The organism is Alicyclobacillus hesperidum subsp. aegles (genome assembly GCF_027923525.1).
In the GTDB taxonomy this organism is placed as follows: Bacteria; Bacillota; Bacilli; order Alicyclobacillales; family Alicyclobacillaceae; genus Alicyclobacillus; species Alicyclobacillus aegles.
The window spans coordinates 57,672-115,342 of the sequence record NZ_BSBJ01000006.1 but is presented as its reverse complement, the minus strand read 5'-3'; the positions used below and the strand labels follow the sequence as shown (position 1 = coordinate 115,342).

At 54.4% G+C, this 57,671-nt stretch carries 65 protein-coding genes and 1 other annotated feature (2 of these 66 cut by a window edge); of the genes, 4 read left to right on the top strand and 61 right to left on the bottom strand.

Features of this window, described 5'->3' with window-relative positions; all coding sequences use genetic code 11:
* From amaP to QMF38_RS05025, 15 genes are all read right to left on the bottom strand, one after another.
* Positions 1–385, bottom strand: the 5' portion of a protein-coding gene (gene amaP / locus QMF38_RS05095) for an alkaline shock response membrane anchor protein AmaP (protein ID WP_058094520.1). The gene continues 161 nt to the left of window position 1, outside the view; 385 of the gene's 546 nt are visible here — the first part of the coding sequence; it begins with the start codon at positions 383–385; its stop codon lies off the left edge, out of view.
* 17 nt (positions 386–402) lie between these two features.
* Positions 403–834, bottom strand: coding sequence for an Asp23/Gls24 family envelope stress response protein (locus QMF38_RS05090; RefSeq protein WP_040289235.1), 432 nt, complete (start codon positions 832–834; stop codon positions 403–405).
* A 52-nt stretch (positions 835–886) separates the two neighbouring features.
* The gene (accC, locus tag QMF38_RS05085; protein ID WP_281758836.1) at positions 887–2,230 is read right to left on the bottom strand and encodes an acetyl-CoA carboxylase biotin carboxylase subunit; all 1,344 of its coding nucleotides are present in this window, start codon (positions 2,228–2,230) and stop codon (positions 887–889) included.
* Between the two features lie 65 nt (positions 2,231–2,295).
* Positions 2,296–2,772: an acetyl-CoA carboxylase biotin carboxyl carrier protein gene (gene accB / locus QMF38_RS05080; RefSeq protein WP_281758835.1), complete on the bottom strand. Its 477-nt coding sequence runs from the start codon at positions 2,770–2,772 to the stop codon at positions 2,296–2,298.
* A 134-nt stretch (positions 2,773–2,906) separates the two neighbouring features.
* Positions 2,907–3,485: a SpoIIIAH-like family protein gene (locus tag QMF38_RS05075; protein ID WP_281758834.1), complete on the bottom strand. Its 579-nt coding sequence runs from the start codon at positions 3,483–3,485 to the stop codon at positions 2,907–2,909.
* Between the two features lie 25 nt (positions 3,486–3,510).
* Positions 3,511–3,972 (bottom strand): hypothetical protein, encoded by a 462-nt coding sequence (locus QMF38_RS05070; RefSeq protein ID WP_281758833.1) that lies wholly within the window; start codon positions 3,970–3,972, stop codon positions 3,511–3,513.
* Entirely contained in the window at positions 3,969–4,505 is a 537-nt protein-coding gene (locus QMF38_RS05065; RefSeq protein ID WP_058094525.1) for a stage III sporulation protein AF, read from the bottom strand. Before QMF38_RS05065 ends, QMF38_RS05070 begins: the two co-directional genes overlap by 4 nt.
* A complete protein-coding gene (gene spoIIIAE / locus QMF38_RS05060) occupies positions 4,502–5,725 on the bottom strand; it encodes a stage III sporulation protein AE (RefSeq protein WP_232302230.1) in 1,224 nt (407 codons plus the stop codon). The genes QMF38_RS05065 and spoIIIAE overlap by 4 nt, the downstream gene beginning before the upstream one ends.
* 15 nt (positions 5,726–5,740) lie before the next feature.
* Positions 5,741–6,127, bottom strand: coding sequence for a stage III sporulation protein AD (spoIIIAD, locus tag QMF38_RS05055; protein ID WP_006446656.1), 387 nt, complete (start codon positions 6,125–6,127; stop codon positions 5,741–5,743).
* A 9-nt stretch (positions 6,128–6,136) separates the two neighbouring features.
* A complete protein-coding gene (spoIIIAC, locus tag QMF38_RS05050; protein ID WP_040289238.1) occupies positions 6,137–6,340 on the bottom strand; it encodes a stage III sporulation protein AC in 204 nt (67 codons plus the stop codon).
* Positions 6,341–6,391: 51 nt separating this feature from the next.
* Positions 6,392–6,907, bottom strand: coding sequence for a hypothetical protein (locus tag QMF38_RS05045; RefSeq protein ID WP_058094526.1), 516 nt, complete (start codon positions 6,905–6,907; stop codon positions 6,392–6,394).
* Positions 6,908–6,920: 13 nt separating this feature from the next.
* Positions 6,921–7,913 carry a stage III sporulation protein AA gene (gene spoIIIAA, locus QMF38_RS05040; protein WP_058094527.1) on the bottom strand — a complete coding sequence of 331 codons (993 nt, stop codon included), beginning with the start codon at positions 7,911–7,913 and terminating at the stop codon, positions 6,921–6,923.
* A gap of 258 nt (positions 7,914–8,171) precedes the next feature.
* Positions 8,172–8,453, bottom strand: coding sequence for a YqhV family protein (locus tag QMF38_RS05035; protein WP_006446661.1), 282 nt, complete (start codon positions 8,451–8,453; stop codon positions 8,172–8,174).
* A 135-nt stretch (positions 8,454–8,588) separates the two neighbouring features.
* Entirely contained in the window at positions 8,589–9,146 is a 558-nt protein-coding gene (gene efp / locus QMF38_RS05030) for an elongation factor P (protein WP_006446662.1), read from the bottom strand.
* A 31-nt stretch (positions 9,147–9,177) separates the two neighbouring features.
* Positions 9,178–9,618: a type II 3-dehydroquinate dehydratase gene (locus QMF38_RS05025; RefSeq protein ID WP_040289239.1), complete on the bottom strand. Its 441-nt coding sequence runs from the start codon at positions 9,616–9,618 to the stop codon at positions 9,178–9,180.
* Between the two features lie 107 nt (positions 9,619–9,725).
* Between QMF38_RS05025 and QMF38_RS05020 the strand changes: the two genes are divergently transcribed.
* Complete coding sequence (locus QMF38_RS05020) at positions 9,726–10,310, top strand: histidine phosphatase family protein (RefSeq protein ID WP_058094528.1); 585 nt, start codon at positions 9,726–9,728, stop codon at positions 10,308–10,310.
* Here QMF38_RS05020 and gcvPB read toward each other — a convergent pair.
* From gcvPB to gcvT, 3 genes are read right to left on the bottom strand one after another with little or no spacing between them, the layout of a single operon-like run.
* Positions 10,266–11,744: an aminomethyl-transferring glycine dehydrogenase subunit GcvPB gene (gene gcvPB / locus QMF38_RS05015; protein WP_058094529.1), complete on the bottom strand. Its 1,479-nt coding sequence runs from the start codon at positions 11,742–11,744 to the stop codon at positions 10,266–10,268. The two genes, QMF38_RS05020 and gcvPB, sit on opposite strands and share 45 nt — an antisense overlap.
* Positions 11,741–13,096 (bottom strand): aminomethyl-transferring glycine dehydrogenase subunit GcvPA, encoded by a 1,356-nt coding sequence (gene gcvPA / locus QMF38_RS05010; protein WP_058094530.1) that lies wholly within the window; start codon positions 13,094–13,096, stop codon positions 11,741–11,743. The genes gcvPB and gcvPA overlap by 4 nt, the downstream gene beginning before the upstream one ends.
* Positions 13,097–13,134: 38 nt before the next feature.
* On the bottom strand, positions 13,135–14,229 hold the full coding sequence (gene gcvT, locus QMF38_RS05005; RefSeq protein ID WP_058094531.1) for a glycine cleavage system aminomethyltransferase GcvT: 1,095 nt from the start codon (positions 14,227–14,229) through the stop codon (positions 13,135–13,137).
* A gap of 282 nt (positions 14,230–14,511) precedes the next feature.
* On the opposite strand from gcvT, the gene QMF38_RS05000 reads away from it, so the two are divergent.
* Together QMF38_RS05000 and QMF38_RS04995 are read left to right on the top strand one after the other, a co-directional pair.
* Positions 14,512–16,128: a DEAD/DEAH box helicase gene (locus tag QMF38_RS05000; RefSeq protein WP_198146648.1), complete on the top strand. Its 1,617-nt coding sequence runs from the start codon at positions 14,512–14,514 to the stop codon at positions 16,126–16,128.
* 5 nt (positions 16,129–16,133) lie between these two features.
* Positions 16,134–17,051: a YqhG family protein gene (locus QMF38_RS04995; protein WP_198146639.1), complete on the top strand. Its 918-nt coding sequence runs from the start codon at positions 16,134–16,136 to the stop codon at positions 17,049–17,051.
* 15 nt (positions 17,052–17,066) lie between these two features.
* Here QMF38_RS04995 and zapE read toward each other — a convergent pair whose 3' ends face one another.
* The 30 genes from zapE to QMF38_RS04850 all read right to left on the bottom strand — a co-directional run bounded on the left by zapE (position 17,067) and on the right by QMF38_RS04850 (position 41,872).
* Positions 17,067–17,993 (bottom strand): AFG1/ZapE family ATPase, encoded by a 927-nt coding sequence (gene zapE, locus QMF38_RS04990; RefSeq protein WP_058094533.1) that lies wholly within the window; start codon positions 17,991–17,993, stop codon positions 17,067–17,069.
* Between the two features lie 12 nt (positions 17,994–18,005).
* Complete coding sequence (locus QMF38_RS04985; protein ID WP_058094534.1) at positions 18,006–18,524, bottom strand: shikimate kinase; 519 nt, start codon at positions 18,522–18,524, stop codon at positions 18,006–18,008.
* A 5-nt stretch (positions 18,525–18,529) separates the two neighbouring features.
* Positions 18,530–18,934 (bottom strand): hypothetical protein, encoded by a 405-nt coding sequence (locus QMF38_RS04980; RefSeq protein WP_157057207.1) that lies wholly within the window; start codon positions 18,932–18,934, stop codon positions 18,530–18,532.
* A complete protein-coding gene (locus QMF38_RS04975; protein WP_198146640.1) occupies positions 18,934–19,386 on the bottom strand; it encodes a hypothetical protein in 453 nt (150 codons plus the stop codon). Before QMF38_RS04975 ends, QMF38_RS04980 begins: the two co-directional genes overlap by 1 nt.
* Positions 19,337–19,678, bottom strand: a complete 342-nt coding sequence (locus tag QMF38_RS04970; protein WP_058094537.1) for a hypothetical protein — start codon at positions 19,676–19,678, stop codon at positions 19,337–19,339. Before QMF38_RS04970 ends, QMF38_RS04975 begins: the two co-directional genes overlap by 50 nt.
* Positions 19,675–20,151, bottom strand: coding sequence for a pilus assembly FimT family protein (locus QMF38_RS04965; RefSeq protein WP_058094538.1), 477 nt, complete (start codon positions 20,149–20,151; stop codon positions 19,675–19,677). The genes QMF38_RS04970 and QMF38_RS04965 overlap by 4 nt, the downstream gene beginning before the upstream one ends.
* Positions 20,151–20,531, bottom strand: a complete 381-nt coding sequence (locus QMF38_RS04960) for a type II secretion system protein (RefSeq protein ID WP_058094539.1) — start codon at positions 20,529–20,531, stop codon at positions 20,151–20,153. Before QMF38_RS04960 ends, QMF38_RS04965 begins: the two co-directional genes overlap by 1 nt.
* Positions 20,532–20,557: 26 nt before the next feature.
* The gene (locus tag QMF38_RS04955; RefSeq protein WP_058094540.1) at positions 20,558–21,562 is read right to left on the bottom strand and encodes a type II secretion system F family protein; all 1,005 of its coding nucleotides are present in this window, start codon (positions 21,560–21,562) and stop codon (positions 20,558–20,560) included.
* A 43-nt stretch (positions 21,563–21,605) separates the two neighbouring features.
* Entirely contained in the window at positions 21,606–22,592 is a 987-nt protein-coding gene (locus QMF38_RS04950) for an ATPase, T2SS/T4P/T4SS family (protein ID WP_058094541.1), read from the bottom strand.
* A gap of 126 nt (positions 22,593–22,718) precedes the next feature.
* Positions 22,719–23,090, bottom strand: a complete 372-nt coding sequence (locus tag QMF38_RS04945) for a Mov34/MPN/PAD-1 family protein (protein WP_058094542.1) — start codon at positions 23,088–23,090, stop codon at positions 22,719–22,721.
* Positions 23,074–24,354, bottom strand: coding sequence for a GTPase ObgE (gene obgE / locus QMF38_RS04940; protein ID WP_058094543.1), 1,281 nt, complete (start codon positions 24,352–24,354; stop codon positions 23,074–23,076). The genes QMF38_RS04945 and obgE overlap by 17 nt, the downstream gene beginning before the upstream one ends.
* A gap of 6 nt (positions 24,355–24,360) precedes the next feature.
* Entirely contained in the window at positions 24,361–24,828 is a 468-nt protein-coding gene (locus tag QMF38_RS04935; RefSeq protein ID WP_058094544.1) for a Spo0B domain-containing protein, read from the bottom strand.
* 87 nt (positions 24,829–24,915) lie between these two features.
* Positions 24,916–25,215, bottom strand: coding sequence for a 50S ribosomal protein L27 (gene rpmA / locus QMF38_RS04930; RefSeq protein WP_040289316.1), 300 nt, complete (start codon positions 25,213–25,215; stop codon positions 24,916–24,918).
* 17 nt (positions 25,216–25,232) lie between these two features.
* Complete coding sequence (locus QMF38_RS04925; protein ID WP_058094545.1) at positions 25,233–25,556, bottom strand: ribosomal-processing cysteine protease Prp; 324 nt, start codon at positions 25,554–25,556, stop codon at positions 25,233–25,235.
* On the bottom strand, positions 25,556–25,867 hold the full coding sequence (gene rplU / locus QMF38_RS04920; protein WP_058094546.1) for a 50S ribosomal protein L21: 312 nt from the start codon (positions 25,865–25,867) through the stop codon (positions 25,556–25,558). The genes QMF38_RS04925 and rplU overlap by 1 nt, the downstream gene beginning before the upstream one ends.
* Positions 25,868–25,875: 8 nt before the next feature.
* Positions 25,876–25,953 (bottom strand) — a sequence feature (ribosomal protein L21 leader region).
* Between the two features lie 44 nt (positions 25,954–25,997).
* The gene (locus QMF38_RS04915; protein ID WP_058094547.1) at positions 25,998–26,897 is read right to left on the bottom strand and encodes a M50 family metallopeptidase; all 900 of its coding nucleotides are present in this window, start codon (positions 26,895–26,897) and stop codon (positions 25,998–26,000) included.
* On the bottom strand, positions 26,894–27,802 hold the full coding sequence (locus QMF38_RS04910) for a murein hydrolase activator EnvC family protein (protein ID WP_058094548.1): 909 nt from the start codon (positions 27,800–27,802) through the stop codon (positions 26,894–26,896). The genes QMF38_RS04915 and QMF38_RS04910 overlap by 4 nt, the downstream gene beginning before the upstream one ends.
* 67 nt (positions 27,803–27,869) lie before the next feature.
* A complete protein-coding gene (minD, locus tag QMF38_RS04905) occupies positions 27,870–28,664 on the bottom strand; it encodes a septum site-determining protein MinD (RefSeq protein WP_058094549.1) in 795 nt (264 codons plus the stop codon).
* 5 nt (positions 28,665–28,669) lie between these two features.
* Positions 28,670–29,365, bottom strand: a complete 696-nt coding sequence (locus QMF38_RS04900; RefSeq protein WP_058094550.1) for a septum site-determining protein MinC — start codon at positions 29,363–29,365, stop codon at positions 28,670–28,672.
* Between the two features lie 115 nt (positions 29,366–29,480).
* Positions 29,481–30,002 carry a rod shape-determining protein MreD gene (gene mreD, locus QMF38_RS04895; protein ID WP_058094551.1) on the bottom strand — a complete coding sequence of 174 codons (522 nt, stop codon included), beginning with the start codon at positions 30,000–30,002 and terminating at the stop codon, positions 29,481–29,483.
* A complete protein-coding gene (gene mreC / locus QMF38_RS04890; RefSeq protein WP_058094552.1) occupies positions 29,999–30,868 on the bottom strand; it encodes a rod shape-determining protein MreC in 870 nt (289 codons plus the stop codon). The genes mreD and mreC overlap by 4 nt, the downstream gene beginning before the upstream one ends.
* 24 nt (positions 30,869–30,892) lie before the next feature.
* Complete coding sequence (locus QMF38_RS04885; protein WP_058094553.1) at positions 30,893–31,927, bottom strand: rod shape-determining protein; 1,035 nt, start codon at positions 31,925–31,927, stop codon at positions 30,893–30,895.
* Positions 31,928–31,963: 36 nt separating this feature from the next.
* A complete protein-coding gene (radC, locus tag QMF38_RS04880) occupies positions 31,964–32,659 on the bottom strand; it encodes a RadC family protein (protein WP_040289254.1) in 696 nt (231 codons plus the stop codon).
* A 109-nt stretch (positions 32,660–32,768) separates the two neighbouring features.
* Complete coding sequence (locus QMF38_RS14790) at positions 32,769–32,960, bottom strand: DUF4321 domain-containing protein (protein WP_390854083.1); 192 nt, start codon at positions 32,958–32,960, stop codon at positions 32,769–32,771.
* Between the two features lie 165 nt (positions 32,961–33,125).
* Positions 33,126–34,139, bottom strand: coding sequence for a hypothetical protein (locus QMF38_RS04875; protein WP_058094555.1), 1,014 nt, complete (start codon positions 34,137–34,139; stop codon positions 33,126–33,128).
* 263 nt (positions 34,140–34,402) lie between these two features.
* Positions 34,403–35,389, bottom strand: coding sequence for a 3D domain-containing protein (locus QMF38_RS04870; RefSeq protein ID WP_058094556.1), 987 nt, complete (start codon positions 35,387–35,389; stop codon positions 34,403–34,405).
* A 263-nt stretch (positions 35,390–35,652) separates the two neighbouring features.
* Complete coding sequence (murC, locus tag QMF38_RS04865; protein ID WP_083496072.1) at positions 35,653–37,044, bottom strand: UDP-N-acetylmuramate--L-alanine ligase; 1,392 nt, start codon at positions 37,042–37,044, stop codon at positions 35,653–35,655.
* Between the two features lie 14 nt (positions 37,045–37,058).
* Complete coding sequence (locus tag QMF38_RS04860) at positions 37,059–38,363, bottom strand: bifunctional folylpolyglutamate synthase/dihydrofolate synthase (protein ID WP_058094647.1); 1,305 nt, start codon at positions 38,361–38,363, stop codon at positions 37,059–37,061.
* A 32-nt stretch (positions 38,364–38,395) separates the two neighbouring features.
* Entirely contained in the window at positions 38,396–41,050 is a 2,655-nt protein-coding gene (locus QMF38_RS04855; protein WP_058094557.1) for a valine--tRNA ligase, read from the bottom strand.
* Positions 41,051–41,338: 288 nt separating this feature from the next.
* Complete coding sequence (locus QMF38_RS04850) at positions 41,339–41,872, bottom strand: hypothetical protein (RefSeq protein ID WP_198146643.1); 534 nt, start codon at positions 41,870–41,872, stop codon at positions 41,339–41,341.
* Between the two features lie 139 nt (positions 41,873–42,011).
* On the opposite strand from QMF38_RS04850, the gene QMF38_RS04845 reads away from it, so the two are divergent.
* A complete protein-coding gene (locus tag QMF38_RS04845; protein WP_166669028.1) occupies positions 42,012–42,173 on the top strand; it encodes a hypothetical protein in 162 nt (53 codons plus the stop codon).
* A gap of 92 nt (positions 42,174–42,265) precedes the next feature.
* On the opposite strand, the gene QMF38_RS04840 is transcribed toward QMF38_RS04845, so the two are convergent.
* The 13 genes from QMF38_RS04840 to tig form a co-directional block, all read right to left on the bottom strand.
* The gene (locus tag QMF38_RS04840; protein WP_058094558.1) at positions 42,266–43,774 is read right to left on the bottom strand and encodes a hypothetical protein; all 1,509 of its coding nucleotides are present in this window, start codon (positions 43,772–43,774) and stop codon (positions 42,266–42,268) included.
* Between the two features lie 131 nt (positions 43,775–43,905).
* Complete coding sequence (gene hemL / locus QMF38_RS04835; RefSeq protein ID WP_058094559.1) at positions 43,906–45,207, bottom strand: glutamate-1-semialdehyde 2,1-aminomutase; 1,302 nt, start codon at positions 45,205–45,207, stop codon at positions 43,906–43,908.
* Positions 45,208–45,220: 13 nt separating this feature from the next.
* A complete protein-coding gene (hemB, locus tag QMF38_RS04830) occupies positions 45,221–46,201 on the bottom strand; it encodes a porphobilinogen synthase (RefSeq protein ID WP_058094560.1) in 981 nt (326 codons plus the stop codon).
* Positions 46,202–46,212: 11 nt separating this feature from the next.
* Complete coding sequence (locus tag QMF38_RS04825) at positions 46,213–46,947, bottom strand: uroporphyrinogen-III synthase (RefSeq protein ID WP_058094561.1); 735 nt, start codon at positions 46,945–46,947, stop codon at positions 46,213–46,215.
* Positions 46,937–47,884 (bottom strand): hydroxymethylbilane synthase, encoded by a 948-nt coding sequence (hemC, locus tag QMF38_RS04820; RefSeq protein WP_058094562.1) that lies wholly within the window; start codon positions 47,882–47,884, stop codon positions 46,937–46,939. Before hemC ends, QMF38_RS04825 begins: the two co-directional genes overlap by 11 nt.
* Positions 47,885–47,906: 22 nt before the next feature.
* A complete protein-coding gene (gene ccsA, locus QMF38_RS04815) occupies positions 47,907–48,719 on the bottom strand; it encodes a cytochrome c biogenesis protein CcsA (protein ID WP_232302232.1) in 813 nt (270 codons plus the stop codon).
* 6 nt (positions 48,720–48,725) lie between these two features.
* Complete coding sequence (gene hemA / locus QMF38_RS04810) at positions 48,726–50,108, bottom strand: glutamyl-tRNA reductase (protein WP_232302233.1); 1,383 nt, start codon at positions 50,106–50,108, stop codon at positions 48,726–48,728.
* 115 nt (positions 50,109–50,223) lie between these two features.
* Positions 50,224–50,829, bottom strand: a complete 606-nt coding sequence (gene yihA, locus QMF38_RS04805) for a ribosome biogenesis GTP-binding protein YihA/YsxC (protein ID WP_058094563.1) — start codon at positions 50,827–50,829, stop codon at positions 50,224–50,226.
* Entirely contained in the window at positions 50,826–53,261 is a 2,436-nt protein-coding gene (gene lon / locus QMF38_RS04800) for an endopeptidase La (RefSeq protein ID WP_058094564.1), read from the bottom strand. The genes yihA and lon overlap by 4 nt, the downstream gene beginning before the upstream one ends.
* Before the next feature lie 84 nt (positions 53,262–53,345).
* Complete coding sequence (gene lonB / locus QMF38_RS04795; RefSeq protein WP_058094565.1) at positions 53,346–55,034, bottom strand: ATP-dependent protease LonB; 1,689 nt, start codon at positions 55,032–55,034, stop codon at positions 53,346–53,348.
* 119 nt (positions 55,035–55,153) lie between these two features.
* A complete protein-coding gene (gene clpX / locus QMF38_RS04790) occupies positions 55,154–56,428 on the bottom strand; it encodes an ATP-dependent protease ATP-binding subunit ClpX (protein WP_040289259.1) in 1,275 nt (424 codons plus the stop codon).
* Between the two features lie 75 nt (positions 56,429–56,503).
* Complete coding sequence (gene clpP / locus QMF38_RS04785; protein WP_006446713.1) at positions 56,504–57,085, bottom strand: ATP-dependent Clp endopeptidase proteolytic subunit ClpP; 582 nt, start codon at positions 57,083–57,085, stop codon at positions 56,504–56,506.
* 105 nt (positions 57,086–57,190) lie between these two features.
* Positions 57,191–57,671 carry the end of a trigger factor gene (tig, locus tag QMF38_RS04780; RefSeq protein ID WP_006446714.1) on the bottom strand. Its footprint extends 812 nt past the window's final position, so only the last 481 of its 1,293 coding nucleotides appear in the window; the start codon falls outside the window, past its right edge — the gene reads right to left on this strand; it ends in the stop codon at positions 57,191–57,193.

The window sequence follows — 57,671 nt, the reverse complement described above, 5'->3', positions numbered from 1 at the left end:
CCTGCATCCGCACCAGAATCAGGATTCCCTCCTGCCCCTGGCGAATTCGCGAGTCAAACGACTCCGCACCTTTTAGTTGCGACCCCCGACGATTGGCGAGTTGGCGCAAGGTATCATAAGAAATCCGGATTTGGCCATGATCCCCCGTCAGCGCAACGTACTCCGCCGTCTGCATACGCGATAGTCGATAAAACAAAAAACGGAGCGACAAAAGGGCTGCCACGGCTCCGACGACAATTGCCACCATGTTATAGGGCACGGTCAATAACTCCGTACTCACCCACGTGACGGAGATCACGTTGGCGCCGACCAAGGCCAGCACCACGCCAACAACCAAACCGATTACGGAGAACAAAAACAACAACAAACGATCCAACAGGCTCATGCTATCCCCCCAACGGGTCAGAGGCCCGGACTTCGCTCAGTACTAAGAATTTGATCCGCATCGGCCGTTTTTGCGTCTCCGTCCGATTGAAACGCGACACCTACGACGTGAACGTGAACCGCGACGACCTTTAGACCGGTCATCCCTTCCACCGCCGCTTTGACCCGCTCTTGTATTTGATACCCTGTATCAGGAATGTTTACACCAAACCGGAGCGAAACCGAGACGTCAATCGTACATGCCCGTTCGTTTTCCACGAACTGAACTTTCACGCCCTTCGACAGATTCTTACGACCTGTCAACGATTCCGTCAAACCGCCCGCAAACGAACCGCTCATGCCCGCGACGCCCTCAACCTCGCTTGTCGCAACGCCAGCAATGATTTGCACCACTTCGTCTGCAATATGGACGGAACCTCGATCTGTCAGTTCGTACTCCATGTCAGCCACGCTTATCACACTCCTGATTATCGTTGTCCCTTCATCCTATGACAAGCTTCGCCTAAAGTATGTGATTCTCCTCCAAAAAGCGAGTCGTCACATCCGCACTGCGAAACTTCTCGTTCTGCATCAGGGCGATGTGAAACGGAATGGTTGTACGAACGCCATCGATTTCATACTCGTCCAAAGCCGCGAGCATCCGAGCAATCGCTTGTTCGCGCGTGGGCGCCCAAACGATGAGCTTTGCCACCATTGAATCGTAAAATGGCGGGATTGTATAGCCTTGATAGCATGCTGAATCGACACGAACACCAGGTCCCGACGGGGGTAGATACGTAGTGATGGTTCCGGGAGACGGTGCGAATTGCCGCAATGGATCTTCAGCATTAATTCGACACTCGATTGCATGTCCACGAAGTCTGATGTCCTCCTGGCGCACCGACAACGGCTCGCCGGAAGCCGCGAGAATCATTTCGCGAACGAGATCGACACCGGTAACCCATTCGGTGACTGGATGCTCAACCTGAATACGCGTGTTCATTTCCATGAAATAAAAATCGCCATCGTCGGTATAAATAAACTCAATGGTGCCTGCCCCTACATAGTCGACCGCACGCGCAGCCGCAACCGCAGCCTGCCCCATTCGTTCGCGCACTTCATCGCTCAACACAGGACAAGGAGACTCCTCAACCAATTTCTGCAGACGGCGTTGCACCGAACAATCTCGCTCTCCAAGGTGGATCACATTCCCGTGACGGTCCGCCAAGATTTGAATCTCAACATGCCGCATGCGCTCAATGTACTTCTCAATATAGATGCCACCGTTGCCAAACGACGCCTCCGCCTCGCGACGAGCCGCATCGACCGCCTGCCGCAGGGCTTGTTCATCGCGCACCACGCGGATGCCGCGACCACCGCCGCCAGCCGTCGCCTTGATAATCAGCGGATAGCCTATTGCATTTGCGATATCCAACGCTTCCTGTAGGCTTTCCACAAGCCCATCACTTCCAGGAACCGTTGGCACCCCAGCCTTGCGCATGGTTTCTTTCGCTGCCGACTTGTCACCCATCTGTTCGATGGCCTTCGGACTTGGCCCGATAAACGTGATGCCGCACGCTTCGCATGCCTCAGCAAAATCGCTGTTTTCCGATAAAAAGCCATACCCCGGGTGTACAGCGTCCACTCCGCGCAACGTCGCCACAGAAATTAAACTTGGAATATGTAGATAGCTAAGTTTTGGCGCCGCAGGCCCAATGCAGTACGCCTCGTCGGCGAGACGAACGTGCAAAGCGTCCTGATCTGCCGTCGAATAGACGGCAACCGTCTCGATCCCCAACTCGCGGCAAGCGCGAATGACCCGGACGGCGATCTCGCCCCGATTAGCTACAAGTACACGTTTAAACATACCGCGTTGCCCCTTGTCGAAATCTCAAATGATGTAGAACGGTCCATGCCTCCTACGGTAAGTCCTCAGGCACGGCGAACTTTGAAGAGCGGTTGCCCATACTCAACCAGTTGACCGTTCTCGGCCAAAACCTCTATGACTTCTCCAGACACTTCCGCCTCGATCTCATTCATCAGCTTCATCGCCTCGATAATGCAGACGACGGTCTTGCTCGTCACTTGTGAGCCCACTTCGACGAAAGGCGCCGACTCAGGCGACGGAGCGCGATAAAATGTGCCGACCATCGGCGACGCAATCACGTGAACATCTGCACTTTGCAGTTCCTGTGCTTGCGAGTGAGTCGCCTGCGTGGCGGCGGGGGTCGGCGCCGGCGCAGCCGGAGCAGCCAGGGTCGGCGCGGACTGTACTGGCATGTACGCAACAGCCTCCGGTGCCGCCTTTTTGAGTTGCAGCTTTCCATCTTCAAATTCAATATTGATTTCACTTAAACTACTTTCATCCAAAAGACGAATCAGCTCGTGGATGTCTTCCAATTTCAGCAATTTGTTCTCTCCCCGATCCATATCTCGTAAATGCTCGTCCAAGTATACCATAGCTTTGACCGTACCTCTAGGTTCCCTGAAGATGAAAACAGCCGCCGCATCGGCTTTCGATGCTGGCGGCGCACAAGCACGCTTTACGCATGGGGCTTAACAGAGATGTTCAGAATGGATACGTCGAGTTGCTGACTGACGACATTCATGATTTTGACTGCATCTGCCCGCGAAATGTCTTTAGCCTGAACGTAGACTGTAAAGGTCTTCTGATCCTTGTCCGGCTCAATTACTGCGTTTGCATAGCCTTCTGCCAGGACCGCCTGTGTCGCCTGTTGGAGGCTGTTGTACAGAGATTCTTCATTGCCGAGGGCCTTTTGTGCCTCTGCAATTTGGGATTGTGACGCATTGTTATTGGCAATCACCGACTGATAATTGCTGATGCGCTGACTGATTTGGTTATTGACCAATGTCTGCAACGAGTTATACCAGTTGCCCGTCGAAGTCATACCCGTCTCACTGGAACTGTTGTTGGGTTGGTTGTCCCCCGACTGAGTCTGAGCGCTATTCCCCGTATCTGGAGTCGTTACGACCGTGGTCGTGTTCGAGGTTGTCGGGGTTGTCGTCGTCGGACTTGCTTGATTATTCATGGTGTAGTACCCGATGAGCATCAGCGATAGTACCATCATCGTAGACAACCACACTGTTTGCCGCTTTACCATGCTATACATCCTCCTAATCTAGCGTCTAGTCTCCCTTTTGAGGTTCCACACTAATCTTATATGCAGGCACGTCCAACACATTCGTAATTGCGTCCACGATTTCGGTTTTGGCCGTAAAAAAATTATCCGCAGCGACCGTGACCAGCACTCCGGCGACACCAACCCCGGTGCTGCCGCTGCCGGCGAGGTTGCCTTGATTAGTCAGTACGACCATCACATTGACCGCGCGCACCCCTTGTATCTTGGCGAGTATCGCATCGAGTTCGTCGTCGTAATGCCGCTCGATCGGTGCCGCTGGCAAGGGATCGGACGTATTTGCAGGACTCAATGCATTGGTGAACGAGGTAGACGTTGAAACCGGAAGAGCGCTTGAAGTGTTCGCTGGATGCGCTTGCACCATCGATCCGACAACCAGCATGAGCACACCGACGGCAGCTACGAAAAGCAACCATTTTTGTTTCCAAAGCTGTTGCCAATCCAACCTCATCGCCCTCCATCGTCCACGACAAGCACCTGATCCGATTCAACGCCAAGTGCTTCAGCGATTGTCTGCCCGATCTCGCCGCTCCAGGGTGTCCCGTTTGCTTTGATTGCCACGGTAACGCTGAGCTTCGCAGGATTCATCGCGTTTTCTACTTGCACATTTGTCACATACTTCGTCAAATTCTCCGGTAAAGCCGCCTTTGCTTCCTGTGCCAGATATTTGTCCGCATCCAGGCTCTCCTCCTGATTGAGTGTGGCGGCATACCCACGAGCCGCAGCGGATCCATCGGCCACATTCGTGGCTTGCGTCGCCAACGTGTTACCAAACAAGGCTGCGGAAGCCTGGGTAGCCAACTGCGATGGCCAATTGGATCGCAGCATCGGCACCAAAGGGCTCAGCATGGAGGCGATCATCGCAACGCCCAGTACGCTCCGAACGTATTTCACAAGCGCCCTTGTCGGAAGTAACATTTCGGCAATCCCAGCCAACATGGCAATTGCCACGATTTGTTTCAGCCATTCCCCTAGCGCGGTCACGCGGTCATCACCGCCAGATTCGCCGATGCGAGGAGAATGCAAATAGCGAAGAAAAACATCAGCGCGACGCCCGCGACACAGGCAAAGACAAGTACCATGGTCTTGCCTAAGGCACCCAGACAGGCGACGATGGGTGTCTCGCCAAGGGGTTGCATTAAGGCAGCGCTACCGCCGTACATCGTCGCCACTGCGAGAATCTTTAACGCCGGGAAGACGGCGATGAGCGTGATGATCACTAACCCTGCCACGCCAACCGCGTTCTTCACCAATAGCGAGGCACTCAATACCGTCTCGGCCGCGTCCGAAATCGCTTTGCCCACCACTGGTACGAATGTACTTACCCCAAGTTTCATCGTTCTAAGCACAACACCGTCAACGATGCCTTTACCAGCACCTTGTACGGTTGATATGCCAATGAACACAGCCAATCCAAAGCTGAGTACAGCGACACTGACGGTTCGGATCAATCCCGCCAAGCGAGATAAGGTGTAGCGAACCGATAGGGCACTCGTCAGATCGAGAACAGCGGCAAAAAAGATCAACGGGAAGACCACGTAAAACACCAAGTTGCTGACGAAGTGAACGGTAAATAACAGCATCGGTTGGAAGAAAGCGGCGGATGCAAGCGAGCCAGACGCAGCCAGCAGTGTCACGGTGAGCGGCACGGTTGCAAGCATGAAATGATTCATGGTTTCAATCGCATGGCGCGCTGCACCAATCGTCTCAATGAGCGAGTGGGCGACCAGTGCGATGAGCACAAAACACACGACCATATCGGCCAATTCGCTGATGGACTCCTGCTCGAACGACGTTTGCAAGGTCTTTAACACGGCGCCCGCAACACACAGGATGAGAATGCTACCCAAGAGCCCTGCGTCATCGACTAGTTCCTGAAAAAAATAACGTAAGAGACCGTGTGTCACAGAGGCGAAATTAGGCGGGCCATTGTGCAGGATCGATTTCACCAGACCTGGCCCAGACAGATTCGGCAAGTAACCACCGTACTCATTTAATAGATCCTGCCAGTATTCGTCGATCGTCTGGGTCGGCAAGTGATCCAGTTGCGTCTGCGCCGCCTGTTGTATGGCGCTTTGTGCCTGAGCTTCCGCCTGGGTCAAGGAGGGGGCTGTCGTGTCCGCAAAGGCAATGTTCACTGGAACGATCAGCGCCAGAAAACAGCACACGACGCACGCGCACATCATGACGACGATCCGCCGCACCCCGCTCCCTCCTTCTCACGGCAACAAGTGTACGATGGTCTGCACGACATCCGTGAAAATCGGAAGCGCAAGTACCACAATCCCCACTTTGCCCGCCAGTTCAATCCGCCCGCCAAGCGCTGACTCCCCCGCATCCCTGGCCACCTGCGCCGCAAATTCAACGATATAGGCGATGCCAATAATTTTGAGAACGGTAGTCAAAAACGTCTGGCTTATCTTGGCATCCGTCGCCATGCCGCGTAACTCCTGCACCACACCGGTCAACGAGTGAACGACCATCCACAGCAAGACAGCGCCAGCAAAGATGCTGATAAGTGTCGCAAACTGCGGCGAATGTTGCCGCAAAATGGTCGCTAGCACCGTGGCGGTTAAGCCAATGCCAACCAATTGGAAGATGTGCATTGGCCTCACCTACTGCAGCAAGAATACACTGGTAATTTCATGATACAAGTGATCGACGTAGCCAATGACGATGGCAAATACAGCAACAAGGCCAGCCAACGTCGCCCAGTGCGCAAAATCCTCTTTGCCGCTTTGCTTAAGCACGGTGTGAAAAATGGCTGCGATAAAGCCTACTGCAAAAATTCGAAAGATGTCCCGAATCTCCGGTGACACCGCGTCGCCCCCCCATCTCCCCATCCACAGGCCAAGTTCCTCCAAACAATATCAATAGAGCAGAATGACAAGCAGAACTCCGGCGAGGACACCAAGATATTGCCAAAGGCGAGCACTTCGCTCAGCCTCTTCCCGCGCCTGTACCTCGGCCTGTTCAAGCGCCTGTGCCGCAAGCTGAAACTGTCCATGTAAGTGCAGCGCATCCATCGTGGCCAAGGATGCTGCCACGCCATCCAACGGATCGAAATCGGACGATCGATACGCACTTTCCGACGCGATGCTCTGTGCTGCGGCGGCAAACGATTCGGCGACACTACGTCCGTCTTCCTGCAGGTGTTTCGCAGCCGTAACAAACCACTTGCCACACGCGCCTCCACTATTCTGACCGACGTCGATAAGGGCTCGTGGTAAGGGTTTGGCATGATACTCCACTTCCGCTTGCAGTTGTTGCACCGCTTGTAAAAGACGGCGCAGTTCGCGTGGGCGCTCCCGATACGCATGTGCCATGCGAAACCCAATGAGCGTGGTCGCAAAGACGATGATCACGGACCCAACTAGTTTCAACACGCGATGCGCCCCCTCAAGTCAACGAACGGCCGTCGCCGTCCAGCACGCACTCGATTGTACCGGGGCCGCGCCGCCGGCTGAGAATGATATAGCGTGCAAACGCGTGCGCTTGAAACAGTTCTTCCATGTGTGGTCGTCTGCGCCAGCCGGCCAGGGAAGAGGCGTGAGCGGTCGTGATGACCGCAACCCCCGCATTGGCCGCCTCGAGTATGGCCTCGACGTCTCCTTGCTTGCCAATTTCGTCGGTGACGACAATATCGGGCGAGAGGCTGCGAATCGCCATGAGTAGCCCTTCGGCTTTCGGGCACCCGTCCAAGACGTCGGTCCGCGGGCCGAGGGCAAACTGTGGACGCCCTTCGAACATGCCTGCAATTTCTGAACGTTCGTCGATGATGACGACTTTGCTGGGAGACCTGCGCCGTGTGACAAGATTTTCGCTCCACTGGCGAGCCATGTCGCGAACCAGCGTCGTTTTCCCGCACTGCGGCGGTGAAATCACCAGGGTCGACAACGGGTGCCCATCTCCGCGATCCGCCAACCACGGCCGCAGGGGTGTCGCCATCCCTGGATAGGCGCGAGCGATGCGAATATTGAGCGATGAGATGCTGCGAATGGAGCGAATGTGTCCGCCATCTGTGACGATACGGCCGGCAACGCCGATGCGATGGCCGCCAGGCAGCGTAATGAACCCCTTGCGCAACTCCTCTTCGACCGCGTACAGAGAAAACTGTGTAACTTGCTGCATGACGTGCTCGAGTGCGGCTTGCGACAGCACGGCAGCAGCTGGCGGCATCAGCGTGAGTCCACCGCCTTGTTTCAGGTACTGACTATTTGTGCCAAACCGTAATTCGATTGGCTGGCCAACCCGCAGGCGAACTTCCTCGAGTTCAGCCAAAATTGTGTCGTCGAGAGCAAGAAGTAAGCGCTGAAGATCGACCGGAAGCACAGCAAGGGCCTGATTCCAGCCACCCGTTTCCTGAGGTCGGAATGGCGGCGGGATCGACATCGTTGTCCACCTCCCATCTACTGCAATATATATGGACAGGGGTACAAGCATATGCGAACAATCGCCGGAAATACGAACGGTTTACCGCTCACTTGCATTGACTAAAGGGAGAAGGTTGGGGAGGTAGCGCCGTGGATGTCTCAATCATGATCCGATGGATTGTCGTGTTTCTGATTATTTTCGTCTTGTTGATGGCGCTCGTTTTCAGCTTGCTCAAAAAGAAAGCATGACCGTCAGACCTGCTTGCCGCGAGGTGATTCAAGGACGCGAGCCGTACAAAACCAAACCCACTCCAATAACGACGAGGGCCATGCGCCACAGTCTCACCTCGCCCGCGAGCCCGGTCAGCCCGAGCGCAGTCACGGATACGAGAATGACAGGCCCCACGAGGGCCAGCAGCCCATTCACTTGCAGGGCACGTCCGACCGTGCCATACCAGAGCATGGCGAAACAGCCGGTCAACTCGCAAAGACCGGACAAGAAACGCAGAGCGGCCATCGGATAGACCCATTTTTCGATATCGCCCAAGTTGCCAAACATGTAAACATGCCTCCTTTGCCTGTACATATGCGCGGGATCCTGCAAGCATGTCTGTGCTGGACAACAATAAAAAGACAAACAAAAGAGCCGCATGAGAAGACCCGTGCCTCCTGCATGCGGCTTATAACGTTTCGATTACGCACGTGATACATATTCGCCTGAACGCGTGTCGATGATCAACCTATCGCCAACGTTCACAAAGAACGGAACTTGTAGTGTATATCCCGTTTCGACGGTTGCCGGTTTACTTCCCCCCGTCGCCGTATCACCGCGAATACCAGGCTCAGTCTCGACGACTTCCAGCTCGACGGTGTTCGGCAAGTCAATGCCGATGGTCTCTCCTTGATACAGGACAATGTAGCAATTCATGTTCTCTTTCAAAAAGTTGAGTTCATACTCGAGCTGCGCCCGGCTGATGTTGATTTGCTCATACGTCTCCGTATCCATGAAGGTGTAATTCTCACCATCGTTGTAGAGATACTGCATCTCACGCGTCTCGATGTGAGCACGCGGCACCTTTTCACCAGCCCGGAACGTCTGTTCCTTGACGGCACCCGTTTTGACGTTTTTCAACTTGGTGCGTACAAAAGCCGCGCCCTTACCGGGTTTGACGTGCATAAATTCGATCACGCGCCAAATGGCACCGTCGTATTCAATTGTGGTACCCGTCCGAAAATCATTACTTGAGATCATATGTTGGTAACCTCCACATCAATAGGCAAAATCACGGCCTCGGCTGACAAAGAGCGAGCGTCGCGTAGCGATACCCTTCTGTCCCTAGGCCAACAACCTGGCCGCGGACCACATCGCTCAACACGAGATGGTGTCGAAACGCCTCCCGTCGATGCACGTTCGAGATATGCACTTCGATGGTTGGGCGATCGATATCCTCCAAGCAGTCTCGCAAGGCGTAGCTATAGTGCCCAAACGCTCCTGGATTGATGATAATTCCGTGGGCGTTTGGGCCATAGGACTGCAGAAAATCGATCAGTTCACCCTCGTGGTTCGACTGTTTATCGACAACGCCATAACCGTATGATGCCGCCGTATCGCGAACCATTTGCACGACATCCGCCAAGGTCCGGCTGCCGTAGGTTTCCGGTTTGCGGACCCCAAGACGATTTAGGTTTGGTCCGTTCACCAGCAGCAGATATGGCTCCGTCATTGGCGTATCCTCCCTTGTGTCCCAACCCTTCCAGCGCGAAAACCGCCATCATTGTATCACAGGCCTACAAAACCTTGCTATACTGGTCTCGCGAAGGAGGAAAGCTCATGGAAATCTGGCTCGTTCGCCACGGCGAGACCGACTGGAATGCCGAGGGCCGCGTTCAAGGATGGACCGACGTTCCGCTCAATGCCAAAGGTCGGCAACAGGCATCCCAACTGGCGCAATGCCTTAGGTCCATCTCATTTACACATATTTACGCAAGCGATTTAACGAGGGCGCTGGATACCGCGCGCATTGTCGCCGATGCGGTGGGCGCTCCGATTACCCCGCTCAGTTGCTTGCGCGAACATCGATTTGGCCAAGCCGAAGGCTTGCTGCGGCAAGAAAGCGACCGCAGGTTCCCCAATGGTGCGCCGGATCGCGAACCACCAGAAGCGTTGCAGGCTCGCGTTACACAGTGCCTACAAGACATTGCGAATCGACACGCCGAAGGTCGCATTCTCATTGCTACCCACGGCGGTGTCATTCGATCCATACTCAATTGGTTAGGACATAGCCATCCGCCCATCGCGAACACGAGTATCACTCGGCTGCGCGCGCGCGCGAATGGCTTTGACATCCTAGGCGTCAACGAAACACCTCACTTAGACGGCGGATCCGCGATGGAACTGATATCTCAACACCGGTGAGCGCGCTGCCGTCACCTCGTCGAGGCGGCCGACGATCGTTCGGTGAGGCGCGGACTTCACCAACTCCGGATCGGTCGCCGCCTCCTCTGCGACTTGGCGCATGGCCGCAATGAATTGGTCAAGCGTCTCTTTGCTTTCACACTCTGTCGGCTCGATCATCAAACACTCGTCGACAATAAGAGGGAAGTAAATGGTCGGCGGATGAATGCCGAAGTCAATAAGCCGCTTGGCGAGATCCAAAGTGCGCACGCCTTGCTGCTTTTGACGCGCACCCGATAACACAAATTCATGCTTACACGGACCAGCAAAAGGCGCTTCATAGACGTCGGACAATTGGCTGAGCAAATAATTTGCCGCGAGCACCGCCGACTCGGAAACCATCTTGAGCCCGTCCGGTCCAAGCGTTCGTATATACGCGTACGCGCGCACCAAGATCCCAAAGTTGCCGAAAAAGCCTTTGACCTTGCCGATGGACAAAGGTCGATCCCAATTCCAATCGTAACGGTTGTTGTATCGAACAATAACGGGCTTTGGCAAGTAGGGTTCCAAGAACTGCTTCACACCAACAGGTCCTGCCCCCGGTCCCCCACCACCATGCGGTGTCGAGAAGGTTTTATGCAAATTCAGGTGAACCACATCAAACCCCATGTCTCCCGGTCGGGCATATCCCAAAATGGCATTCATATTGGCCCCGTCGTAGTACAACAAACCGCCAGCCTCGTGAACGATGTTCGCAATTTCCAAGATATCCGACTCAAACAGGCCCAAAGTGCTCGGATTGGTGAGCATCAAGGCGGCGGTATCAGGGCCAACCGTCCTGCGCAGAACGTCGAGATCGACACGTCCATCCGCCCGCGACGGAACCGTGATCACGCGCAAACCTGCCATACTGACGCTCGCCGGGTTGGTGCCATGCGCAGAGTCTGGCACGATGACCTTATCGCGACCCACGTCACCACGGCGACGATGATACTCGCGAATCATCATCAGGCCGGTCCACTCGCCGTGTGCCCCTGCTGCAGGCTGTAAACTCACAGCATCCATACCTGTGATAGCCGCGAGGTCGTTCTGCAACTCGTACATCAACTGAAGCGCCCCTTGCACCGTCTGAGTTGGCGCAAGCGGATGGATGCGAGCGAAGCCATCTAGGCGTGCCGCTCGCTCATTGCGCTTTGGATTATATTTCATCGTACAGGAGCCAAGCGGATAAAAGCCGCTGTCCACGCCATGATTTTTTTGCGACAAGGCCGTGTAGTGACGCACGACGTCCAACTCGCTGACTTCGGGCAAGTTCGCCGGCTCACTACGCAAAAACGGGGCAAGCTCTTCCGTTCCACTTTCTGGCACATCGAGTTCAGGGAGCGTGTAAGCACGCCGACCCGGACGGCTCCATTCAAAAATTAAAGGTTCCTGCCCATCGCGCTGAATGGTCACGACGCGAGCACCTCCTTAAGTCTTTGCACCATTTCGTCCATTTCTTCGCGAGTACGCATCTCTGTCACTGTAAGCAACACACTATCCCCATATTGTGGATAATCTCGCGACAAGTCGTAACCAAACAGATATCCTGCCTCCAGCATCGCAGCCTGTACGTCCGCGACGGACTTTGGCAACTGTAGAGCAAACTCGTTGAAGAACGGCGTCGAGAACAAGGGTTTTACGCCATCGATGGCAAGCAGGCGATCGCGCAAGTAATGGGCCTTATGAAAATTTTGTTGTGCAAGTTCCTGCATGCCCGCCTTGCCCATGTACGACATAAACACCGTGGCCGCAAGTGCGCACAGCGATTGATTGGAGCAAATATTGGATGTCGCTTTTTCTCTGCGAATATGCTGTTCGCGCGCCTGCAACGTCAAAACAAAGCCACGTCGCCCGTCAGCGTCTGTCGTTTGCCCGACGACGCGCCCTGGAATACGGCGCATCAAGGGTGCCTTCACAGCCATGATCCCGAGATACGGGCCGCCATAGGCCAAGCTGTTACCCAGGGACTGTCCTTCTGCGACGACAATGTCGGCTCCCAAGTTGCCTGGAGCCTCCAATAATCCAAGGGCGATAGGGTACGTGTTGACGATTAGGAGTGCACCAGCACCGTGCGCCTTTTCGGCAATCGACCGCACGTCTTCGACGGCGCCGAAGAAGTTTGGATATTGAATCATGACACCAGCCACAGTCTCGTCACAAAGGCCTTCATATGTCGCCATCTCGATTTGTCCACCATCAGCCGGCAAATAGACAACTTCAACACCTTGTCCGGATGCGTACGTCTCCAGCACACGGCGATATTCAGGATGGACGTTATCCGCAATCAACAGGCGATTGCGCCGCGTGTGAGCGCATGCCACCAAACCCGCTTCCGCAAACGCGGTTGGGCCATCGTACATGCTTGCGTTCGCCAAATCCATGCCTGTCCATTCGGCGATCATCGTTTGATATTCAAAGATTGCCTGAAGCAATCCTTGACTCATCTCCGGTTGGTATGGTGTGTACGAGGTGTAGAATTCAGATCGACTGACTATGGCATCGACGACGCTTGGCTGATAATGTTCGTACGCACCTGCCCCAAGGAAACTGACCAATTCACCCAAGTGCTGATTGCGCCCTGCCAAGCGCTCAAGATGCCGCGCCAGCGCCAGTTCTGACATCGCCGGCGGAATCGCAAGCGGCTGCTGCAAGCGAAGCGAATCTGGAATGTCGGCAAACAGCGCCTCCGTGCTGTCTAGGCCAAGTGCAGCAAGCATTTCCTCGCGATCCTCTCGCGTGTGGGGAATATACCCGAATCGATTCAAGACACAAACTCCTCTCTTCCCAGATGTACAACCAGGTGTTACGAGGGACGATTACCCCGCGGCCGTTTGTAAAACGGTGTTTGCACTACATGTGCTCCATGGCGCCTGCCGCGAATCTCCACAGCGAGCTGTTGGCCGACTTCAGCATAGTTAGCATCGACAAGGGCAAGTGCGATGGGCACCCCTAATGTCGGCGAAAGCGTACCCGAAGTGACCTGTCCCACCATCTTCTCCCCGTGCCACACGGGATAGCCGGCGCGGGCAATTGCACGGTCATCCATTTGGAGTCCGACCAGTTTGCGTGAAACGCCAGCCTCACGTTGGCGCACGAGCGCATCGCGACCAATGAAAGGTCCTTTGTCGAGCTTTACAAACGCCTGCAACCCGACTTCCAGCGGTGTGACGTCGCGACTTAACTCATTCCCGTATAAGGGCAAACACGCTTCAAGCCGCAGTGTGTCACGGGCACCCAGTCCACACGGAAATGCACCGTGATCGATCAAGCTCGCAAATAGGCGCTGCACCGCAGTTGGGCTCGCATAGACTTCAAAACCGTCTTCACCCGTGTACCCCGTGCGCGATATGATACTTGGATTGCCATATAGCTCTGTACGGACAAATGAAAACGGTCGCAATTCGGTCACGTCGACATCGGCGACGGATTGTAGCAGCGTTGCGGCCTCAGGCCCCTGAATGGCAACAAGCGCCACCTCGTCCGATCGATCCTTCACCGTCACTTCGTATCCATCTGCATGCGCGCGAATCCAGGCGTCATCCTCTGCGATACGACTAGCATTGACGACGAGCCAATAGCTATCCTCAGCCATTTGATACACGAGTAAATCATCGATCACGCCGCCCGTTTCATCAACCATCAAAGTGTACATAGCACGCCCTACCCGCAGCCGTTCGACATCATTGGTCACGATGTACTGTAGAAAACGCCGGGCGTCCTCACCCTTCACTTCGATCTCGCCCATGTGCGATACATCGAAGATGCCGACAGCCGAACGAACCGACGCATGCTCCTCGCGAATGCCGCGATACTGAACAGGCATCTCGAAGCCGTGAAAATCGATCACTTTTGCGCCCAACTGCAAATGGGCATCATATAGCGACGTTCGCTTTCCCATTGCTATCCCTACCTTTGCGAAGGTATCCGAAGCGATGATGGCCACACAGCCAGCCCGCGTGTTGACGCAATATGTTTCGCATCAACTGTAGCGCATTTGTGAAAGAATACACACCACTTGTCACATACTACATGACGCAATAAGAGAGAAACAAGCAACCAGGAGGGGATCCCTGTGCCTACGACGTTGCAAGCAGATTGGCGCAACTCCTTCGCTCGGCCGAATTCGACCAATGTGCCGATCCAGTGGACGGGCCTGTCGCTTGCACAGGAACTCAATGCAATGCTCCATCTTGGCCAAAGCTACAACCACCGACACTGGGAGTTGTTCCAACTGGCGGCCATTGCGACACAGGCGAATATGGCGCCAACTTTTGAAGACTTGTTGGCACTGGAACACGTGCGTGGCTTTGCGCCTCTACCACACCAAATTGAAACCGCCAAACGGGTTGTTCGAGAGTTGCGTGGACGAGCCATCTTGGCCGACGAAGTGGGGCTTGGCAAGACGATTGAGGCTGGCCTTATCTTAAAGGAGTACCTATTGCGCGGCCTCGTCAAAAAAGCTTTAATCCTCGTACCCGCTTCGTTGGTTCTCCAGTGGACCAAAGAATTGAATGACAAGTTTCGGATCCACGCAATACCGCAACGCAACGAGTGGACCTGGGAACAGGAAGACATCGTTGTCGGATCCTTGGACACTGCGAAACGCCCACCCCATCGAGACATCGTGTTGCGACAATCATGGGACATCGTCATCATCGATGAGGCTCATAAGCTGAAGAATCAGAAGACGAAAAACTGGCAGATGGCAAACCAAATTCCGAATAAGTATTTGTTGTTGCTTACGGCGACACCGATGCAGAATCAACTTAAGGAACTTCATACGCTCGTTACACTTCTGAAACCTGGACATTTAGGTAGCGCCAATCAGTTCTCTGTACAATACGTTGCGGACAAGCGAACCGCCAAGGATCCTGACAAACTGCGCGAGACCATTGCCGATATCATGATTCGCAATCGCCGTCAGGACGGCGGAACGCGCCTACCGAAACGCCACGTGCAGGTTGTGGATCTCGATCTCTCCGCTGAGGAAAGGTCTTTCTACGAAGAAGTTCAGCAATTTTTAAGGGACGAATATCAAGCAAGGCTGTCGATGCATGCCTCGATGCTGCCACTGCTCACATTGCAGCGTGAAATTTGCAGTTCGTCATATGCTGCACTGATCTCTCTGGAGAAGATGCTGAAAAAAACAAGCCACCCATTCCGGCAGGAGCGCCTGCAGAAACTGATTGAAATGGGTACCGCGATACCTGAATACACCAAGATTCGCAAAGTCCTAGAACTCGTCGATGAGTTTGACGACAAGTGCATTATCTTCACCGAATACCGTGCAACCCAAGACTTCATCATGTACATGCTGAAGAAACGCGGTATTTCGGCGGTGCCTTTTCGCGGTGGTTTTAAACGCGGCAAAAAGGACTGGATGACCGAACTATTTTCCCGCAAAGTCCGCGTTCTCGTCGCAACCGAGTCAGGAGGAGAGGGAATTAACCTTCAGTTTTGCCACTATATGATCAACTACGACTTACCGTGGAATCCTATGCGCCTTGAGCAACGGATTGGCCGCATACATCGTCTTGGCCAATCCGAAGAGTGCCATGTTTTCAATCTTGCGACACGCGACACGATTGAACAACATATCGTGCAAATCTTATATGAAAAGGTTCGCATGTTTGAAAGCGTGATCGGGACGCTAGACGATATTGTAAGTGATACTCGATTGGATGCATGGGAAAAACGGGTCTTTGAAGCAACGATGACAAGTTCGTCACACGAAGAACTCGCAACGAAACTTCGCGCGCTTGACCCAAGAGACATGTCAGTGCGAAAGGGACGGTGAACCCATTGACAAACGGCCACCCATTGCGGGCAAGTGACGAGCGTCTGGCGTTTTGTGATCGATACTTTGCCGCGGTCGGGGCAGATGTCATTTGCAAACGGCCAATGTATCGCGAATACGTGCTGCCGATCGATGTCGACAAAGAGTTGACAGATCGTCCTTTTTATTGGATGTGGGTGGAAAAGACAAATCAAACCGTTGAACCCACCACACTCCGGCTCGCCTTTGACCAAGAGGCAAAGTTGCGAGAAGATGAACACCTCGCCCAGTTGCACCAGCAGTCCCTGGCCCAAGCGCACCCCCTAAGCGGGTTGGATATCTTGTTTCGCAGGCCTAAGCAGACCGAACTCGTCGATCTCGGTAGCTTCCGTCTGGACAAAATACTGGAAAGTGCGCGTCGGCGCGGACAAACGGTTTGTGTCACGCCATACAGCGAGCACCCCCATACGCAACTCATCCCTTGGCTGATGACGAACGGCCTTACGCGATACGTGACCGACTCTGTAAGCGAAACCTGGTGGTCCATTGGTGTCTGCCTCTTGAACTTGCAAATCGTCGAATCGTTTTACGAAAAAATTGCACATTTGGAGATGACGGGCACCTCTCCTCAGATCATCGTTGGTCAAGCCAAACACTCATTGCTGGAAGCAGCGGATGCTGTGACGACATATCTCTCGCGTCTTGTGGAGGAAGGTGACTTGGCCTGGGCAGAAGAAGCCCGCCTTCGTCTGGCGGACGATCTCGCCCAACTCGACGCCTATTATCGGAGCATCGAAGCGGATTACCCTCCCGAGGAACGCGACCTGCTACAGCAAGAGCATGTCAAGAAACGGCAGGCCCTAATTGAGAAAAGCACGCCCCGAGTCGAAATGGAGGTTGCACAGATAGCTCTCATCGGACTCCCGCTACGGACGCATACATAAAGCGAGTCGAATGTATCATACCAGGGTTTTCAGATGGCGCTGACGGGCATCTGGCCCATCCATTTTCACGAGGATTGCCATGTTCATCACGCGCGATCGCAAAGGAGCCACCGCATCATGGATGTCATCCGCCCCTTTTCGGTATGCGTCAGGAGGACTATAGTTGCTCGTAAACCACGTCGACAACTTTGCATGGAAGCGATGATTGATGACGCGGAATAGCTTCTCCATACTAAAATCGTTGGCTCGTTCCTGGGCGAATTCGTCAATCCCAAGCACCGGGACGGTTGACAGTGCCTCGAGAAAAGGCTCAAGATCTTGCCCATCTGCAATCAGGTGGCGCATGTGATCAAAGAGCGAGTCGGAGCGGACAATTAACGATGGTACACCCCGTTCACGCAACTGATGAAAGACAGCGAACATGAGATGAGTCTTACCGACGCCAGGTGGACCAAAGATATACAACCCAGGCTTATCGCCACCAGCTCCGGGCTGAAAGTCGCGCGCAAATTCACGGGCATACCTAATTACGTTTGGATAACGTTTAGCTTGTTCCAATGGATAATTGGAAAATTGAAATGAGTCGTCCACTTCTGTCACGCCGGCCACGCGCGCGAACCGATCGACCTTTGCCTTCGCCATGAATTCATGAAATGGCTGGCAGCGGCGAACGCCAAACGAAACTCCTGCAGTACTTGGTTCGAGAACTTGGACAAACCCCTTCATGTCCCCGTGCTTTGCGCATGTGGCATAACCTCGGCATGCCCGGCAGATGGATGACTGCCGCAGATACTCGAGCAGTGCAGCGCGATGGCGGTGAATGAATGCATCGGAAACGTTTAATTCATTGAGTTCGGGTATCTGCCTTCGGAAGTACGCGACGTCGTATCCTGTGTCATGTCCGGAAAACTGCTTGGGAAAGAGACTTTCAATGTGCCGCATGCAATTCGCCACCTACTCCCCTATGGCCGTTTCGATTACGGACTGCGCAATTTCCTCAACACTTCCATGGTCGACATCGACAATCCACGACGCTACATCTTCGTACCACGACTGACGTTGCATCAGCAAATCGCGCACGCGTTGAACTGGATCGCCACCCACTTGAAGCAACGGCCGCTGTGTGGCGGCATTCTTTAGACGGTCGAGAATCGTTTCCGGCTTGGCACGTAGATACACTGTCGTAAACGATGCCTTCAACAGTTCCCTGTTCGCCGGATGGATGATGGCGCCCCCTCCTGTTGCCAAAACGACACACTGCATGTCTTGTCCAATGGCATGAAGTGCTTCTGATTCTATCGCGCGAAATCGTTGTTCGCCCAGTGTCACAAAAATGTCTGGGATTGTCATTCCCGTTTTGGTTTCGACATAGCGATCGAGATCGACAAACGGCACGTCCAATCGTGTCGCGACAACCTCACCAACCGTCGACTTACCACTTGCCATGAATCCAATCAAGGCTAAACGCTGCATGATGATCACTCCGTCAGTCCAGGACCATTGTCCTGCCACGCTCGTGTTGTACGAGCGATTGTATCATAGACAAACGAAATTGTATCGGAAACAGCCCCGTTCACAACCTCAATTTGTGTAGATACGTTACGCCCATCGACCATACATTCCATGGTAACGTGGTCGCCCGCTATCGTCCAGGATTCAGCACTGGGAAGTTTTTGCCCCGCTTGGAGAGCCTGCAGTACGGTCAACGCAATGCTTCGCCCAACCACATTGCATTGAACAAACTGGAGTTGCCTTGCCTGGCTCAGCCATGCGATCCGCCCCGTATACACGAGGGCCGACAACAGAACACTTAGGGCTATTACAATGGTCAGCACGTAGACCAGGACCGCCCCCGACTCGCAATTCATTTTTCCGCTTCGCATCATGTGCCACTCATTCGAGCCACAAACCAATCTCTTTCTCCTGACGTCAAAGTCAATTGGCACGCAAGGATCCCCCCACCTTCCATTTTCATCTGAAACGATTGCACATGAAGAGCAAGAACGGCAGTACCCCCGCCTGTCCGATAGCGAATGAATTCGTGTTCGCGATTTACATAGTACGTGTATTGCGTTCCATTGAGTTCGTTGAGCAACAAGTTTGATCCGAGCGTCGAACACGTAGTGGCAGCGTGAATATCCTGCGTGAGCACACGATGGATGCCATCGATAGCCGCCATGTCTTCCACCAGTTCCTCCTGTTTATGAAGAAACGTATGGACCTGAAAAAACAGCGCGCTTGCCAAGGTCACTGCTAATGTTCCGATACTGAAGCCAATCATAATTTCAATGAGAGAAAAGGCTAGTATCGCATCTGGGTATTTGGCCGGCAACAAGGGGACGATTTCCTGCGTCGATTTCAACTTGGTAACCAGTGCTACACCCCGCCTGACTCGGTGCCTCATAGGAAATCTGAACAACTTTATAGCGCATTCCTCCCTCCTCAACGCTTGTTGGCGCCGCTTGGCCGCTTAGCGCCAATTCCGCGATCGCGCTGTAGACCAGTTCCGCTCCTTGTAGTTCGCGAGCCATCGCGTAAGCGTATAAGATATTCTTCTCGGCCATTGCAGATAAAGGCAGAACACAAGCCAACACGAAGGTCGCGATAAGGCTCTCCCACACGTTCATGAATCGATCCACCCCGCTGCTTGTAACCCGGACCCCATATACAGATGGATATCCCGTTCATCCGGACCATCGGTCATGCGAATGACACCCGCCGCCTGTGCGTCACCAAGATTGTCGTAGGATATCTCGTGAACAGGAAACGCAAGGTAGCCGTCAACATAGTGGATACCAGGGGGAAATTCGTCCTGTTCGATCGTGACAACCCCGTGGGTAAGGTGGTACCGCGTGTCGTACGGATCGAGCCAAACGGTTGCAAATGTCCCGCTCGTCGAGGCCAAGGTCTGTACCATTCTCATCTGTTCGAGTAGTTGGTAGGCTCCCGCATCCAGCTCGCTGCCACGAATCATGCCGATCCCTGCCCCAGCCGCAAACAAGATACCTACGCTCATGAGCGCAACGGCTACCATCATCTCAAGCAGCGTAAAAGCAGCCGCGTCATGCCTGAAGGGCGAGTGCTGTTTGACTAGGACCATTACTCATTCTCCACGCCGTTCCCATTTGCGGAACAACTCACAGTGATATTGTTGGTATCTGTATCCTGAATCACATAATTACCCTGTAGTGCGTCATTTGAAAGCAAACCATCTCCCACTAAAGCCTGAATTTGTTGTGCAGAATTTCCTGCCGGCAGAGACTGGTGTAAAAGCTGATACTCGGCTAGTGCCGCAGAGATCGTCCGCACGTTCCCGGAACAGGCAGTGGCCTCTGCCCGCGCGGACGCACGCATCAGCTGTGGAGTAATCATAGCGACCATGATGGCGACGATGACGACAGCAATCATCAATTCAATTAAGCTAAACCCTTCCTGTTTCGCATTCACATCTAGATTTCGTCTAATCGTGTACGTCGGCACCGCGATCCCCCCACATTGTTCAAAGGCTAGTTCAACTGCGCAATGGCCGTATACATTGGACCAAACACGCTATACACAACGCTTCCGACGATGAGACCCATGATGCAAGTCACCAACGGCTCAAGATAGCGCCGAGTGGTGTCTAATCGATTGATGATCTGGCGACGTAACAGTTCACAAGCGCGTGCCATGCAACGCGCCATATCGCCCGTTTCCTCCGCGACGCGCACAAGTTCGAGTAAAAGCGGATCGTAATTAGTGGGGCCAGAGGCATCTTGCAAAGCTACGGACAGCGAACGCCCTTGAAGCAGCGCTTGGTGCAGCCGTGCAGCCTCTTGGGCATAAAGCTTCGTCATCTGCTCACTCTCCGCCTGTAGCACATCCAACAACGGGATTCCGGCGGCAAGTTGAATTGACAACTGGTAGGCCAATCGTTCACTTCGTAGGCGGACTATCCATTGGCGAAATGGCAGGCGTAGTTGATGTGCAAACGAAGTTCGTCGTTGTAGTGCCCATATAAGTGGCAAACCGACAGCGCCACATGTCAAAAGGACAATCAGCATGACTGGCAAATTAGCTGCCAGCGTCACAATGGGATTCATGTGGTCATGAGAAACCGTAAGGGACGCCACCAGTTGCCTGAGCATGGGGTCGACCTCAAAACGCACGAATAGCGCTAACACGTAACAGCTAATCAATAAGACGCTTGGATAAGCGATCGATCGCGATATCGTTCGTTTCCACTCCAATTGTTCATCAATGCGCTTGGCCACAGAGAGTAAGCCATCTGCAAATGTTCCTGCCTGCTCCGATGCGCGCAAGATAAGCAAATGTTCCGGAGTCAAAAAGTCCTGAAAGGCGGGTGTCAGACTGGCCCCCGCTTCCACGCGACCGAGTGTCCGAGCCGCAAGCTCCTTTCCGACCTTGCCCTCGCCCATCGCCGCTACGGCTGCTCGGCGAATGTCGAGGCCAGACCCTAGCATCTGGCCAACAGACTCCAGCCAAACATGCGTGGCGTGCAGGCGACGCATGCTACGCCATCTTCGTTGGGCAAAATACGTGCGCCAAAATCGTCTACATACTCGAAGCGAATTGTAGACACTCCACCCTCGCCAACGACTCGTCACATAGATCACCCAATTCGTTCCACGCACCTTGCTGTTGAGCACCTCCAACAACGGGAGACGGTAGTGTCTCCAAGGTGTACTGTTGTTGCTCCTTCCTTGCATCTGAAAGAACTGCATGCTGTACGATCACGCCAGCCAGCACATCCCGAACCACAGCCTCCGGTACGCGAAAATCGATAAGGCGCATCATCGTTCCGCGAAGGCCGTTTGCGTGCGTCGTGGCAAACACCAAGCGACCGCTCAAAGCTGCTCGGCAGGCCGCGTGCGCGGTTTCTTCGTCTCGAATTTCACCAATCATCATCACGTCCGGGTCCTGCCGCAAAAGCGACCGTAGTGCGGCATGGAATGTCAAGCCCGAACGCTCGTGAATCTCAATCTGTCTGCAATTCGGCAGTGGCATTTCGACCGGATCCTCTAACGAAAACACCTGGTGGCCACGATTAGCCAATTCGTTCATCAAACTGTACAACGTCGTGGTTTTCCCGACGCCTGTGCGACCAGAGACGACGATGAGACCACTTCTATGGCACAACCAGCGTTCAAGCTCGCGAAGCTGCGCGTCCGTAAATCCCAAACTCGTCATCGGTAAAGCAGCCCTTTGATCCATCAGGATCCGCATGACAACCGATTCTCCACGGTAAATGGGTAAGGCAGACAGGCGTATAAATGCCTTGCCCTTCGCCCACTCCCAAACAAAGCTACCCTCCTGCGGGGACTGCCGAACGGTGACGTCCATGCGTGCCAAGGCTTTAAACCGCCGCAGCAACTCCTCGCCTAAGTACGAGAACGACATAAGCGGACGTACAGTGCCATCAACTCGGCAGGAAACGGTGACCTGTCCTTCGTACATCTTCAGATGAACATCGCTGGCACCCAATGCAATGGCTGCATCAAGAACGTCTTGCACCATCCTGGCGGTCGTCAAAGCTTCCATGACTCGACTCCTCCTTTGGCACTAAGAATTCTAGGCAACACAAAAAACGCCTGTTCTCTATCCATACAGGCGCATATCATTATGTAAATTTTCACAGAGTTTGATGACGTTTTACTGATGGGAACATCACGAAGACCAAAGGAAGGTGTGCGGAGTGAACGATTCTTGTTCACGTACGAGCAAAATATGCGATCCGCCGTACAAGCGAAACCCGCCATCCAATTTGCTAGGACGTGCCAATCCATTCGGATGGCTATGGTAAGACGCGACGATGCGCACACTATGCTGATCTAGAAGATAGAGCGTGGGAATGAGCACCGCCGGATCGACCAAGACGGATCGCGGCGATGCTATCGCAGGGAGAGGCACTATCCAATACCGACGCCGCCAAACGACAAGACCCACGCATTCGTAGGGATGGCTTTCCAGCGCGATCGACGTCAGTTCGCAGAGGATTTCTTTAGGTAACGAGTGACTGGTTTCAGTCCACAAAATCAAACACCATATCTCCAATGCGAATACTGTCGCCGTCCTTCGCACCGCGCTCACGCAACGCATCGTCGACCCCGCGTTGCTTGAGAATTCTCTGAAATCGTTTCACCGCATCGAACTGCTGAAAATTTGTCATTTTAACAAGCTTCTCAAGTTCTTCACTTTCGACAATGAATGCACCGCCTTCACGGCGAATTGTGAATGGCTCCTTACGCACAAGCCGATAGACTTTGTGCTCCTCTTCGTCCTCCGTGATGGTTTGCGCTTCTATCTCCTGTGGCAGTGCATCCAGCATGTCAGCCAGCTTGCGAATGAGAGGCTCAAGGCCCTGATGTGTTGCGCCCGAGATGGGAAACACCTCAAGCTCCGGATACGCTTGCTTAAACCGCTCTAACCCGTCCGCGGCGCCTGGCAAATCCATCTTATTTGCCGCGACGATACGTGGACGTTCAGCCAACACCGGGTCGTACGCAGCCAATTCGCTTTCGATAATGCGGAAGTCCGCGACCGGATCGCGACCATCCACTGATGCGACATCAATTACGTGAACAATCACGCGCGTTCGTTGAATATGGCGGAGAAATTCGTGTCCCAGGCCATGCCCTGCGTGCGCGCCCTCGATCAGGCCCGGGAGGTCGGCGATGACGAATCCTCTGCCGTCCGATGTTTCGACGACACCAAGTTCGGGGTTAAGCGTCGTAAAGTGATACGCGCCAACCTTTGGTCTCGCGCGCGTCAGCGCCGCAAGCAATGTGGACTTCCCGACAGATGGGAAACCGACAAGACCGACATCTGCCAAGACACGAAGCTCAAGTTCTAACCAGCGCTCTTCGCCTGGCTCACCCTTCTCGGCCATATCAGGAGCTTTATTGACAGCAGTGGCAAAGCGCGCATTTCCACGCCCACCACGGCCGCCCCGAGCAACCACAAGACGATCTCCGTGCTGCGTCAAGTCGCCGAGAAATTGCCCGGAATCTGCATCGCGTACGACCGTTCCGGGTGGAACTTTGATCACCATATCTGGGGCATCCGCACCGTGTTTATTTTTGGTGCCTCCCTGCTCGCCCGGCTTCGCCTTAAAATGGCGTTGATAGCGAAAATCGATGAGCGTCCGCAAACCTTCGTCGACAATGAATACGACATCGCCGCCCCGCCCCCCATCACCACCGGCTGGTCCACCGAGCGGCACATATTTCTCGCGTCGATATGAGACGATCCCGTTCCCGCCATCGCCGCCTTTTACATAAATTTTGGCATGATCAAAAAACACTCGTTATCACCACCTATTGACGACAAAGTCGAGGGCTGGATAGATGCGCACCCATTCATCGAACCGTTCCCATCCCTCGCCTGAACAAACAACGTGAAATCCATGCTCATCCACGCTAACCCGCATTCTACCTCGCTGTCCGTGTATCGAGAGTTCGTCATTCCACGTTAGTAACCACTTTCCGAATTGCTCCACTGCCTTATCGTCCGGCTCTTTATGACACGCGAACGATTCTAAAAGGACATGCGGGCAGACTGCTGCCGTCCACATCAATTGTTCACCGAAAGTACCTGCGTTAATCTGCCATGTGGTTAGGGACTGCAACCAGGTTGAAAGCCGATCCACCACAGCGACAGCCTGCGCCGGGCGTTCCATCTGAAGATACGCCCGAATGAGTTGTAATTCATTTAATACGTCATGCCGATGCGCCCGAAATTGAACCGCCGGATTGGATTGTTGCATACCATTCGGCATTGATAGCCACCTTTTCAACACAAAAGGGACTGGCTCAGGCGCCGTAGCCATTGCGCCCATGAGACAGCCCCTTCTGCTCTCATCCAATTACTGAGCTGCAACTTCCGCAGCGACTGGATACACACTCACGCGCTTCTTGCCTTGCCCAAATCGCTCAAAGCGAACGCAACCTTCAACTTTTGCAAACAGCGTGTCGTCCTTGCCGATGCCAACGTTATGACCAGGATGGATCTTCGTTCCCCGCTGGCGAACGAGAATGCTACCAGCTGTTACAACTTTTCCATCGGGCTCCTTAACACCAAGGCGCTTCGAAATGCTGTCGCGGCCGTTGCGGGTCGACGATACGCCCTTCTTATGAGCAAAACGTTGCAGATTCATCAACAACATGACATCCATTCCTTTCTTCATCTTTCTTCCTGAACTGCACGTAAACGCACGAATTCAGGATATTGCTCCGCAATCTGCTCGATCCCGTAAAACAAACTGTTCATCAGTAACCTGACTGCCTCGGACGGCTGACTCGGAAGACGACATGCCAAAACGTCCCCAGCATCAGAAACATCCAAGGTTGTGCCAGCAAATCGTTCACACGAATTGATGGCATTGTAAACCAAAACGCTCACAGCAGCACATACAATATCGTTTCCGGATTCCGCATATCCCGCGTGCCCCTGAACACGAAACCCTGTAACCTGCTGCCCACGCTGTACAATCTCAAATCGAATCATTACGCCTCAATCGATTCGATGGTCAATTTCGTGTACGGTTGACGATGCCCCTGCTTCTTGTGGTAGTTTTTCTTAGCCTTGTACTTAAAGACGATAATCTTCTTCCCGCGCCCATGCTCAACGACCTTGGCCACCACTTTTGCCCCAGCAACCAGCGGTGAACCCACTTTCACTTGCCCGTTGTCCTGCACGAGAAATACCTTGTCCAGCACGATTGTCGATCCGACTTCGCCTTCCAGCTTTTCGACGACAATCGTATCGCCCTGGCTAACCTTAAATTGCTTTCCACCCGTTTCAACAATTGCGTACATGATTAATCTCCTTCACTCAGACTCGCTGCTCCAGGTATGGGCTGCAACCCATTTAACAACCTGGAACCATGCGGTTGTAGCGCTATACCCGCAATATATTATCACAAGGAAAAGGTGTTTGCAATGTATATTACGGTCGTAGGCTGGCTATCGGTTCCAACCATCTACCTTCAAAAACTGCGTCGAGCAGCTCTGGCTCTTCCACAAGACTCGCAACGGTACCATCCTCGTGCAAAATATAGACGATATGATATCGATCCGGTGAAAATCGCACAACCACATCGCGTATGGGAATTGCCGCAGACACCGCCAGCGCACGAGTGCGAAGCATCGTTGACCCTACATCCCGCCGCTTCGCATCCAGAAAGCGCATCGTCTCGAGACGCAAATCGCGTCGACCGCGCCACGCTGTTACGAACAAGAATAAACCGAGAACGACCATTCCAATATGAGGCCTACCGGCAAACAACGCGGCCAGACCGGCGAACATAAGAACTGCAGAGAGCGCAATCGACATTCGGTACGCCTCCTCAGTCGCAGGTTCATACCCTTTCTCTCGCGATCGGACAGCTCGATAAATACGCCCACCGTCAAGCGGAAGACCAGGCAATAAATTGAATACAGCAATCCAACCATTCAGTCCGATGATTTCGCCGTAAAACCGACCATCGATTACCCCTACCGCGTATAGGACGAGTGCGAGTAGGGCGCAAAGCAAATTTACGGCTGGACCAGCAATGGCGACCAATGCCTCACACTTTGGAGAAAACCCAAGTCTGACGTACGACAGTTGTGCGACACCGCCAAACGGCAAAAGCGAAACTTCCTCAATTTCATAGCCTAACCGCTTCGCGACGACGGCGTGCCCGCATTCGTGAAGAAACACAAATATGAATAACAACAGGGCTTGCTTCACCATGCCTACAAAGTAGGCAGCCACGAGTAAGGCGACAAAAAGCGGGTGCACGCGCACCCGCGATACGCCAAACCATCGTCCGACCGTTCGTTCCAAGCGCTCTAAAGCCGTCATGACGAGGCTCCAGGGAACGAGATATACTGATGTGGGTTTTCGTATTTTCCATCCTTCACGAGCGAAAACCGAAAGACAGGGTGTGTTGGCGTCGACGGCAGTCTACCAATAGCTTCACCGGCCGATACAAACTCGTCCGGTTGTACGCTTGCACTTGCTAAACCACTATACACAGCGGTACCTAACGCACCGTGATCGATTTTTATCAAATAAGAGCCAGAACTTTTGACCACGGTTAGAACAGTACCCGACGCCGCTGCCTGCACGACATCTCCAGCATCGCCCGCGATCCACACCTCAGGATGATCCGGACCGTAATCCGCCACAATGGAGCCGAAGACAGGAGCATGCATGGGCCCTAATACCGCTTCGAGTGAAGGTGGGCGCAGGTGCAACTTGGCGAAGACGCGATCGATCGATGGTTGCACGGAAGATGTGTAGTCTGTGTCAAACACGCTCACCGCCCGCGCAGCGACCGAGGCGGGAATCCGTGGATCATGTTGAATCGTATACCCAACTGCCACTAGAACGACGGCGCCAAACAATTGCCACGCCCAATTCGCGCCGACTCGCGCACGTGGACCTGCACCTGTCGCCGGAACAAAACTCCGTCCGCGACTCTGTTTCATACTACCCATCGGCGGGCGCCGCCAGATTTCACTTTCCACCTGGCGCATGCCGCCGTCATCGTCCGCAAATCCGTATGGTGACACTGGCGGCGAAACCGGTTGCTTCTGTAGGCTTTTATCCTCATCTGTGTCGACGATCCACCGCCTAGGAGCAGGCTCACTGGCATCTGTTTTAACTGACCCAGATGCATCTCTGGGCAGAGCTCCATTCGCCCAGTGTTCATTTTTTAGCCGGCTGGGGCTCTGCCAAGGCCACTTTCGCTTCACCCGCGCCATGAGGCGTTCCTCCTCTCACATACACCACATGGTTATGTGCAAAGGAGGACAAGTATGACGACCTGCATCAACGCCCTCCGATTAACTTACGAACCCGTCCCCATAGACCCGATTTCTCCTCCAACTGCATAAGCGGTACCGATTCTCCCAAAATCCTACGAGCTATGTTTCGATATGCAAGAGATGCTGGTGTGTTGGGTTGAACAACAATCGGTTCACCGCGATTCGCATTTCGAATGACAGCTTCGTCGTCCGGTACGACCCCTAAAAGGTCACAACCCAACATCTGAACGATCTCGTCGATATCGAGCATTTCGCCACGCTTGACCATGTCAGGGCGAATTCGGTTCACAATGAGCCGTGGGTCTCCGACCTTGTCGCGCTCAAGAAGCCCTATGACGCGGTCCGCATCTCGGACTGCAGTGTTCTCCGGCGTCGTCACGACGATAGCCGAATCAGCCGGAGCCACCGCTACCTTGAATCCTTCCTCGATACCTGCGGGACAGTCGATCACGACATAGTCATAATTGACTTTTAATTGCCCAACCAAGTCCACCATTTTGGCTTCGGTGAGGGCCCGTTTGTCTTTCGTCTGGGCCGCAGGTAACAGCGTGAGATGTTCAAAACGCTTATCTCGAATCAACGCTTGCTCCAACCGACAATCGCCGTTCGCGACATCTACAATGTCATAAATAATCCGATTTTCTAATCCCATGACGACATCGAGATTGCGCAGGCCGATATCGGCGTCGACGATGCAAACCTTTTTACCGAGAAGGGCAAGTGCCGTCGACATGTTGGCCGTGGTCGTCGTTTTCCCGACGCCGCCCTTGCCCGATGTGACTACGATTACCGACCCCATGCCAATCACCTTCGTTCTTGATTCGTGTGTCTGCGTCGAACTTTGTTCCACGTCATGAACTGCTTCATTTCGGCAACCATCATCTGATTGTCCACAAGGTACGCATACTCCATCGTAGCTTTGAGCTGTGGTGCACGGCTTATGACGTCCGCAATCCGCAGTTGCATAGGGGCGAATTCGGCTGCCGCAATAATCGCCGTCGTATCTCCGTGCATTCCGGCATGTGCAATGCCGAGCAAGCGGCCAAACACGTAAATATCACCGGTCGCCTGGACATGCCCACTTGGATTGACATCGCCAATAATCACAACATCTCCGTCGAACATAAGAGGTTGGCCGGACCGCACGAGACCATGGTAAATATGTTGCGCTCGTGCTGAGGTTTTACGTTGGAACATCGACTGTCGCGCATCTGTCCCCCCGCCCCATGCTTTGATCAAGAAGTTGTCGCGCGCTTGAAATTGACCAAGAATGCGCCATGCCTCTTCGTGTGTCAACGCTCGCTTGCCGTAGTCGACAACCACTTCGATCACAGGGCCATCAAAGATGCTGGCCGTTTCGCCGAAAAGTAGGGAATGCAGATATTCGCATAGATGATCCATGTCCGCTTGCTCATCTAGTAGAAAAAGAAGTCCGTCGCGGGTACCTTTGACCGTGACGGGAGGCTTCACATCGGATAGCGTTTCACTGTTGACAATCAACGACAATTCCCTCCAGGGTGGGCACTCGCCCAACAGGCACTATTCGCGTTCAGGTATCGATTTTCCTTCATGTGCAAAGAAACAGTTGGGCGAGCGATTCCCCAGAAAGGTAAACTCAACTTGCATCCACACTGCCGCGGGCATCATAACGGCCGCTGCGACGATCGCGGAGCAACTTGACGTAGGCAGGATATAGCAGGAGGACGAGTATACCGTTGACAATCATCGTCTGCAAGGACTCAGATAATGCGTAATGTGCCGGATCGGCCGTCATTTGGAACAAGCGCATGAGGCCGTAAGTCACCCATGTATGCAAAAATGTCAGTGCCACTGTGGTGAAAAATGTGACTGCCAAGTTCCGCTGTAAAAATTGGCTAAAAACCGCGGCCGCAAAATACGCGACAATGCCGAACGCAAACGCATTAAGACCAATAAACGAACCATAACAAATGTCGTCGACAAGGCCAATGAGAATCGCCATCACGACTGCCGTGTTCGAGCCGCGCATCAAAGCGACGAGAACAAGAATGACCAGCACAAAGTCGGGATGAATCGCATTCATCGGTGGAATTTGAAAGAGTGTGGCTTCCAAAATCAAGCCCAGCCACAACGTGATAAACGTAATGGCCCATCTCATGGTGTAGCACTTCCCGATTGTCGCACGACAAACACGTCCTGAAGGTAGTCCATTTGTGCGGCCGGTTCGACGATTGCCGACTTCACCGTGTTGTGGGCGCCGTATTGAACCTTTGTAATCGTGCCGATGACGAGACCTCGTGGAAATACGTTGCTTAGCCCGGAGGTGATGACCTCGTCCCCGATCAATTGAGAGGCTGGCATTTGCACAATTTGACCAAGGAAATCGAGCGCCAATTCTCCTGCACTTGCACCAGATCCCGTGACCACAGCAAAGGGTTGAGCTTTTGCCGCCTCCACTAAAGCAGCGACGCCATCCCCAACCTGTGTATCCGTAATGAGGATGACCTTCGCACTGTGCGTAGCAACCGTGTCTACACGACCAACCAAGCTGCCATCAGGAGCGACCACGGCCATATTCGGCTGAACGCCATCGGCCGTGCCAACATTAATGGTCAATTGCGAATTCCACTCCGACGGCTCACGCCCTACCACCGCTGCCGGGATTTCATGCAACGTATTTTTTGTTCGATTATAAAAGTTGAGCATGGTTGCAAGCCGCTGGTTTTCCGCTTCGGCATCGCTCAACTCGGCGCGCAACGCCTGGTACTTCTGCATCTCATGCTTCAACTGGGCATTCTCCTCGTACATGCTACGCATGTCGCCCAAACCAGCAAAAAATCCGGTAATCTTACTGACGGGTCGATAAATCCACCCAGCCACCGTATTTTCTACATCCATGACAACGCGCTCAGGGAAGCTGGCCCGACGCCCACTCTGCGCCAGCGTCAGACCCGCGATGACCATTAGTACAATGACGCTCCCAAGGAGCAAAAACAGCCTGCGGCTGGTAAGGTAACGGGACACCCGAATCCCTCTTCCCCTCGAATCTTAGCCTCTGCCCTGCGCCTTTCGCAAAGCCACCGTGCGCTTGCGGTAAACATCGTAATTATCCAAGGCCTTGCCCGTTCCGATCGCGACGCAATCGAGCGGCTCTTCCGCCACCAAGACAGGCATCCCCGTTTCCCTGGCGAGCCGTTTATCGAGATTGCGCAACAATGCGCCACCGCCTGTCAACACGATGCCCCGATCCATAATGTCTGCAGCCAGTTCCGGAGGCGATTTTTCAAGCGTTACCTTGACAGCCTCCACAATGCTTCCGACTGTATCGGACAGGGCCTCGCTGATTTCCCGCGAAGAAACCGTAAAGTTTCGCGGCAAACCGGTGAGCAAATCGCGTCCACGAATATCGAGCGTGCGCTCGACCTCCAGATCTTCTGCAGCACCAATTTGGATTTTTAACTCTTCTGCCGTCCGTTCGCCAATCATTAAATTATATGTCTTCTTGACATACTGAATGATTGCCTCGTCCATTTCGTCGCCAGCGACGCGAATGGATCTCGCCGTGACGATTCCGCCGAGCGAGATGATGGCGACTTCTGTCGTTCCGCCACCGATGTCGACAACCATGGAACCGGTTGGCTCCCCCACTGGCAACCCAGCGCCAATGGCGGCCGCCATGGGTTCTTCAATGACCTGTGCATCCTTGGCCCCAGCTTCCAATGCAGCATCTTCAACGGCACGCCGTTCGACGGCAGTAATACCCGACGGAACGCTGATCATCACCCTTGGGCGACCGGACCAATTCGACTTTGCTTTCATCGCTTGGCGAATGAAGTGGCGAAGCATCGTCGATGTCGTTTGAAAGTCTGCGATCACGCCGTCCTTCATGGGCCTTACCGCAACAATGTTGCCAGGTGTTCGCCCAATCATCTGCTTGGCCTCTGCACCAACGGCTTCGATGGCTCCGGTGTCGGTACGCATAGCGACGACAGACGGTTCGCGAACGACGATGCCCCTCCCTTTGACGTACACCAGCGTGTTCGCTGTCCCTAAGTCGACACCCATATCGCGAACGGAAAACATTCCTGGTCAAAACTCCTCTCATCCTGATCCGAATAGTCATCCGTGATCCAAATAGCCTGCTGCACGAAGGCTGACATACCTGCCATCCCCGATGACAATATGATCCAAAACGTCAATCCCCAGCAACCTTCCCGCTTCAACCAACCGCTTTGTCACCGCAATGTCCTCTGGGCTCGGCGACGGATCTCCACTCGGATGGTTGTGCACGCATAAAATTCCCGAGGCGCTGCACCGCACCGCACGCCGGAATATTTCCCGAGGGTGCACAATCGAGGCGTCGAGACTGCCGATGGACGACGTATCTTCCGCCAAAACGCGGTGCCGCGTGTCCAATAGGAGCGTAACAAAATGTTCCTTTTTAAGATACCGCATCCTGTCCATAACATACTTGGCCGCATCGTCCGCCGTCCGAATTTGTCTCTTCTCCGTCGCTGGCTTACGCGCAATTCTGCGCCCTAGCTCAACGGCTGCCGCAATTTGCACAGCTTTCGCGCGGCCGATTCCAGGAATTTGTAACAATTCCGCCACTTCGATATCCGCAAGCGCATCAAGCCCGCCCAAATGGTCCACTACCGACTGTGCGATGGCATAGACGTTTTGCCTGCCGTTACCTGATTGCATAATGCAGGCCAGTAATTCGTCAATTCGCAAAGCAGATGCGCCCAAACGCAGCAAACGTTCCCGCGGACCATCTTCCAATTGATAAGCCCGCACCGCAGTTTCTCCGTCCATCGTAGGAACCACCCCTTCAAACTACTCACGCATAGAGTACGAAGGAAAGGTAGTCCATACAAATCCCATCCATTAAACATATGTACTGTCGCGGACGGAATCACGAAAATTATTTCGCTCTGCGGGCCAACAGCAAACCAACGACAAGTCCAACAAGGGTTCCCCAGTTGATCGCAAATTGCAGGTTCATCGAGAAACGTACAACTGAGAGATCAAACCCGGGGTGCCATGAAACCTTTGTCTGCGAATTGAGAATGGGAATATCTGAGGAAAGGAGATGGTCTGCCAACGTCCCAACCACTGTAGTCACTGCAACCAGGCCGAGCGTATTCCAACCTCGTTTTTGCACAACTTCACCCTCAGCCTGGCTATCGCCGAGTCGTTCCAATTCCTCGTAACTTGGCGAACCGTGTCGGTATTATTGTGACCATGTTCCCATCTGTTCGTCAATGCTTGACCCCGGAATTTACATATTCAATCCACCGAAACTCATAAAATCGTCGAATCCTTGGATCGCATCGTGCATGGCAGCGGCGCGATCGCGATGTGCGAATGCGCCATTCGCAGCCACCAGTGCTTTATACAGTGCATGTAGTTGGGGCTCCACACCCGTCTTCGCCAACCTGCTATCCCCCGGATATAAGGCGAGTGCCGTGTGTAGCGCCGTGGCTGCATCGGCTTCGCGCCCGCCGTCCGACAGCCATGCGGTCAAGCTGCGTAGTGCGCTGCCCGAGGCAGAGAGCCATTGCTCCGTGCGGTTGAGAGTGGGCTTGTCTACCGTCCCTAAGACAGGGACCATCTTGGCTGGCAACTGTACATCCTGAACCTGCACATGACTTGAACCCAGCCCCGCGCTTCGGACAAAAGAATGAGCACCTGTCTTCGTCAAGGCGAGTGCATAGACTTGTTTGCCATTGATGGATACGGACTTCTCACTTCCTGTCTGTTTGGTGCCGTTTCCCTCGACGAGAACAAACTGCAACCCTGGCAATTCCATCGCTACACGCGTTTGAGGCGATGTGGATTGCACTTTAGCCACCGCTGGCGTTGGTGGAACCGAAAGATCTGCATCAGCAGCTTGTCCTGCCGCCAGAAGGGGAACTTGGTGGAATAGGATCATGACGATGCACCCCAAAGCCATGCCAATGGACAATCCGCCCCGAAGTCCAGACCACAGCCGCTTTTCGCCTGCTGGAAACAGCATGTCCTTACACACTTCTAGAAGCCGACGCCAATGCTTAGACCGCTCTCTTGCCTGCTGTTCGCGTTGAGCATTTGCAATACGCTCCCGCATAACGCGCAGCGTGATCGGCGCGGTGGATGACTTCTCAATGGTTAACACGCGTGGAGGTTGATCTTCCGCAACCGTGTCAGACGCGCTCTGCGATGTATGCCAACTGCGCTCGCCGACGCGCACTAAAATCGAAGACGACGACGGCCTGGTTGATGTGTAGCTACGATGAAAGCGCGTATCGTTCAACGTCCACCGCCTCCTTGGGACTGGCGAGTTTCTCTCAACCAGTCTATGAGCGGCGGATCATTGATATGCGAAATGCGCACTCAAAACAGGCGAAGCCGAATCGTCATTCGCATCTACAGACGATATGACCGGCCGCGCGGTTCAATTCAATTGTTGGAAGTCTATGATCAATCCTGGTTTCAAAATAGGATGAAGCTACTAAACAAAAGAGGGCGCCATCGCGCCCTCTTTTCACCTAACCCTTTACCCTATCGCCTGCGTGGTCACTGTAGGACGTAGATGGTGATGGTGCGAGCACCCCACGCATCCGCCTGTGCATTACTAGCCATGCAAATATCGATGTGGTCACCGATAATTGCACTGCCCGTATCTGCCGCGACCACCGTGCCAATGCCAGGAATATAGACGCGACTGCCAAGTGGAATGACACTTGGATCGACCGCAATCACTCCTGGTTGAGCTGGCACCCCCGTGGCCGTCAAGCCACCTGCTGCATACGCAGTGGCAAGCACGGTCAAACTTCTCCGAATGAGTCCCGGATCCGGATTGGCAGAACGCGTGGCCAACACAGGATGATGCACAAGCTGCATCGTTCCCACCTCGACCACTGCGTCCACGGGATTGCGAACGACGCGCTTTACGACGTGCTGCGAAATCTTATGCCCGTCGCGATAGACGCTTGTTGTCTGTATTTCCAGCAACCCTTTCACACCGTGCGTCACGTATTCCTTGTGCCCCACTACCAAATCGGATGCATTGCGACGTATGGTCTGAAATGGTATTTCCTGCGTCTGCGTCGTCGTCTGTCTGACAATATTGTGGATCTCAACCGTTTCCCCGCTCGTCACACGGTCATTTGTCGTCAGATTCATATGATCCGTCGGCTTAAGTGTGATCCCCTCCGTTTGGAGGAGTTCACCAACCGTATGGGCGAACGTCCATCTGTGTTCAACCTTGCCTTCGTAATCAATCGTGACTGGCTTCGGACTGACGATCTCGACGGTCTCCCCGTTGACAACGGAACTGTCGAGCGCCGGGCGAACGCGATCGCGATCGCTTACGTGGACATCGTGTTTTTGTAAAAATTCGGCGATGGTGCCTGTGCCAAATCCACGCAATGTCCTGCGCTGCCCGTTGTCTTTCACCGTGATGGTTTTATAGGTGCTTGCGACCGCGGTTCCGGCACCGCCAAGAACAACAACAGCCGCTGCGACCGCTGCCAACACGGCCTTCGACTTAGGTAGACGCACTCCCTCACCTCTTTCCGTATCTTACGAGAGAAAGAAGGCGAATAGGGGATCAGGCTGGGCTCAGTATAGCCATACCACCAATCAATTGCAAACCACCTTTTGTCAACCTTCGTTTCCTCGCAGATGTTGGAGATATTTTATAAAGAATCGTATGACACTTACTGGCGAACGATGTCGGGCAAATGCAGGGATGCTTAAAAGATTCCGACAAAAAACGAAACAGCCGCTCCACTTAAGTAGAGCGACTGTCTCGCGAGCCCCGTTTATACCAAAGCGCGTTGCTGAGCAAATGGTGCATCTTCCGCCAAGCGTTTTGCTACCTTCCAGATATCCCCTGCCCCCATCGTCAGAACCAGATCCCCGGGCTGAATATGCTGTTGCAAGTAACTGACGATATCGTCCTGAGAACCGATATAACTCGTGTTTGGATTACTTTGAAGCACAATTTCCCGAGCGAGAGCCGATGCAGTCACACCCTCGATCTGCCTTTCTCCTGCGGGCGAGTAAATCTCTGAAATAATAACTTCGTCGGCCTCCGCGAACGACTTGGCGAACGCGTCAAACAAAAAGTAGGTTCGTGTATACCGCTGCGGTTGAAACACCGCAATAATGCGACGGCCAGTCGCCTTAGCGGCGGCTATGGTCGCCCGAATTTCCGTAGGATGATGGGCATAATCATCGATGATAAGAACGTCGTTTTTCTCCGAAATCACTTGAAAACGGCGTTTTGCACCATGAAATTCGACCAGTGCAACAGCAATTTGTTCAAACGTCAAGGACGCTTCCAGTCCCACGACAATCGCAGCCAACGCATTGGCCACATTATGACGTCCTGGCAGCGACAGCAACAAACGTCCTACAAACTCGCCGTGGACGTAGACGTCAGAAGCTGACGAACGGTCGAAGAGCTGGACGTTGCGCGCTTGCACGTCGGCATCTTCCGCAAAGCCATACGTAATGACGCGCGACTTCGCAAACTTGCGCAATTCACGCAAATGTTCATCATCCGCTGACAACACGGCAAGACCGTCTTCGGGAATTTGACTGATAAACGTCTGGTAAGCCCGCTTCAGGTTTTCAAAGTCACCACCGTAGTGCTCCAAGTGATCCGCTTCAACGTTCGTGACGACGGCGATGGCAGGCCGGTAGTGTAAAAACGACCCATCCGATTCATCAGCTTCAGCCACGACGAAACGACCACCACCAGCCTTGGCGTTATCACCCATATTGGAGACCACGCCACCCACGACAAACGTGGGGTCCAAATGACTACGCTCCATGACATACGCGATCATTGATGTCGTGGTCGTCTTACCGTGTGCTCCGGTCACCGCCACACCCACGCGATCCGCCATCAAACGAGCCAGCATCTCGCTGCGATGAATCACAGGTATATTGCGCGCCTTAGCTTCCTGTATCTCAACATTGTCCGCCTGAACCGCGGTACTGTGAACGACGATATCGGCACCTTCGACCTGCTCTCGGGCATGGCCGTAGTAGACTTGCGCCCCCCGGGCAGCTAACTTATCTGTCAACTCTTGCCGCGACACGTCAGAGCCAGATACTTTATAGCCCAAATCGAGCATGACGCGGGCAATCGCACTCATTCCATAGCCACCAATACCAACAAAATGCACGTGTTCCGAACCGCGCACGCGCCTCACCGTCCTCACATCCAATAGTCCAACCCGAGCGTGGTTATAGTCTTCCTCGCCGTTTCCGCCATATGCAAATTTCCCCAAATCGCAACAGGCAAGGAATCGCTTTGAAGCGCCATTCGCACAGCCGCATCGACATCCGGCTCGACGGTCACCTTCAGTTCAGGGCGCAGCCTTCTCATCTCCTCGGCGATGACCTGCGGCTCTGCGCCACGTGGATGGTTGGGTTTGCAGACAATGACTTCCGCTGCAAGCGGAAGTACGTGCGGCAACATCTGTCGAAAATCTTTGTCTGCAAAGACGCCCACAACCATTTTCCAACCGCGTAAAGCCAAAGATCGATCGAACTTGACTAGGCTTTTGGCAAGCTGCAAGGCCGCATCCGGGTTATGCGCGCCGTCGATGACAACTGGCCGCTCGCCATCGCGAAACACCTCGAAACGCAAGGGCCAACGGACTGACGCAAGCGAAGCCAGCGTCCTATGCCAATTCGCCTGTGAGGTGGGGCCTTCCCCCAACTCGTACATCGCCAAGGCGACTCCGGCATTCGCAGCCTGATGTTCCCCAAAAAGGCCCAGCTTGACACCGAATGCATCTCGGAACAGCCCCCGATAAGTTCCGATTTGCCCTGAACCGTGCGTACCCGTGGCCGCGAACACCGCATCGCAGCCGATCCGAATGAGGGGCGCTCTTTGGCTTTTGGCCACCCTCTCTATGACACGGTACGCGTCTTCGACCGCAGCGGTCACCACCGGTATGCCCGGCTTAATAATGCCCGCCTTGTCACTCGCAATATCGACGATGGTTGGGCCAAGGATCTCCACGTGATCATATGTGACATTCGTGATGGCCGTGACCACGGGATGGACAACATTTGTTGCATCGTAGCGACCACCAAGTCCCGTTTCCCAGACGACCGCATCGACGCCCGCGTCGCGAAAGTAAAGTAAAGAAATGATGGTCAGGACTTCAAATTCCGTCAATGGATCCTTCATCTGCGTTTCTGTGACAGATCGGACCCGTGTCGCATATTCAGCAAAGGCCTCTTCGGAAATTGGCTCGCCGTCGATAGACATACGGCCGTTGAAACCACCAAGGCCGGGCGAAGTATAAAGGCCCGTCCGCCGTCCTGATGCCACCAAAAGATTGGCCAACATCTGGCATACTGAACCTTTGCCATTTGTACCTGCCACGTGATAGAAACGCAGATTTCGCTCTGGATTGCCCAAATTCGACAACGCATGTCGGACCCGCTCCAGCCCCGGCTTGATGCCGAAACGGCGGAGCGAGCCAATCCACGCGTAGGCTTCTGCCATATTCAAAAGCACAAACCTCTTTTCAATGGCCCTTATTCGGCTAACGATGTGATTCGATCGCGAACAGCGACTAACTTTGCAGCATAATCCGCCAACTTTTCACGCTCTGCCGCCACGACCTCAGCGGGAGCTTTCGCAATGAACCCTGCGTTGGCCAGCTTTTTCTCAAGGCGTTCTACTTCACCTACGAGACGCTTCTCCTCTTTGCGCAACCGTTCGCGTTCCGCATCCATGTCAATGAGACCAACGAGTGGGATATGGATTCGCGCCCCAGTGACCACTTGTGTAGCAGACTGCACAGGGGCTGTGCCTCCCACCGTAATGACAAGATCATCTGCATGGCAAAAGCGTTGGATCATGTCGCGAACTTGCTCAAATAGCGCCTTATCTCCGTCTGTGTCACACTCGATTCGCATCGAAACGGACTTGCTCGGCGCCAATTGCAACTCGGCGCGGACATTGCGCACCGCACGAATCGCATCCATCACCAAGCTCATTTTGCGCACCGCATTCGCATTTTCCCAATTTGTGCTTGGCTCCGGCCACTGCGCGGCGACCAATGCACCAGACGTCTTCGGCAACGCCTGCCAAATTTCCTCTGTCACAAATGGGATATAAGGGTGTAAGAGCGTCAACAATTGCGTCAAAACGGTGTACAAAACGTTTTGCACACTGCGTTTGCGCTGCTCATCTTCACCGTAAAGGCCAATTTTCGCGAATTCGATATACCAGTCGCAAAAGTCGTCCCACGCAAAGTCGTACATAGCGCGGGCAGCCTCGCCGAAATCGTACACATTCAGATGCTCACTGACTGCCGCGATCGTAGCCTGCAGGCGATCTAGAATCCATTGATCCGCCAAATCCAACTCCTCAACGCGCAAAGCCTGCGGAGCAAAGTCGTCGCCGAGGTTCATGAGTACGAATCGCGACGCATTCCAAACTTTGTTGATAAAGTTACGCGCCCCCTCGACCTTCTCCCAGACGAAACGTTGATCATTGCCAGGCGATGTATTGGTCGCGAGAGTGAAGCGCAAGGCATCCGCGCCATATTTTTCGATCACGTCCATCGGATCGACACCGTTACCTTTGCTTTTGGACATCTTCTGGCCTTTGGCATCGCGCACCAAACCGTGCAACACGACGTTTTGAAACGGCATAGTACCCGTGAAGTGCACACCCATAAAGACCATGCGAGCGACCCAGAAGAACAGGATGTCATAGCCAGTAACGAGCGTGCTGGTCGGATAGAAACGCTCGAGGTCGGCCGTGTTGTCTGGCCACCCCATCGTCGAAAACGGCCATAATGCCGAAGAAAACCACGTATCGAGCACATCCTCGTCCTGACGCACACGCGTGGATTGACACGTCGAACAGCATGTCACATCGTCGCGCGACACCGTAATAGCCCCGCACTCATCGCAGTACCATGCCGGAATGCGATGCCCCCACCAAAGTTGGCGCGAGATACACCAGTCCCGGACATTCTCCAACCACTGCTCAAAAATGCGCCCAAAACGTCCCGGCACGAACGTCAGCTCTCCGGCACGAGCCCGCTCCAACGCAGGTTGTGCAAGAGCCTCCATCTTGACAAACCATTGGTCGGACAGAAACGGCTCGACAACGGTTCCGCAACGTTCACAATGGCCCACGGCGTGATCGTGCTCTTCGCGTTCGACGAGAAACCCTTGTTCCGCTAAGGCATTCGCAACGGCCAATCGCGCCTCTTCACGCGTCAATCCCGCAAATGCGCCGGCCAGATCTGTGAGCTTGCCATCGCTGTTGATACATTGCAACATCGGTAATCCGTGCCGCGCCCCGACTTCGAAGTCGTTCGGATCGTGTGCTGGCGTGATTTTCAAACACCCCGTACCGAATTCGGGATCGACATATTCGTCCGCAATGACAGGAATGGTTCGTTCCGAAAGTGGCAACCGCAATTCTTTGCCGATGTACGCCTGATAACGCTCGTCCGCAGGGTGAACGGCGACTGCGACATCGGCGAACATGGTCTCCGGGCGCGTCGTGGCAATCGTCAGTGCGCCGCTGCCGTCTACGAGTGGATAGCGCACATGGAACAACGTACCCTTTTCCTCTTCATGTTCGACCTCAATGTCGGACAAAGCTGTCGAACAGCGCGGACACCAGTTAATGATACGGTTTCCACGGTAAATTAGCCCTTCCTCGTACAGCGTAACGAATACCTCGCGCACCGCTTTGGACAGTCCAGGATCCATCGTGAACCGTTCGCGCGACCAGTCGCACGAGGCACCTAAGGCTCGAATCTGCTGTGTAATGGTTCCGCCGTATTCTTGTTTCCACGCCCAGACGCGCTCGACAAAACGCTCGCGACCGAGATCATGGCGCGTCTTTCCTTCCTCCTGCTTGAGCGACTGTTCAACGCGCGCCTGCGTGGCAATGCCTGCGTGATCGGTCCCCGGTACCCAGAGCGTAGAATAGCCGGAAAGGCGCCTATACCGAATTGCAATATCCTGCAAGGTCGAATCGAGCGCGTGCCCTAGATGCAAAACACCCGTCACATTCGGCGGCGGCATGACGATGGAATACGCACCCTTGCCAATATCCGCTCGGGGCTGAAAATAGCCGCCGTTCTCCCACATCGCATAGATGCGCTTTTCGACCGACCGCGGATCGTAAACGGTCGATAGCGATTTCGAAGGTGTACTCATCTGCAGACTCCTCCTCCAATGAAAAAGCCCTACCGTCCTTCAGGACGGAGGGCTCCGCGATACCACCTGAATTCCCTGCAGGCAAACATCAAGCCAGAGGGCTCTCAACCATCGCTAACGGGATGATCCGGAATCGGCTCCAGGACGACCTTCAGACGGCCGGAAGGGGCGCGGTTTCAGCTCATGCCCGCCCTCTCTGAACAACCGGTGACGCCTTACTCCTTCCCTTCACTGCCGCTCTCATATCAAAAGTTTCGTCTGTATCGTACGAAAATCCGGTCAAAGTTGTCAAGATTTTGGCCGCTTGCCACGACCTCGCCGCTTCTTCACGCGGTGCACACGCACGCGTGGGGGCTCGTCCTGTTCGCGTTCCTGCGCCCGCTTCAGAGCCCGTTCTGCTTCGGCTTTTGCGCGACGGCGATCCGACATTTCCGTGCTCCAAGCATACACAAACGCGAACAAGACGCCAATCGCAAGGATGATCACGTTTTGCACGATCAAACTCGTCGTCTCATGATGTTTGACGATGTACAACGTGTCAGAGCGTCCCAACGTCAATTGAAAAATGACATCGATGAGATAGCTCACGATGGCAACCGCGACGGCATTTAAGCGGCGCCTCACCTTGGCTCGCTGCACGACGACGAGCACCGCCACAAACATGCCCAATTCGCCACTGGCAACGAACGAGTAGCGACCCTTTGAAACGTAGAATGCAATGCATTCCAAGATGGCGATAGCGGCTACTAACAAGGCATCGAAGCGCCAGTACCAGCCGCGCCAAATGCCTTTTTGCATATCAACTGCATGCGTCGTATCCAAGAAAGAACCTCCAAACTGCTGACGGCGAATCTTCGATTCTTTTATCTTATCAAATCAGACAACCGCTTGACAGGACAAATACATCCTTCACCTGTGCGCATATACATGTAAGGGCTGTCGAGTTAGGAGGGTTGGCAACATGGGCTTTTTTAACGGTCTGCTTCGGTTCGTCAAACTGATCTTGGCGCTCGCCATCTTCCTCCTGTTTCTGCGCGCCATCCTTTGGCCGAGTGCACTCGATCTTCTGATCCTTATGATGCTGTTCATCGTCTTCGTGGCGATGTTCATCGGCGGGCCGTAGCTGTTCACATGCGCGATACACAAACGGGAACCGCGTCGGTATCGGCACGATTCCCGCAAGTGTGTTGCGATGAGGTAGATCAACCAACCATCTTAAAACGAGACGATTTTCGGCAGCGTAAAGGGCTGACTTGGCACCGCGAGCGCCATCCCCGGCACCACAGGACCGTCCAACCACGGGTTCGCCCGCTGTAGCTCGCTCGGCAAGCAGCCACATCGATCCGCCACCGCCTCCAATGTTTCATCTTCCATGACGATGACATAGCGCAAAGTGTAGCGGCTCTCAGGTCCGTTAAAATCGACGAACGACCAAAGGCTGTGATCGCCAATGGAAACGAGCGTCTTTTCACTGCGCTCCAAGGTAGCACCGTCTGCGGTCTCGGCAACATCGCCCGCCGTGTCAACGTCGATATCGGATGGAACCGCAGCAGAAATCGTGACCTTGGGTGCCACGGTAGTTTCCTCCGCCATTTCCGAGCGTGCCACTTCCACGGGCAAGGAAAGGGAAGGCGGCGCGTCCTGAACCACGGTCTGCTCGAGGTCAACCTGGTGTTCAAACTCAAACGAGGCAACAGGTTCCGCGCGGTTGTCGCCAGTCTGTACAGGTGCGATCGGTTCTACAACCGACGGTTCGCTCACGGCTTCCACTGGTTGAACAAAGAACCGATCCAACTCGCTCAATTGCTTACGAGCCGTCTCTTCCCCACGGCTGGTAAACTCCGTTTCGCTAGACGCATCTGCCCAACCGTGGCCAGCGCGAGCAGCAGAGACGTCTTCGACGGCTTGCTCACGAATAAACCGTTCGTCGTTCGTATCGTCGTCTGCCGGAGCTTGTCGAAAGTCACCTGCTTCCACTAACGCTTGAGGCTCCACATCGCCGAGGGGCACGTTCTCCTCGTCGGCCGAACGCGACTCGCCCCATACGGCCGGATCAGCATTGACAGCATGCGCAGGCTCTGCAAACGTCGCTTCCGCTGTTTCAGCATCTGTAGATGCCGACGCAAACGAGTCAGGCGAATCGCCCGCGCCTTCCATCCCGACATCTTTAGCGGCCTCTTCCACCGTGTCGGCCTCAATAGACACCGCATCGTCGAGTACAGCATCACGAACTGCCTCTACTGCCTCGCTGGCCACTTCCAGTTCTTCGCCTTCGCGATCGCGCTGCCCTAGTTCGCCAATTTCCTGTCCACCGCAGCGAAAATGATAGCCTTGTTCGCCGGACAGCCCGTGGATTTCCAACTGCCCGCTCGCATGCAGCCAATGATCCGCAGCCACGGTCAGCGCGAATCCGCTCAAGCGGCTTTTAACGTTGACAAGGCCGGGTGTCTGCGCAGCGATTGGCACTCGCAAGACAAACGGAAGGCGCTGGTGAACATGTACGATCCCAGCGGCATCCCCGGCACCAGAAGCGGCCTCTTTTCGCACGTAGCCAGCAAAGACAACAGCACCTTCGAGTTGGTACATATCATGATCCCGATCAAACGCCACCACTTCTGTGGCGACCGTGGCATCTTCGACCGTATCCCCGGCTGTGACCGCCTCCACATACACTTCTTGGTCGACCGGGAGGCGAATGAGCGGTTCACGCCCTCCTTCAGACATTCAAGCCCCTCCTCAAACGGCAAGATTCCACCACCAATGTATGTACTCGTCTAGCGACATATGTCGAACTCAGAGAGACATCCCTTGGTTTGCCCTGCCGTTTGCGAGGGGCTTTGCACACATTTTCCCGATTAACCCTGCGCGAGCGATGCCATCACGCGCTCCATCGCCGCAATGGTCTGTTCGATCTCGCTTTCACCATGGACGCATGACATAAATCCCGATTCCAACTGCGCAGGTGCAAATGCCACACCCTCCGCAAGCATCCCGTGAAAAAAGCGTGCGTATAGCGACTGATTGGACGCGCTAGCGGTGGCAAAATCGACCACTGGCCCTTCATGAAAGAATAAACCGAACATACCACCAATGGCGTCACCCGTGGTAGGAATGCCGTACTTTCTACCGAGATCGCAGAACGTATCGACAAGGCGCTTGCCATACGCCTCCATCTGCTCGTAAATGCCCCGCTTTGCAGCCTCCTCGAGCATGCGTAACGAGGTAAGGCCAGCCGCCATCGCAAGCGGATTGCCGGAGAGTGTACCACCTTGATAAACTGGGCCTTCCGGAGCAATCATCTGCATCAAGTCACGACGGCCACCATAGGCACCAACCGGCAACCCTGCGCCAATCACTTTGCCAAACGTCGTCAGGTCGGCCTTCACGCCAAACCGCTCCTGCGCCCCGCCAAGGCCGAGACGAAAGCCCGTGATAACCTCGTCGAAAATGAGCAAAGCGCCATGCTCGTTCGTGATGTTCCGAACAGCTTCCAGATAACCTGGGCGCGGACGCACACAACCCATGTTCCCCGCCACCGGTTCGACGATCACGGCGGCGATTTCAGATCCCCGTTCCGCAAACAAGGCACGCAAGGCAACTTCGTCGTTATATGGCACCGTCAGCGTCCGTTCGGCCGTCGATTGGGGCACGCCAGGCGAGTCCGGCAATCCCAGAGCCGCGACACCGGAACCAGCCTTGACGAGGAACGAATCCGCGTGTCCATGGTAACAACCAACAAATTTGACGATATATTGTCGACCCGTAGCGGCGCGGGCGAGCCGGATGGCACTCATCGTCGCTTCTGTGCCACTGTTGACCATGCGCACTTTCTCGACAGATGGTACGAAGCGGCAAATGGTTTCCGCCATCTCCGTCTCCAACTCGGTTGGCACGCCGAAACTCGTTCCCTTCGTCGCCGTCTCCGTAACCGCCTGCACGATGTCAGGATGAGCATGCCCCCAGATGAGTGGCCCCCAGGACATCAAGTAATCGATATAACGGTTGCCATCGATATCGTACAAATATGGCCCTTCGCCGCGCGCGGCAAAGTACGGTGTTCCGCCGACGGCGCGAAAAGCTCGCACCGGTGAATTCACACCGCCCACGAGTACCTGTTGCGCCTTTGCATACGCTGCTTTTGACGCTTGGCCTGTCATCGTCCAGCCTCCCTCAACCCCGCTCCTCACGCAGCCATTGCAACACATCCGGCGCGTGATACGTCAAAATGATATCGGCTCCAGCCCGCTTAAAAGACGTCATCATCTCCAAGACGATTGCGCGCTCGTCGATCCAGCCGTTTACCGCGGCGGCCTTGACCATGCTGTACTCTGCACTCACGTTGTACGTGGCAATAGGCAGCGCGAAAGTTTCGCGCAGGCGAGCTGTGACATCGAGGTACGACAGGGCTGGTTTGACCATCAACATGTCTGCGCCTTCCGCAATATCAGCCTGTGCCTCGCGCAATGCCTCGCGCGCATTGGCAGGGTCCATTTGATACGTCTTGCGATCGCCAAAAGCGGGCGCTGAATCGGCGGCCTCGCGGAAGGGACCATAGAAGGCAGAGGCGTATTTGACTGCATAGGACAGGATTGGCACGTCCTCGTAACCCGCGTCATCCAGCGTCTCGCGGATGCGTGCGACGCGTCCGTCCATCATGTCGGACGGAGCGACGACATCCGCGCCGGCCGCCGCGTGCGACAGAGCCGTTTTCGCAATCAGGTCGAGCGACGGGTCGTTGACGATTTTCCCGTCGTGAACGACCCCGCAATGGCCGAGCGGATTATATTCGCAAAGACAGACGTCCGTCATGACAATCAAATCTGGGTTTTCTGCCTTTGCAGCGCGGATCGCCTCCTGAACGACACCACGTTCCGCGTACGCGGAAGACGACAACTCGTCTTTGGCCAGGGGAATGCCGAACAGAATGATCGACTTTAACCCCAGCTCTGACAGACGAACAATCTCCCGACGAAACGCATCTAAGCCGAACCGATCGATGCCAGGCATGGACGTGATGGGGGATCGGTCCGCAAGTCCCTCTTCGACGAACATCGGATAGACGAGATCGTCGGCGTGTACGCGATGCTCTCGCACCAAATCGCGAAGCCAAGCCGTGCGTCGCAATCTGCGATGCCGCTGAAACGTTGCCATAATTATCACTCCTAGTCCTGTATAGACAATGCACTTTCGATCGCGACCAACATATCAGCGCGCGTTGGGCGCTTTGGGATCGCAGCCACGACGATGTCCTGCTCGACGAGCCTGTCCAAGGTTGTATGGCCAAAAGGAACAACTCGTACGCCGGGCTGCTTCGCCCAAAGGCGTAGCGGTTCGAACGAGCACAACACGTCGACCGCCGAAGGTGAAAATAGAGTCAACACGGCTTGCCCATGTTGAAGAAACACTTTGGGATCGACGACTGCTGGAACCGTATCGTAGACGACCCACTCCATGACCTGATGACCGTATTGGCGCAGTAGTTCTGGCAGTTCTCGCCTGGCCTGCCGGCCGCGGACAAAGACGAAGCGACGGGGGGAGTGCTGGTATTGCGCAGCAACACGGACAGCGAGTGAACGCCCGTCGCGTACATCGGGAAACGTCTTGACGAAAAGGTCCAGACTGCGAAAAGCCTCGGCCGTTGCCTCGCCGACGCAGTAACAGATGGGCGGGCGGATCGCACGCAAATCAAGTCCTGCCTGAGCAATGGCTCGGGCCGCGGCTGCCGATGTGCATAGCCAAGCATCGACCCGAACAAACGCCACATCTGTCGAGGGGAGTAAAGAAACCGTCTCTATGAGAGGCACGTGCAAGCATCTGTGCCCCCGCATAGCCAACTCCCGTACCAACGCTTTGCCACTCGCCCCCGACTGCGTCACAAAGACGACTTTATCGTGCATCCGTTTTGCCTTCTTCAAGCGCCATTTGGATCCACCGATCCGCCCCTCGCGCCAAAAGCTCCTCCGCCAACTTTACGCCCACTGCTTGTGGATCGCGGCCGTCCGCCTCCAGCCTCAACAATTCGCTTCCCGCTGGATGCGCGACAAGCCCTGTTAAACGGATAACCTGGTCAAGGCCTTCGCCACTCACGGTGGCGTAGCCAGCTATGGGCACTTGGCAGCTTCCTTGTAAGCGCCGCAAAAAAGCCCGCTCCGCCGCAACCGCCGTGACGGTCAGCGGATGCGACCAGCGATTGAGCATATTGACCAGCGTTTCGTCGTCCTCGCGACACTCGACGGCCAGAACGCCTTGTCCAACGGCCGGAACACAGACGTCGACAGACAGGTACTCGTGAATCCGTTGCTGCCAACCCATCCGATGCAGTCCAGCCGCCGCCAGAACCACCGCATCAAAATCACCTTGTTCGGCGCGTCGCAAGCGCGTGTCGATGTTCCCGCGCAAAGGCTCGATCCGCAAATCTGGCCGCGCGCGCCGCAATTGTGCCATGCGGCGCAGACTCGAGGTCCCCACACGCGCCCCGTTCGGGAGTTCAGCAAGCGAACATCCCGCCCTTGATACCACCACGTCGCGCGCATCTTCGCGCATCGGTATCCCGGCGATCACAAGCCCTGCGGCCAGCTCGTACGGAACGTCCTTCATGCTATGTACAGCGAGATCGGCCTGCCCCAGGCGAAGCGCTTCCTCAATTTCCGAAACGAATAACCCTTTGCCACCGATTTTCGAAAGGGTGACATCAAGAATGCGATCTCCTTTGGTGCGAATGGGCACCAACTCAAATGTCCAGTCTTCGCGCAACGCGCGGAGTTCGTTCACTACCCACTGCGTTTGCGTCATCGCCAATTGGCTTGTCCTTGTTGCTACGCGCACTGTCCGCATTGGCTATCGCCTCCCCGCCTTCTCACGCGACGCCAGCAGGCGTCCGGCCGCTAACCAGAAACAAATTGAATAGGAGCGCCACAAAACAGGCCACCTGATAAAACATGAGCCGCCGATCCGCCGCTCGCCGCACGATGCGCAGCCCCAAGTAGATGGCATACATCGCCCAGCAGACGGCTGTCGCGATGAACTTCGGCCACAACAAGAGCCACCTGTGCAACACCAAGTCACCCCAGAAACTCCCCGTCGCCATCGCTAAGAGCATCAACGCACAGCCCACAGCACTCGCAAACAGGGCCCATGTGTCAAGTGTGGCAAGCGAAGGAAGTTGCAAAAACCAGCGATCGAATCGATGCTGACGCAAGTGCCGTTCCTGAACCAAATGCATCAAGGCGAACGCAAATGCAAATGCGAAGGCCGCCTCACCCAAGGTCGCAAGCGCGATGTGTACAATCAATAAATTGACAGCTGGCAACCAGTGCTCCCGTGCATCCGCCTGCAGCCCCCCTGCAAATAGGGCCAGTCCAAAACTGACCACATTCGCGAAAAAGACCACCACACCAATGCGGAAACGGGCATCCACCACCAGCGTCACCGTAAGCATGAGCCACGATACGAGCAAGGCCAAATCCGACTTCGAATAGTCGATCACGCTTGGCAACCGCGACAAGCGCAAAAACAACAGAGTTGTCATGGCCACAAACGCGGTAAAGAGCATTGCCACCGCCGTCCGATTGCGCACTCGGCTCGGATGTACGACGTCCGAGAACAGTAGCGAAAGGCTCAATGCATAGGCGACGATCGCGACATCAAAGCAAACGCTGGGCCACCCCACGAGGCATCACCGCAACACGGGGTGAAGATTGGGTTGTCCTTGGTGCGAAACCTCGCCCAACACGCGGGATAGCACATCCATCAAACGCACCGCACGAGACTCCGCCGCCTCGTCGTCTGTCTTTACCGGATCGATCCCGAACAATTGCGCAAACATCGAAGCATAAGCGAGATCGCCAGAAGCAATGGACAACTCTTTCACGTTTTGAATCGGTTCGCGCAACAATTGATTGACGATACTCATCGTGTGCTTATGAATGATTTTTTGATCGCGCTCACTCAAATGCGGAAGTTTGCGCACCAAACTCTCCATGACGTCGCGTTGGATGGCTTCCCCTTTTTGCCGCAGCGCGACAATCAGAGGCACGACCTCTTGTTCCGTCAACCAATCCGAGAATGCGCGCACACCCGCCGCAACCATGTCTTCAACAAGCGCGGCCTGGCGCGCGCGCTCCTGTACATTCGCGTCGATCACTCCGTTTAAGTCGTCCACGTCGTACAGGTAGACGTTCGGCAACGCGGCACAGGCCGGATCGATATCGCGGGGCACTGCAATGTCCAGCAATACAAGTGGACGACCGCGTCGCCCAACGAGTGCCTGGCGAACGAAAGCGGCCTTTACCGTGTGGCCGGGTCGCCCGGTTGCCGACACGACGATATCCGCATCCTTGAGCGCAGCTTCAACGCCATCGAGCGACAGCGCCTGTGCGCCAATCTCCGACGCGATCGCGCTGGCCTTGGCGAGCGTGCGATTGGCCAGCAACACGCGCTTAACGCCCTGCGCCGACAAATGCTTCGCCGCCAGGGCGCCCATCTGGCCTGCGCCGATGACAAGTGCAACCTTTCCTTCTAAACCGCCCACAATTTTGGATGCTAGTTGGACAGCTGCATAGCTGACCGAGACCGGATGTTGTCCAACAGTTGTCTCGGTTTGTGCCCGTTTGCCAACGTGCAAGACTTCGCGAAACATGCGGTTGAACATCGCGCCCGTGTTGCCCGCCTCAAATGCAGTCTGGAACGCCTCGCGCATCTGGCCAAGGATCTGCGTCTCGCCAACGACAATCGAATCCAGTCCACAAGCGACACGCATGGCATGCGCCACCGCCGCTTCCCCTTGCTTAAGGTACATATGCTCTGACAAATCCTGCTTAGGTACCCCCGACGTGTTGGCCAGCAACGTCAGAATGAAATCGTGAGCCGCATGCGTGCTATTGACGAGTGCATAAACCTCAGTACGGTTGCATGTCGAAAGCACGACACTCTCCAGCACTGTTCGCGATCCGCCGAGCTGCGTCAATACGTGACTGTGGGCATCGCCACTTAAGCTCACGCGCTCACGCAGATCGACGGGCGCAGAATGATGACTCATACCAACCACGATGATATGCACACGTAACACCTCCCACCGTTCGACATTATAGCACGTCCCCGCACACGTGACGGCGGCGCGGAGCACCGCCATGTGACACGTGTATGAACTTCGCTCCGAGCGCCCCATGAAAGACCTAGACGTCTGTTCCGCCGCTTTGTGCACGCTCTAAATCCGACTCCAACAGCGTCCACAATTCGTCGAGACCCAAGCGCTTTTCCGCAGAGATGGGATAGATTTCGACCCTTGTTTGCAAGGCGTCGCGAATGTCTCGAACCTGTTTAGGGATTTGCGATTTCCCGACTTTGTCCAACTTCGTGGCAACGACGGTGACCGGCACATCAAGCTCCAACAAGCCCGCGTGTATCGCCACATCGTCCTTGCTTGGCAAATGGCGAATATCAACTAATTGAAGAATGCGGACGAGCGGTTTGCGCTCGAGGAGGTAGCGGTCAATCATCTTGGCAAACAGTTCGCGTTCGCGCTTGCTCACTGCAGCATAACCATACCCTGGCAAGTCGACAAAACGAAAAGCATCATTGATCCGGAAAAAGTTAATCTGCCTCGTTTTCCCTGGCTGTGCCGATACCCTTGCGAGTGCCTTACGGTTGAGCAAACGGTTGAGCAACGTCGATTTACCGACGTTGCTCCGTCCTAAAAAGGCAAACTCGGGCAAGCCGTCATCCGGCCACTGTTGCGGCCGGACGGCACTAATCTCAAATTCTGCACTACGCACAATCACTGGTGTGCTTCTCCTCCACCGTAGCTGCCGCTCTCGCTCAGATCGGCCAACCAAGCGCTGTGATCCAGACCGTTTGCTGGAGCGTCAAGTGGATTGTCGACGAGCGCGATCGCGAGAACCTCATCCATGTGGGAAACCGGTCGAAACTCGACCTGTTCTCGCACCACCGACGGCACATCCTCAAGATCTTTCACGTTGCCTTTCGGGATGACAATCGTGCGGATTCCTGCCCGGTGCGCGGCGAGGCTCTTCTCTTTCAAGCCGCCGATGGGAAGCACGCGTCCACGCAACGTGATTTCTCCTGTCATCGCCACGTCGCGTCGCACCTTGCAGTTCGTCAGCGCCGACGCGATCGCGGTAGCCATCGTGATGCCCGCAGAAGGCCCATCTTTGGGGATGGCGCCCTCCGGAACGTGGATGTGCAAATCCACCTTTTCATGGAAGTCGACCGGAATGTGTAACGCCTTCGCTCGAGACCGCACGTACGATAGCGCCGTCTGTGCACTTTCCTTCATCACATCGCCCAGATGGCCCGTCAACACAACTTTGCCCGAGCCGGGTATCACAGACACTTCCACTGTCAGCATGTCACCGCCAAGCTCGGTCCACGCCAGGCCTGCGACGACGCCCACCTGATCCACTTCCTCGATCTCGCCAAACTCGTATCGATGCGGTCCTAAAAAGGACTGTAGGATAGTCGAGGTCACAACGACACGCTTGCTTTCCCCTGCCGCAATCATGCGCGCAACCTTACGACAAACCGTGGCAATCGTGCGATCGAGCTGGCGTACGCCAGCTTCGCGCGTATAATGCCGGATGAGCTCCATCAGCACGTCATCGCCAATTCGCATCTTATCCCCTTTGAGTGCGTGGCGCTCGCGTTGGCGGGGAAGCAGATGATCCCTTGCGATGTGCAACTTCTCCAACTCCGTGTAGCCGGACAGTTGAATGACTTCCATTCGGTCGCGCAACGGACCTGGTATCTGGAACACGTTGTTTGCGGTCGTGATAAACAAGACGTCGGACAAGTCGTAAGGCATTTCAATGTAATGATCCGAAAAGGTCGCATTCTGCTCCGGATCGAGCACTTCCAGCATAGCGGCCGCGGGATCGCCACGGAAATCGCTCGCCATTTTATCGATCTCGTCGAGCAAAAATACGGGATTGACCACTTCGGCCTGCCGCATACCTTGAATGATGCGCCCTGGCATGGCGCCGATATAGGTGCGCCGATGGCCACGGATTTCCGCGTCGTCGCGCACGCCACCAAGCGACACGCGGACGAATGGGCGCTTGAGCGACTTCGCAATCGAACGCGCCAAAGACGTCTTACCAACGCCTGGCGGACCGGCCAAACAGATGATGGGCCCCGACTGCTTTTCCGTCAGTGCCTGCACAGCAATAAACTCAAGAATACGTTCCTTGACCTTTTCAAGGCCAAAGTGTTCCTCGTTGAGAATCCGCTCCGCCCGCGCGATATCCGCTTGCGTTTTGGCCTTTTCCGTCCAGGGCAACGCCAATACCCAGTCTATGTATGTCCGTGCCACCGTACCTTCGGCCGATGCGGTTGGTATCCGTTCAAGCCGCGCGATTTCCTTATCCACTTTCTCGTACACAGCCGGCGGGAGCTTTTTCTTGGCAAGTTTCTCACGCAGTTCTTCAATCTCAGCTGTACGGCCCTCTTTGTCCCCCAATTCGCGTTGGATGGCCTTCATCTGTTCGCGCAGATAGTACTCCTTCTGCGTCTTTTCCATCTGCTTGCGCACGCGTTGATGGATCTTTCGCTCAAGCTCAAGAACTTCGCGCTCATCCGACAAGATTTGCAACAATCGTTCCAATCGCTCTTGGATGGAAAACGCCTCTAGGATGTCCTGCTTTTCACGAACTTTGAGCGGCAGATGTGACGCCACAGCATCGGCGAAGCGGCCGGGGTGATTGATATCCACCACCGCTGCATACGTCTCTTGATCAAGCTTGCGCGACAACTTGACGTACTGCTCAAATTGCTGCGACACTGATCGCATCATCGCTTGTAGCTCGGCGGTCACTTTGACCTCGTCCTGCTCTTGATGAGTATGGACACGAACCGAGAAGAATTCATCTTCCGTGACAAACGCAAGGATCTCCGCCCGACACAACCCTTCGACGAGAACGCGGATTGTGCCATTGGGCAACTTCAACATCTGTTTTACACGAGCCAGCGTGCCAACTCGATACAAGTCACTCGTCGTCGGCTCGTCAATTTGACCATCTTCTTGGGAAGCAAGGACAATCAAGTTGTCTTCTACCATCGCCTCTTCGAGTGCTCGCACCGAGCGCGGACGCCCTACGTCGAAGTGCAGCACCATCGAAGGATAAACGAGCAACCCGCGGAGTGGCAACAACGGGTACACATCTCTGGACTGCCCGATGTCGGTATGATCTGTTGCCATGCCCCCACCTCCGATTTTCACGCTCTCCCCGCTGGAATGGCCTTATTGTACAGAAACGGATCGGCCAAGTCTAATTGGCAAGGGTCACTGCGCTGAAGACAGTGGTTTGTTGATGGGATTTGCCACAATATCGCCCAAAAACCGCTCTGTATCTTCTTCTAAAGCGCCAACCAAAGAGAGCTTTAGCACGTCTTCCAGTCGCTCAACAGGAACCACCTGAATATCTTCAATCTGCCGGAATGTCTCCTGCCAGTTGGCCTTTGGAACCAGCACGATCTTCGCGCCTGCTTCCACGGCAGCCATGACTTTTGCAGGCACGCCGCCAACAGGGCGGACAGACCCCAGAATCGAGAGTTCCCCGGTCATCGCAATCGTATTCAACACGGGCTGCTTGCGCACGGCGGAATAAATCGCAACCGCCATCGCCACACCTGCGCTTGGCCCGTCGACCGGCATACCCCCCGGAAAGTTGACATGAATATGATAGTCCTCAACGCGTATACCATACAGCCGATGCAACGTCGTCAGCACGTTTTCTAACGAGGACTTTGCCATACTCTTTCGCTTCATGCTTCGCTCGCGACCACCAATCGTCTCTTCTTCAACGAGACCCGTGATGGTCAAGCGACCGTCGCCATTCGCAGCCGGAGCCGCGGTAACTTCAATTTCCAGCAAAATACCGGACTGCGGACCGTAGACGGCTAAGCCATTGACGACGCCGATCTGCGGTTTGTCGGCAATTTTCTTCTCAGGCCGTGGGCTCAGATGACTGAACTGGACGACCCACTCGATGTCCTCAATAGAAATTTCATCGCGACCTTCCATCATCGCCACGCTTCCGGCTACTTGGACAAGGTTTACGGCATCTCGTCCATTCGTCGCATACTCCGTGATAGCCTCGGCCACACCTTCACCGAGCGGCATGCCAAGTTTGCGTGCTGCACCTGTGGCGACTTGGTCAATCTCGTCGCGGGACAAACTGCGGAAAAACACCTCAACACAGCGCGATCGCAACGCAGGTGGCAACTCCTCCGGCGAGCGTGTGGTCGCCCCAATCAACCGAAAGTCGGCTGGCAAACCGTTTTGAAAAATATCGTGGACATGAACCGGAATGTTATTATCCTCACTGCTATAGTACGCACTTTCCAAAAAGACCTTGCGATCTTCCAGAACCTTCAATAGTTTGTTCATCTGAATCGGATGCAGTTCTCCTATTTCGTCAATGAACAATACGCCCCCATGTGCCTTGGTCACCGCACCTTGCTTAGGCTGCGGGATACCCGCGATCCCCATTGCACCAGCACCCTGATAAATCGGATCATGGACTGATCCAATAAGTGGATCGGCAATACCGCGTTCATCAAAGCGAGCGGTTGTCGCGTCCAACTCGATGAACTTAGCATCAGACTGAAACGGCGAAGTTGGCATCCGCTTGGCCTCTTCCAGGATCACGCGTGCCGCAGCCGTTTTACCAACCCCAGGCGGACCGTAGATAATCACATGTTGTGGATTCGGACCACAGAGTGCTGCCCGCAGGGCGCGAATACCATCCTTTTGACCAATGATATCGTCAATCGCGGCGGGTCTAGTCCGTTCAGCGAGTGGTTCAGAAAGCGAGATCGAACGCAATCGGCGGAGCTTTTCCAATTCCTTGCGAGATTCACGTTCAATGGCGTGCTTGTTGTGATTCTGTGTTTTCAATAGGTTCCAAAAGTAAATGCCGATCACGAGCGCAAAAAACACTTGAATGGCGGCAAGTATACTCGCTGTCATCACAATACCCTCCCATGCCTTGCTGCTCTTTGCAGTATTGCCCGGGAGAATTTGTAGTAAACGAAAAAACCGGAACCTCCGTCGAAACGGTTGGTTCCGGTTATGAATCGCTATCGACCTTACGCGGTCTCCTCCGACTTATGCTTAAACGGTATCGAACTTCCGTCCTTCTTCAAGACGATAGGCGAATCTTCGCGCAATGCGGCGGCCTTCGTAATGATGCACTTCTGGATGTCATCGCGCGAGGGCAGTTCATACATCACATCAAGCATAATCGCTTCGATGATGGCACGAAGCCCACGTGCCCCCGTGCCGCGACGGATTGCCTCTTTTGCGATGGTTTCAAGTGCATCCTCATGGAATTCCAACACCACATTGTCCATGTCAAGCAGCTTTTGGAACTGCTTGACGAGCGCATTCTTCGGTTCGGTGAGAATTCGCTTAAGCGCCTCTTCATCAAGCGCATCAAGCGTTGTCACAACCGGCAGACGGCCAATGAATTCCGGAATTAGACCGAACTTCAGCAGATCTTCCGGCAAAACATGGTGCATAATGGCGGTATCCTTTGTATCTTGCGCCAAATTGACACTGCCAAATCCAATCACCTTACTGCCCAAACGCCGTTTGATGATTGGCTCGATGCCATCAAACGCACCACCGCAGATAAACAAAATATTTGTCGTGTCAATCTGAATGAATTCCTGATGTGGGTGCTTACGCCCGCCCTGCGGCGGCACACTCGCCACAGTGCCCTCCAGAATCTTCAGCAATGCCTGCTGCACGCCTTCGCCCGACACGTCGCGGGTGATAGATGGGTTTTCCGACTTGCGCGCAATTTTATCGATTTCGTCGATGTAGATAATCCCGCGCTCCGCCTTTTCGATATCGTAATCGGCCGCCTGGATCAGTTTCAACAGGATATTTTCCACGTCTTCACCGACATATCCCGCTTCTGTCAACGATGTCGCATCCGCAATGGCGAAAGGCACATTGAGAATGCGGGCGAGCGTCTGTGCTAATAAAGTCTTACCGCTACCCGTCGGCCCAATCAACAAAATATTGCTCTTAGCCAACTCGACATCGTCGTTCTTTTGCGTTCCGGCGTTAATGCGCTTGTAGTGATTATATACCGCAACGGACAGCGAACGCTTCGCCTGCTCCTGCCCAATGACGTACTGATCCAAAATCGCTTTGATTTCAGTGGGCTTCGGAACGTCCTTCAATTCAAAATCGTCTTCTTCACCCAGTTGCTCTTCGACGATTTCGTTGCACAATTCGATACATTCGTCGCAGATATAGACACCGGGTCCAGCGACCAACTTGCGTACCTGCTCCTGTGTCTTGCCACAGAAGGAACACTTCAGTTGGCCCTTTTCCTCGTTAAATTTGAACATTCCTCGTTCCCTCCCCAATTCGAGGTTACCACACCCACCGTCCGAGGCAAAGCACAATCCCAAGCAACGAGTCGCTCACGGAGTACCCAGGACCTCGTCGATCAAACCGTACGCCTTCGCTTCGTCGGCCGACATGAAGTTATCGCGATCCGTGTCGCGTTCAATGACTTCAAGCGGTTGACCCGTCCGCTCAGCCAGAAGTCGATTGAGTTTGTCTTTCGTCTTGAGCATCCACTCAGCATGAATTTGAATGTCAGACGCCTGACCCTGGACTCCCCCAAGCGGCTGGTGGATCATGATTTCAGCATTCGGCAATGCATAGCGTTTTCCCTTCTCGCCCGCAGCCAACAAGAAAGCACCCATGCTCGCTGCCATCCCGACGCACATGGTCGAAACAGCCGGACGAATATGCTGTATTGTATCATATATGGCCAGTCCCGCGGTGACAGAACCGCCGGGGCTGTTGATGTACAGTTGGATGTCCTTTTCCGGATCATCAGCCGCCAAAAACAAAAGTTGGGCGACAATCGCATTCGCTACGTTGTCGTCAATTGCCGTTCCAAGTAATACGATGCGATCTTTTAACAGCCGCGAATAAATGTCATACGACCGCTCCCCACGGCTGGTTTGTTCAATGACGTACGGAATCAGACTCATACCCCGGCCTCCTTTTGCAATTCACGCTATGTGCGGGACAAGACAAGGCATCACACCTTGTCTTGTTGTCAGTCCATCTTTCAGTTTTCTTCAGACTTTCACAAATCACACGACCTTGCAATGATCCACCAATAGTTGTATGGTCTTGCGGGTCTTCAACTCGCCCTGGAACGATGCCAAACCGGGATCGCGCATATTCATCAACTGACGCACACGCTCAAGCTCCAATTGCGTATTGTCTGCGATCTTCTGCAATTCTGCCTCAATGTCCTCAGATGTAACCTCGACATTCTCCGCGTTTGCAATCGCCTCAAGCACCAAGCCAATGCGCACAGATTGCTCTGCCGCCTCCCGGTACTGGTCTTTAAGCTCATCCAGAGTCAACCCAGTAAACTCGAGATATGCATCGAACGGAATCTGTTGCATTTGCAGCTGTTGAGCAAAGTGACCAAGTTGATGCTCAATCTCATGCTCTACCATAACCGCTGGAAGTTCAATCGTCGCATTAGCCGTAGCTTTTTTGACGACCTCATCTTCAATATATCGATCATGCTGAACTTTTGCCCGTTCTTCCAACGATTTGCGC

What these genes read in the sequence shown, in the direction of transcription:
- accC (WP_281758836.1), bottom strand. Translation starts at nt 2,230, where the DNA reads ATGTTTAAACGTGTACTTGTAGCTAATCGGGGCGAGATCGCCGTCCGG.
- QMF38_RS05075 (WP_281758834.1), bottom strand. Translation starts at nt 3,485, where the DNA reads ATGGTAAAGCGGCAAACAGTGTGGTTGTCTACGATGATGGTACTATCG.
- QMF38_RS05070 (WP_281758833.1), bottom strand. Translation starts at nt 3,972, where the DNA reads ATGAGGTTGGATTGGCAACAGCTTTGGAAACAAAAATGGTTGCTTTTC.
- spoIIIAD (WP_006446656.1), bottom strand. Translation starts at nt 6,127, where the DNA reads ATGCACATCTTCCAATTGGTTGGCATTGGCTTAACCGCCACGGTGCTA.
- spoIIIAA (WP_058094527.1), bottom strand. Translation starts at nt 7,913, where the DNA reads ATGTCGATCCCGCCGCCATTCCGACCTCAGGAAACGGGTGGCTGGAAT.
- QMF38_RS05035 (WP_006446661.1), bottom strand. Translation starts at nt 8,453, where the DNA reads ATGTTTGGCAACTTGGGCGATATCGAAAAATGGGTCTATCCGATGGCC.
- efp (WP_006446662.1), bottom strand. Translation starts at nt 9,146, where the DNA reads ATGATCTCAAGTAATGATTTTCGGACGGGTACCACAATTGAATACGAC.
- QMF38_RS05025 (WP_040289239.1), bottom strand. Translation starts at nt 9,618, where the DNA reads ATGACGGAGCCATATCTGCTGCTGGTGAACGGACCAAACCTAAATCGT.
- QMF38_RS05020 (WP_058094528.1), top strand. Translation starts at nt 9,726, where the DNA reads ATGGAAATCTGGCTCGTTCGCCACGGCGAGACCGACTGGAATGCCGAG.
- gcvT (WP_058094531.1), bottom strand. Translation starts at nt 14,229, where the DNA reads ATGGGAAAGCGAACGTCGCTATATGATGCCCATTTGCAGTTGGGCGCA.
- QMF38_RS05000 (WP_198146648.1), top strand. Translation starts at nt 14,512, where the DNA reads ATGCTCCATCTTGGCCAAAGCTACAACCACCGACACTGGGAGTTGTTC.
- zapE (WP_058094533.1), bottom strand. Translation starts at nt 17,993, where the DNA reads ATGCGGCACATTGAAAGTCTCTTTCCCAAGCAGTTTTCCGGACATGAC.
- QMF38_RS04985 (WP_058094534.1), bottom strand. Translation starts at nt 18,524, where the DNA reads ATGCAGCGTTTAGCCTTGATTGGATTCATGGCAAGTGGTAAGTCGACG.
- QMF38_RS04980 (WP_157057207.1), bottom strand. Translation starts at nt 18,934, where the DNA reads ATGCGAAGCGGAAAAATGAATTGCGAGTCGGGGGCGGTCCTGGTCTAC.
- QMF38_RS04970 (WP_058094537.1), bottom strand. Translation starts at nt 19,678, where the DNA reads ATGAACGTGTGGGAGAGCCTTATCGCGACCTTCGTGTTGGCTTGTGTT.
- QMF38_RS04965 (WP_058094538.1), bottom strand. Translation starts at nt 20,151, where the DNA reads ATGGTCCTAGTCAAACAGCACTCGCCCTTCAGGCATGACGCGGCTGCT.
- QMF38_RS04955 (WP_058094540.1), bottom strand. Translation starts at nt 21,562, where the DNA reads ATGCGTCGCCTGCACGCCACGCATGTTTGGCTGGAGTCTGTTGGCCAG.
- QMF38_RS04950 (WP_058094541.1), bottom strand. Translation starts at nt 22,592, where the DNA reads ATGGAAGCTTTGACGACCGCCAGGATGGTGCAAGACGTTCTTGATGCA.
- QMF38_RS04935 (WP_058094544.1), bottom strand. Translation starts at nt 24,828, where the DNA reads ATGCCGAATGGTATGCAACAATCCAATCCGGCGGTTCAATTTCGGGCG.
- rpmA (WP_040289316.1), bottom strand. Translation starts at nt 25,215, where the DNA reads ATGTTGTTGATGAATCTGCAACGTTTTGCTCATAAGAAGGGCGTATCG.
- QMF38_RS04925 (WP_058094545.1), bottom strand. Translation starts at nt 25,556, where the DNA reads ATGATTCGATTTGAGATTGTACAGCGTGGGCAGCAGGTTACAGGGTTT.
- rplU (WP_058094546.1), bottom strand. Translation starts at nt 25,867, where the DNA reads ATGTACGCAATTGTTGAAACGGGTGGAAAGCAATTTAAGGTTAGCCAG.
- QMF38_RS04915 (WP_058094547.1), bottom strand. Translation starts at nt 26,897, where the DNA reads ATGACGGCTTTAGAGCGCTTGGAACGAACGGTCGGACGATGGTTTGGC.
- QMF38_RS04910 (WP_058094548.1), bottom strand. Translation starts at nt 27,802, where the DNA reads ATGGCGCGGGTGAAGCGAAAGTGGCCTTGGCAGAGCCCCAGCCGGCTA.
- minD (WP_058094549.1), bottom strand. Translation starts at nt 28,664, where the DNA reads ATGGGGTCGGTAATCGTAGTCACATCGGGCAAGGGCGGCGTCGGGAAA.
- mreD (WP_058094551.1), bottom strand. Translation starts at nt 30,002, where the DNA reads ATGAGATGGGCCATTACGTTTATCACGTTGTGGCTGGGCTTGATTTTG.
- QMF38_RS04885 (WP_058094553.1), bottom strand. Translation starts at nt 31,927, where the DNA reads ATGTTTTCCGTTCGCGATATGGGTGTCGACTTAGGGACAGCGAACACG.
- radC (WP_040289254.1), bottom strand. Translation starts at nt 32,659, where the DNA reads ATGGACGGAGAAACTGCGGTGCGGGCTTATCAATTGGAAGATGGTCCG.
- QMF38_RS04860 (WP_058094647.1), bottom strand. Translation starts at nt 38,363, where the DNA reads ATGGCAGAAGCCTACGCGTGGATTGGCTCGCTCCGCCGTTTCGGCATC.
- QMF38_RS04855 (WP_058094557.1), bottom strand. Translation starts at nt 41,050, where the DNA reads ATGAGTACACCTTCGAAATCGCTATCGACCGTTTACGATCCGCGGTCG.
- QMF38_RS04845 (WP_166669028.1), top strand. Translation starts at nt 42,012, where the DNA reads ATGGGCTTTTTTAACGGTCTGCTTCGGTTCGTCAAACTGATCTTGGCG.
- QMF38_RS04840 (WP_058094558.1), bottom strand. Translation starts at nt 43,774, where the DNA reads ATGTCTGAAGGAGGGCGTGAACCGCTCATTCGCCTCCCGGTCGACCAA.
- hemL (WP_058094559.1), bottom strand. Translation starts at nt 45,207, where the DNA reads ATGACAGGCCAAGCGTCAAAAGCAGCGTATGCAAAGGCGCAACAGGTA.
- hemB (WP_058094560.1), bottom strand. Translation starts at nt 46,201, where the DNA reads ATGGCAACGTTTCAGCGGCATCGCAGATTGCGACGCACGGCTTGGCTT.
- QMF38_RS04825 (WP_058094561.1), bottom strand. Translation starts at nt 46,947, where the DNA reads ATGCACGATAAAGTCGTCTTTGTGACGCAGTCGGGGGCGAGTGGCAAA.
- hemC (WP_058094562.1), bottom strand. Translation starts at nt 47,884, where the DNA reads ATGCGGACAGTGCGCGTAGCAACAAGGACAAGCCAATTGGCGATGACG.
- lon (WP_058094564.1), bottom strand. Translation starts at nt 53,261, where the DNA reads ATGGCAACAGATCATACCGACATCGGGCAGTCCAGAGATGTGTACCCG.
- lonB (WP_058094565.1), bottom strand. Translation starts at nt 55,034, where the DNA reads ATGACAGCGAGTATACTTGCCGCCATTCAAGTGTTTTTTGCGCTCGTG.
- clpX (WP_040289259.1), bottom strand. Translation starts at nt 56,428, where the DNA reads ATGTTCAAATTTAACGAGGAAAAGGGCCAACTGAAGTGTTCCTTCTGT.
- clpP (WP_006446713.1), bottom strand. Translation starts at nt 57,085, where the DNA reads ATGAGTCTGATTCCGTACGTCATTGAACAAACCAGCCGTGGGGAGCGG.